Annotated in this window: 40 protein-coding genes and 1 pseudogene (2 of these 41 only partly in view); 26 read left to right on the forward strand and 15 right to left on the reverse strand. The window is 71.7% G+C overall.

Features of this window, described 5'->3' with window-relative positions:
- A protein-coding gene (locus DFQ13_RS17080; protein ID WP_110080472.1) for a WXG100 family type VII secretion target crosses the window boundary here: on the forward strand, window positions 1–356 show its final stretch. Its footprint begins 1,066 nt before the window's first position; only the last 356 of its 1,422 coding nucleotides appear in the window; its start codon lies off the left edge, out of view; the stop codon is at window positions 354–356.
- Between the two features lie 64 nt (window positions 357–420).
- Here the strand turns inward: DFQ13_RS17080 and DFQ13_RS17085 are convergent, their stop codons facing one another.
- Complete coding sequence (locus tag DFQ13_RS17085) at window positions 421–1,338, reverse strand: LysR family transcriptional regulator (RefSeq protein ID WP_110080473.1); 918 nt, start codon at window positions 1,336–1,338, stop codon at window positions 421–423.
- A gap of 72 nt (window positions 1,339–1,410) precedes the next feature.
- Between DFQ13_RS17085 and dapA the strand changes: the two genes are divergently transcribed.
- Entirely contained in the window at window positions 1,411–2,337 is a 927-nt protein-coding gene (dapA, locus tag DFQ13_RS17090) for a 4-hydroxy-tetrahydrodipicolinate synthase (protein WP_110080474.1), read from the forward strand.
- On the opposite strand, the gene DFQ13_RS17095 is transcribed toward dapA, so the two are convergent.
- Together DFQ13_RS17095 and DFQ13_RS17100 are read right to left on the reverse strand one after the other, a co-directional pair.
- Window positions 2,313–2,861 carry a vitamin K epoxide reductase family protein gene (locus tag DFQ13_RS17095; RefSeq protein ID WP_035278292.1) on the reverse strand — a complete coding sequence of 183 codons (549 nt, stop codon included), beginning with the start codon at window positions 2,859–2,861 and terminating at the stop codon, window positions 2,313–2,315. The genes dapA and DFQ13_RS17095 overlap by 25 nt on opposite strands.
- Window positions 2,858–3,586, reverse strand: a complete 729-nt coding sequence (locus DFQ13_RS17100; RefSeq protein WP_110080475.1) for a DsbA family protein — start codon at window positions 3,584–3,586, stop codon at window positions 2,858–2,860. The genes DFQ13_RS17095 and DFQ13_RS17100 overlap by 4 nt, the downstream gene beginning before the upstream one ends.
- A 112-nt stretch (window positions 3,587–3,698) precedes the next feature.
- Between DFQ13_RS17100 and DFQ13_RS17105 the strand changes: the two genes are divergently transcribed.
- The 11 genes from DFQ13_RS17105 (at window position 3,699) to DFQ13_RS17155 (ending at window position 21,868) form a co-directional block, all read left to right on the forward strand.
- Window positions 3,699–5,576, forward strand: coding sequence for a cytochrome c oxidase assembly protein (locus DFQ13_RS17105; protein WP_233438447.1), 1,878 nt, complete (start codon window positions 3,699–3,701; stop codon window positions 5,574–5,576).
- 20 nt (window positions 5,577–5,596) lie between these two features.
- Window positions 5,597–7,837, forward strand: coding sequence for a heavy metal translocating P-type ATPase (locus tag DFQ13_RS17110; RefSeq protein WP_110080477.1), 2,241 nt, complete (start codon window positions 5,597–5,599; stop codon window positions 7,835–7,837).
- Window positions 7,838–7,929: 92 nt separating this feature from the next.
- Complete coding sequence (locus DFQ13_RS17115; RefSeq protein WP_219994477.1) at window positions 7,930–8,829, forward strand: alpha/beta hydrolase family protein; 900 nt, start codon at window positions 7,930–7,932, stop codon at window positions 8,827–8,829.
- A complete protein-coding gene (locus tag DFQ13_RS17120) occupies window positions 8,819–13,963 on the forward strand; it encodes a caspase family protein (protein WP_110080479.1) in 5,145 nt (1,714 codons plus the stop codon). Before DFQ13_RS17115 ends, DFQ13_RS17120 begins: the two co-directional genes overlap by 11 nt.
- Window positions 13,964–13,973: 10 nt before the next feature.
- On the forward strand, window positions 13,974–15,542 hold the full coding sequence (locus tag DFQ13_RS17125; protein WP_110080480.1) for a thymidylate synthase: 1,569 nt from the start codon (window positions 13,974–13,976) through the stop codon (window positions 15,540–15,542).
- Window positions 15,539–16,285 (forward strand): HAD family hydrolase, encoded by a 747-nt coding sequence (locus DFQ13_RS17130; protein WP_110080481.1) that lies wholly within the window; start codon window positions 15,539–15,541, stop codon window positions 16,283–16,285. The genes DFQ13_RS17125 and DFQ13_RS17130 overlap by 4 nt, the downstream gene beginning before the upstream one ends.
- Window positions 16,282–16,911, forward strand: coding sequence for a hypothetical protein (locus DFQ13_RS17135; protein WP_110080482.1), 630 nt, complete (start codon window positions 16,282–16,284; stop codon window positions 16,909–16,911). Before DFQ13_RS17130 ends, DFQ13_RS17135 begins: the two co-directional genes overlap by 4 nt.
- 39 nt (window positions 16,912–16,950) lie before the next feature.
- On the forward strand, window positions 16,951–19,974 hold the full coding sequence (locus DFQ13_RS17140) for a metallophosphoesterase (RefSeq protein ID WP_110080483.1): 3,024 nt from the start codon (window positions 16,951–16,953) through the stop codon (window positions 19,972–19,974).
- 48 nt (window positions 19,975–20,022) lie between these two features.
- Complete coding sequence (gene thyA / locus DFQ13_RS17145) at window positions 20,023–20,916, forward strand: thymidylate synthase (RefSeq protein WP_110080484.1); 894 nt, start codon at window positions 20,023–20,025, stop codon at window positions 20,914–20,916.
- The gene (locus DFQ13_RS17150; protein ID WP_035278306.1) at window positions 20,913–21,419 is read left to right on the forward strand and encodes a dihydrofolate reductase; all 507 of its coding nucleotides are present in this window, start codon (window positions 20,913–20,915) and stop codon (window positions 21,417–21,419) included. Before thyA ends, DFQ13_RS17150 begins: the two co-directional genes overlap by 4 nt.
- 2 nt (window positions 21,420–21,421) lie before the next feature.
- Window positions 21,422–21,868, forward strand: a complete 447-nt coding sequence (locus DFQ13_RS17155; RefSeq protein ID WP_110080485.1) for an HIT family protein — start codon at window positions 21,422–21,424, stop codon at window positions 21,866–21,868.
- Here the strand turns inward: DFQ13_RS17155 and DFQ13_RS17160 are convergent.
- Together DFQ13_RS17160 and DFQ13_RS17165 are read right to left on the reverse strand one after the other, a co-directional pair.
- Window positions 21,843–22,709 carry a deoxycytidylate deaminase gene (locus DFQ13_RS17160; protein WP_110080486.1) on the reverse strand — a complete coding sequence of 289 codons (867 nt, stop codon included), beginning with the start codon at window positions 22,707–22,709 and terminating at the stop codon, window positions 21,843–21,845. The two genes, DFQ13_RS17155 and DFQ13_RS17160, sit on opposite strands and share 26 nt — an antisense overlap.
- A complete protein-coding gene (locus DFQ13_RS17165) occupies window positions 22,709–23,305 on the reverse strand; it encodes an adenylyltransferase/cytidyltransferase family protein (protein WP_161784409.1) in 597 nt (198 codons plus the stop codon). Before DFQ13_RS17165 ends, DFQ13_RS17160 begins: the two co-directional genes overlap by 1 nt.
- A gap of 719 nt (window positions 23,306–24,024) precedes the next feature.
- On the opposite strand from DFQ13_RS17165, the gene DFQ13_RS17170 reads away from it, so the two are divergent.
- The 3 genes from DFQ13_RS17170 to DFQ13_RS17180 are packed head-to-tail and all read left to right on the forward strand — an operon-like array spanning window position 24,025 to window position 29,157.
- Window positions 24,025–24,672, forward strand: a complete 648-nt coding sequence (locus DFQ13_RS17170; RefSeq protein WP_035278309.1) for a hypothetical protein — start codon at window positions 24,025–24,027, stop codon at window positions 24,670–24,672.
- A gap of 13 nt (window positions 24,673–24,685) precedes the next feature.
- On the forward strand, window positions 24,686–26,170 hold the full coding sequence (locus DFQ13_RS17175) for a glutamate--cysteine ligase family protein (RefSeq protein ID WP_110080487.1): 1,485 nt from the start codon (window positions 24,686–24,688) through the stop codon (window positions 26,168–26,170).
- Window positions 26,167–29,157 carry an amidohydrolase family protein gene (locus DFQ13_RS17180; protein WP_110080488.1) on the forward strand — a complete coding sequence of 997 codons (2,991 nt, stop codon included), beginning with the start codon at window positions 26,167–26,169 and terminating at the stop codon, window positions 29,155–29,157. The genes DFQ13_RS17175 and DFQ13_RS17180 overlap by 4 nt, the downstream gene beginning before the upstream one ends.
- A 24-nt stretch (window positions 29,158–29,181) precedes the next feature.
- Here DFQ13_RS17180 and DFQ13_RS17185 read toward each other — a convergent pair whose 3' ends face one another.
- Complete coding sequence (locus DFQ13_RS17185) at window positions 29,182–30,327, reverse strand: histidine decarboxylase (RefSeq protein WP_052020529.1); 1,146 nt, start codon at window positions 30,325–30,327, stop codon at window positions 29,182–29,184.
- Window positions 30,328–30,642: 315 nt separating this feature from the next.
- Here DFQ13_RS17185 and DFQ13_RS17190 point away from each other — a divergent pair, with 315 nt between their 5' ends.
- A complete protein-coding gene (locus DFQ13_RS17190) occupies window positions 30,643–31,974 on the forward strand; it encodes a hypothetical protein (protein WP_110080489.1) in 1,332 nt (443 codons plus the stop codon).
- A gap of 171 nt (window positions 31,975–32,145) precedes the next feature.
- The gene (locus DFQ13_RS17195; protein ID WP_110080490.1) at window positions 32,146–32,499 is read left to right on the forward strand and encodes a tellurite resistance TerB family protein; all 354 of its coding nucleotides are present in this window, start codon (window positions 32,146–32,148) and stop codon (window positions 32,497–32,499) included.
- 41 nt (window positions 32,500–32,540) lie between these two features.
- Here the strand turns inward: DFQ13_RS17195 and DFQ13_RS17200 are convergent, their stop codons facing one another.
- The 7 genes from DFQ13_RS17200 to DFQ13_RS17235 form a co-directional block, all read right to left on the reverse strand.
- A complete protein-coding gene (locus tag DFQ13_RS17200; RefSeq protein ID WP_110080491.1) occupies window positions 32,541–34,037 on the reverse strand; it encodes a serine/threonine-protein kinase in 1,497 nt (498 codons plus the stop codon).
- 3 nt (window positions 34,038–34,040) lie between these two features.
- Entirely contained in the window at window positions 34,041–37,091 is a 3,051-nt protein-coding gene (locus DFQ13_RS17205; protein ID WP_110080492.1) for a type I restriction endonuclease subunit R, read from the reverse strand.
- 80 nt (window positions 37,092–37,171) lie between these two features.
- The gene (locus DFQ13_RS17210; protein ID WP_110080493.1) at window positions 37,172–39,706 is read right to left on the reverse strand and encodes a GmrSD restriction endonuclease domain-containing protein; all 2,535 of its coding nucleotides are present in this window, start codon (window positions 39,704–39,706) and stop codon (window positions 37,172–37,174) included.
- A 21-nt stretch (window positions 39,707–39,727) separates the two neighbouring features.
- Window positions 39,728–41,980 carry a DEAD/DEAH box helicase gene (locus tag DFQ13_RS17215; protein WP_110080494.1) on the reverse strand — a complete coding sequence of 751 codons (2,253 nt, stop codon included), beginning with the start codon at window positions 41,978–41,980 and terminating at the stop codon, window positions 39,728–39,730.
- A 23-nt stretch (window positions 41,981–42,003) separates the two neighbouring features.
- Complete coding sequence (locus tag DFQ13_RS33150) at window positions 42,004–43,326, reverse strand: restriction endonuclease subunit S (protein ID WP_146241258.1); 1,323 nt, start codon at window positions 43,324–43,326, stop codon at window positions 42,004–42,006.
- Window positions 43,323–45,299 (reverse strand): type I restriction-modification system subunit M, encoded by a 1,977-nt coding sequence (locus DFQ13_RS17230; RefSeq protein WP_110080495.1) that lies wholly within the window; start codon window positions 45,297–45,299, stop codon window positions 43,323–43,325. Before DFQ13_RS17230 ends, DFQ13_RS33150 begins: the two co-directional genes overlap by 4 nt.
- 62 nt (window positions 45,300–45,361) lie before the next feature.
- A complete protein-coding gene (locus tag DFQ13_RS17235; RefSeq protein WP_110080496.1) occupies window positions 45,362–47,266 on the reverse strand; it encodes an N-6 DNA methylase in 1,905 nt (634 codons plus the stop codon).
- Between the two features lie 191 nt (window positions 47,267–47,457).
- Between DFQ13_RS17235 and DFQ13_RS35070 the strand changes: the two genes are divergently transcribed.
- The 7 genes and pseudogenes from DFQ13_RS35070 (at window position 47,458) to DFQ13_RS17260 (ending at window position 54,767) form a co-directional block, all read left to right on the forward strand.
- Window positions 47,458–47,682, forward strand: a complete 225-nt coding sequence (locus tag DFQ13_RS35070) for a DUF2397 domain-containing protein (protein ID WP_233427408.1) — start codon at window positions 47,458–47,460, stop codon at window positions 47,680–47,682.
- Window positions 47,646–48,767, forward strand: coding sequence for a DUF2397 domain-containing protein (locus DFQ13_RS17240; protein WP_233438448.1), 1,122 nt, complete (start codon window positions 47,646–47,648; stop codon window positions 48,765–48,767). Before DFQ13_RS35070 ends, DFQ13_RS17240 begins: the two co-directional genes overlap by 37 nt.
- Window positions 48,764–49,306, forward strand: a pseudogene (locus tag DFQ13_RS35980) (DUF2398 family protein); the annotation flags it as partial. The gene DFQ13_RS17240 and the pseudogene DFQ13_RS35980, both read left to right, overlap by 4 nt.
- Window positions 49,263–49,925 carry a DUF2398 family protein gene (locus DFQ13_RS35630; protein ID WP_267897661.1) on the forward strand — a complete coding sequence of 221 codons (663 nt, stop codon included), beginning with the start codon at window positions 49,263–49,265 and terminating at the stop codon, window positions 49,923–49,925. The pseudogene DFQ13_RS35980 and the gene DFQ13_RS35630, both read left to right, overlap by 44 nt.
- Before the next feature lie 780 nt (window positions 49,926–50,705).
- Complete coding sequence (locus tag DFQ13_RS33155; RefSeq protein ID WP_146241259.1) at window positions 50,706–52,334, forward strand: hypothetical protein; 1,629 nt, start codon at window positions 50,706–50,708, stop codon at window positions 52,332–52,334.
- A 388-nt stretch (window positions 52,335–52,722) separates the two neighbouring features.
- Window positions 52,723–53,829: an SbcC/MukB-like Walker B domain-containing protein gene (locus tag DFQ13_RS33160; RefSeq protein WP_181400014.1), complete on the forward strand. Its 1,107-nt coding sequence runs from the start codon at window positions 52,723–52,725 to the stop codon at window positions 53,827–53,829.
- Entirely contained in the window at window positions 53,826–54,767 is a 942-nt protein-coding gene (locus DFQ13_RS17260) for a DUF2399 domain-containing protein (RefSeq protein WP_219994481.1), read from the forward strand. The genes DFQ13_RS33160 and DFQ13_RS17260 overlap by 4 nt, the downstream gene beginning before the upstream one ends.
- Window positions 54,768–54,973: 206 nt before the next feature.
- On the opposite strand, the gene DFQ13_RS17265 is transcribed toward DFQ13_RS17260, so the two are convergent.
- Both DFQ13_RS17265 and DFQ13_RS17270 read right to left on the reverse strand, forming a co-directional pair.
- Window positions 54,974–55,645: an NAD(P)H-binding protein gene (locus DFQ13_RS17265; RefSeq protein ID WP_110080498.1), complete on the reverse strand. Its 672-nt coding sequence runs from the start codon at window positions 55,643–55,645 to the stop codon at window positions 54,974–54,976.
- A gap of 219 nt (window positions 55,646–55,864) precedes the next feature.
- Window positions 55,865–56,401, reverse strand: a complete 537-nt coding sequence (locus DFQ13_RS17270) for an ArsR/SmtB family transcription factor (protein ID WP_233438449.1) — start codon at window positions 56,399–56,401, stop codon at window positions 55,865–55,867.
- Between the two features lie 87 nt (window positions 56,402–56,488).
- Between DFQ13_RS17270 and DFQ13_RS17275 the strand changes: the two genes are divergently transcribed.
- A protein-coding gene (locus DFQ13_RS17275; RefSeq protein ID WP_110080500.1) for a M20/M25/M40 family metallo-hydrolase crosses the window boundary here: on the forward strand, window positions 56,489–57,671 show its 5' portion. The gene runs 143 nt beyond the window's last position; the window shows 1,183 of its 1,326 coding nt (coding positions 1–1,183); it begins with the start codon at window positions 56,489–56,491; its stop codon lies off the right edge, out of view.

Below are 57,671 nucleotides of genomic sequence, written 5' to 3' on the forward strand. Positions count from 1 at the left end.
CGGCGACCTCCGGCCCGGCAGCCCACGGCGGCGGGGTGTCCACTGGCGGAGCGGGGGTTCCCACCACTGCCCTCAGCGGTGGCGTTCCGCTGGGCGCCAACGGTTCGACCCCCGTTCCCGGTGCCAGGGTCGGCACCGGGCGCGACACCGGTACCGCCCGCCCGGAGAACAGGCAGCAGCCGGTGCGGACCCCCGGAGCCGGTGGTGGCACGCCGGGCGCCGCACCGATGGGTGCTGTGGGCGGGGCCAGGCCCGCCGGTGAGCCCGACAAGGAGCACCAGCGCAAGTACACCGTGGTCCAGGAGCACGAGGAGGCCCTGAGGGTCGCACCCCAGGTCATCACCGGGTCGGACTAGCGCACCGGACCGGGGGAGTCCTCCATGCCCCGGAGCTCCCCCGGACCGTGTCCACTGAGGACGTTCAACGGGGAGCGTCGTCGGGGTGCGCGCGGGGAGCCAGCTCGGCGAGCACCGCCCGGATCGCCGGGCTGGCACCCGCGCTGCGCCGCCAGGTCGCGTGCACCTCGCGCTTCGGCGGTCGCCGCAGCGGTCGGGACACGAGCCCTTCCCCCAGCGGCGGGCGGGCGACGCGGGGGATCAGGGCGAGGACCCGGTCCGAGGCGACCAGCGACAACTGGGTGGAGAAGTCGTCGACCAGGTGGCGCACGTCGGGGTCTTCCGGCGCGTCCGCGAACAGCCGCCGGAACCACTGGTGGCACACCGTGCCGGGCGGGCTGGTCACCCACGGGTGGCCTGCCAGGTCGGCGCTGGTCAGTGGCCGGTCGAGCTGCGCGAGCGGGTGCCCCCGCCCCATCACGACGTCGCCGACGTCGGTGTGGACGTGGCGCCGGGTCACCGACGCGGGCAGCGGGGCGGGCAGCCCGTCGGCGTCGTGGACCAGGGCGAGGTCGGCGGTCCCGGCGTCGACGGCGCGCAGGGCCTGGTCGGGGTCCTGCTCGGTGATGTGCACGCGCAGGTCCGGGCAGCGCGCCGAGAGCCGGGGGAGGACCGGTGCGAGCAGCCCGCGGATGGCCGTCGAGAAGGCGGCCACGCGGAGACTGCCGCGCGCCGCGCCCTCCGCGACCGACCGGCCCGCCTCGGCGCAGCGCTCCAGCGCCTGGAACACCTCCGGGGTGGCCTCGACGACGGCCCGACCGGCCGGGGTGAGCACGACCCCGCGCCCCGCCGGGGCGAGCACGGGCACCCCGACCTGCTGTTCCAGCCTCTTGATCTGCTGCGACACCGCCGAGGCGGTGAACCCGAGCTCGTCGGCCGCCCGCGCCAGCGTCCCGAGGGCGGCCACCGACCGCAACGCCCGCAGCGCGCCGATTTCGATCATGAAGCCAGGCTACGCGGTACCGGTGAAAAAGCATCGCTGGAGCGCGGGTGTCGACGCGGGCACGATCGCGGCATGACCACTGCGCGACACCCGGCCGAACTGCTCTTCGGCACCAACCTGGTCGCCATGGTGACCCCCATGCGACCCGACGGCGCGATCAGCGAGCCGGGGCTCGCCCGCCTCGTCGACCACCTGCTGGGCACGGGGTGCGACGGCATCGTCGTCGCCGGGACCACCGGCGAGGCGCCCACCCTGACCGACGCCGAGACAGCCGACCTGATCCACGCCGTGGCGGCCCGGGTGGGAGGCCGGGCCCGGGTGATCGCCGGGGTCGGCACCAACGACACCGCCACCAGCACCCGCCGGGCCCGCCAGGCCGAGGCCGCCGGAGCCGACGCCCTGCTGCTCGTCTGCCCCTACTACTCCAGGCCGACCCAGGCCGGGATCGTGGCGCACTGCCTGGCGGTGGCCGACGCCACCGGACTGCCCGTGATGCTCTACGACGTCCCCGCGCGCACGGGCACGGCCATGGCCGCCGCCACGCTGGTCGAACTCGCCCGCCACCCCCGCATCCGCGCGGTCAAGGACGCCAAGGGCGACCTGTTCGAGGCGATGTCCGTTCTGGCGGACACCACCCTGGCCTACTACTGCGGCATCGACGAACTGAACCTGCCCCACCTGGCGTGCGGCGCCACCGGCGTGGTCAGCGTCGTGGGCAACGTCGCCGCCGACCGCAACGCCGAGTTGATCCGCGCCGTCCGCGACGGCGACCTCGACGCGGCACGGGCGATCCAGGTCTCCCTGCTCCCGCTGACCGACGCCGTCATGCGGACCTCCCAGGGGGCCGCCATGGCCAAGGCGGCGCTGGCCGACCTCGGGATCATCCCGCACGCGGCGGTGCGCCCCCCGCTGCTGCAACCACCGGCCGAGGACCGCCTGCGGCTGGCGGACGCCCTGGCTGCGGAGTCGGGGGGTCAGTTGAACAGGCTGGTCCAGTAGTCCCAGAAGGCGATCAGCACGAGGATCACGATCACCACGTACCACAACGCCAGGACCGCGCTGTGGACGGTGCGCAGCGGTGCGAGCACGGGCCAGGTGTCCAGGGCGGTGTACCAGAACAGCGGGATCATCACGATCCACACGACGAGGCAGTACGGGCACAGCGCGTGGATGTCGTAGAGGCTGGAGGCGATGAGCCAGTGCACGAACACCACACCGAACGTGGTGCCGACCGCGAGCCCGACCCGGTACCAGCGCGGCGGGTCGAACCCCGCGAGCCCCGCCACCCCGGTGGTGACGACGACGGCGAAGGCGGCGATGCCGATGAGCGGGTTGGGGAAGCCGAACACCCCGGCCTGGGCGCTGTCCATCACCGACCCGCAGGAGATGACCGGGTTCAGCGAGCAGATCGGCACGTAGGTGGGGTCGCCGAGCTTGGCGATCTTCTCCAGCGTCAGCGCGATCGCGGCGGCGAGGCCGAGGCCGCCGCCGACGGTGTAGAGCCAGGCCAGTGCGCGGCTCATCCGGCGAGCCTCGCGTCGATCGCCGCGCGCAGCTCCCGGTCGACCTCGCCCGCGGTGCTGCCCCGCGGGTCGAACTTCTCGCCGTTGATGAAGAACGTGGGCGTGCTGTCCACACCGAGTTTCGTGCCGTCGGCGACGCCCTGGTCGATGATCGCCTGCACCTCCGGGGAGGCCACGTCGGCGCGGAACCGGTCCAGGTCGAGCCCGGCCGCGGTGGCGAACTCCTCGAACCTGGCGGTGGCCCGGGGGAGGTCGTCGCTCACGGACTTCCCGTCCTCGGTCAGCGCCCAGGACGCGTACCCGTCGTAGAGGGCGTGGTACATCTGCGCGTACTTGCCCTGCTTGCCCGCGCCCTCGGCGGCGCGCGCGGCGGGGACGGCGAGCGGGTGGCTCTGGAGCGGGAAGTTCCGGGGGACGAAGGTGAACCGCCCCGCGTAGTCCTGCTCCAACTTCTTGGTGATGTTCGCGTAGAACGAGGCGCAGGCGGGGCACTGGAAGTCCAGGAACTCCACCACGGTCACCTTGTCACCGGCCACCTGGGACAGTGTGTGGCTCCCCGCGGGGCGCAGGGTCTCGTCCGACCCGCCGCCGCTGTTGTCGGAGCGGTTCGCGAGCAGCACGATCCCGATCACCGCGATGGCGACCACGACGACGACGGCGGTCAGGATCACGTTCAGGGACACGCCGCGGCGCGCGGTCACCGGATTGCGGGTCTTGCTCGGCATGGGGGTGGGTCACCTTCGATAGGGGCGGGGGTCTCACCGAGTGAGTCGGATGGGAACCGGAGTAGTTCCGGGAACCATTCACCCTTTCCGGGCGACTCATGTGGGTGTGAGGGTGGACAAGGCCGTCGTCGTTTCGGCGTGCGCAGGCGCGGTGCTGAGCGCGGCGGTGGTGCTGGCGGCCGGTGACGTGTACGCGCTGCTGGGCGACAGCGACCCGGGCCGGTCCGCGGCGCTGCTGTTCGGGGTGCTCCGGTTCGTCGCCGACGCGGCCGGTGTGGTCGTGGCGGGGGCGCTGGCCTTCGCCGCGTTCGTCGTGCCCGCGCGCCGGGGGGCGGTGCTGACCGCCGACGCCTTCGGCGCCACGCGGATCGCCGCCGCGGCGGCCCCGGTGTGGGTGCTGGCCGCGCTCGGGGCGGTGCCGCTCTCGGCCGCCGACGCCACCGGGCAGACCCCGGGGGTGGTGTGGCGCAACCTGGCGGCGCTCGTGGCCGCCACCGAGGAGCCGAAGGCGTGGCTGGGCGTGGCCGCCGTCGCCGCGGTGGTGGCGTTGGGGGTCAGGATGACGCTGACCTGGTCGACGACCGTCCTGTGGTTCGGGGTCGCGCTGGCGGGGCTGCTGCCGCCGGTGGTGGTGGGGCACGTGTCCGTCGGCGCCTGGCACGACCTGGCGACCGACGCGATGGTCTGGCACATCCCGGCCGCCTCGGTGTGGGTCGGGGCGCTCGTCGCCCTGCGCTCGCACCTGCGGCGCCGGGGTTCCGCGGACCGCGGGCAGGTGGTGCGCCGCTACCACCGGCTGACCTCGGTGTGCCTGGTGGTGCTGGTCCTCAGCGGAGCGGTGCCCGGCCTCGTCCTCTCCCGTGGGCAGTTCTCCGGTTACGCGGCGCTGCTGCTGGTCAAGGTCTCCGTGTGCGCCCTCGTCGTCGTCGGGCGCCGCCTGCTCGGTTCGCGGTGGCCCCTCGCCGTGGAACTGGTCGCGCTCGGCGTGGCCCTGGGCGCCTCGATCGGACTCGGCCACCTGGTGCCGCCCGCGTTCACCGGCCGGTCCGCCTCCGTGCACGAGACGATCCTGGGGTACGGGCTGACCGCGCCCCCGACCGCGGCGGGCCTGCTGTCCGGCGCGCGCCCGGACCTGCTGCTCGGTCTCGGCGCGGTGCTGCTGGCCGCCGCCTACCTCGCCGGGGTGCGGGTCCTGCGCCGCCGGGGGCACCGCTGGGCCCCCGGCCGGACCGCCGCGTGGCTGGCCGGGTGCGCGGTGGTCGTCGTGGCGACCTCCTCCGGGGTCGGCAGGTACGCGCCGGGGACGTTCAGCCTGCACATGGTGGCCCACATGTCGCTGAACATGTTCGGCCCCGTGCTCCTGGTCCTGGGTGGACCGATCACCCTGGCCCTGCGCACGCTCCCACCCGGTCCGCGGGCCTGGCTGGTGGCCCTCACCCACTCCAGGGCCGCGCGGCTCGTCGCGCACCCGGCGGTCGCCTCGGTCGTGTTCGTCGCGTCCTACTACCTGCTGTACTTCTCGGACCTGTTCGGCGCGGCCATGCCGTACCACTGGGCGCACCAGGTGATGAACCTGCACTTCCTGCTCTCGGGCTGCGTGTTCTTCTGGCTCGTCATCGGCGTCGACCGGCCCCCGCGCCCGCTGCCGCACCTGGCCAGGCTCGGGATGCTGTTCGCGGTCATGCCCTTCCACGCGTTCTTCGGCGTCATCCTGATGAACTCCTCGACGGTGGTCGCCGAGACGTACTACCGCTACCTGTCCCTGCCGTGGGTGCCCGACCTGCTCGCCGACCAGCGCCTCGGCGGCGCCGTCGCCTGGGCCGCGGGGGAAATCCCGATGCTGGTGGTCGTCATCGCGCTGCTGCGGCAGTGGGCGGCGGCCGACCGGCGCGAGGCCACCCGCACCGACCGCCACCTCGACGCGGGCCGCGACGACCGGCTCGACGCCTACAACGCCATGCTCGCCGACCTCGCCGGGCGACGGCACTGACCAGCTCCGGGAAGCAGACGATGACCTCAGGACCGACCGGCGCACCGGTCGAACTGGCCGTGTCCGGCATGACCTGCGCCGCGTGCGCGTCCCGCGTCGAGCGCAAGCTCAACAAGCTCGCCGGGGTCCGCGCCTCGGTCAACTACGCCACCGAGCGCGCCGTCGTCCACGTGCCCCCGGGCCTCGGCGACGGCGACGTCATCGACACCATCCGCAAGGCGGGCTACGACGCGCGGGTCCGCCCCAGGGCCGAGGACGACCGCGCCGCGCACACCGCCGCGATCACCGACCTGCGGCGCAGGCTGCTCGTGGCCGCGCTGCTGGCGATCCCGCTGGGCAACCTGTCGATCACCCTCGCCCTGGTGCCCGGCCTGCGCTTCCCCGGCTGGGAAGCCCTGTGCGTGCTGCTGGCGCTGCCCGTGGTCGCCTACTCCGCCTGGCCCTTCCACCGGGCGGCGCTGCGCAACCTGCGGCACGGTTCGTCCAGTATGGACACCCTGGTCTCCCTGGGGGTGCTGGCGTCCTTCGGTTGGGCCGCGTGGTCGTCGTTCGCGGGCGGCTCCGCCCCCGGCCACTGGCTGGGCTTCGGCACCACCGCGGCGGGCGCCGACGCGGTCTACCTGGACGTCGCGGCCGGGGTGACCACCTTCCTGCTGGCCGGGCGCTACTTCGAGAACCGGTCCCGGCGCAGCGCGGTCGACCTGCTCACCGCCCTCGCCGGGCTGGCCGTCAAGGACGCCCGCGTGCTCCGCGACGGTGTGGAGCACGTGGTGCCCGCCGTCGAACTGCGGGTCGGAGACGTCGTGGTGGTCCGGCCCGGCGAGGGCATCCCGGTGGACGGCGAGGTGGTCGACGGCTGCTCCGCGGTCGACGCGAGCGCCGTCACCGGCGAGTCCGTCCCCGCCGAGGTCACCCCGGGGGACCGGGTGGTGGGGGCGACGGTCAACACGACCGGGCGGCTCGTCGTCCGCGCCACCGGCGTCGGCGCCCACACCCAGCTCGCCCAGATGAGCGCCCTGGTCGAGGAGGCGGCGCAGCGCAAGGCGTCGGTGCAGCGCCTGGTCGACCGGGTGTGCGCGGTGTTCGTCCCGGTCGTGCTGGTCGTGGCGCTGACCACCCTGCTCGGGTGGCTGGCCACCGGCAACGGCGCGCGGGAGGCGTTCACCGCGGCGGTGTCGGTGCTGATCATCGCCTGCCCGTGCGCGCTGGGGCTGGCGACGCCGACGGCCCTGATGGTCGGCGTGGCCAGGGCCGCCCAGCTCGGCATCCTGATCAAGGGCCCGGACGCGCTGGAAGCGACCCGCATGGTCGACACCGTGGTCCTCGACAAGACGGGGACCGTCACCACCGGCCGCATGGCCGTGGTCGACACCGCGTCCTTCACCGGGGCACCCGAGGCGGACGTCCTGCGCCGGGCGGGCGCGGTGGAGGCGGCCTCGGAACACCCGGTCGCCGCGGCGATCACCGCCGCGGCGGACGACCCGCCCGCCGCCGTGACCGGGTTCGAGGCGCTGGTCGGCGCCGGGGCCCGCGGGGTCGTGGGCGGGGTGCGGATCACGGTCGGCACCGCCGCGCTCATGGCCGAATCCGGCATCACCATCCCACCCGCGGCCCACCGGTGGCTCGGCACCACCGGTCCCGCCACCGCCGTCCTGGTCGCCGAGGGGGGTGCCGTCACCGGCGGGATCGCGGTCCGCGACACCGTCAAGCCCACCGCTGCCGCCGCCGTGGCCGACCTGCACCGCCTCGGACTCCGCACCGTCCTGCTCACCGGCGACAACGAGGTGGTCGCCCGCGCCGTCGCCGCCGAGGTCGGCATCCCCGAGGTCCTGGCCGAGGTCCGCCCGGTCGACAAGGTCGCCGCCGTGCGGGAACTGCGCGCGGCCGGGCACCGGGTCGCCATGGTCGGCGACGGCGTCAACGACGGCCCGGCCCTGGCCGCCGCCGACCTCGGCCTGGCCATGGCCCGCGGCAGCGACATCGCCACCCACGCCGCCGACGTCGTCCTGGTCCGCGACGACCTCACCGCCGTCCCCGAGGCCATCGCCCTGGCCAACCGCACCCTCACCACCATCCGCGGCAACCTCGCCTGGGCCTTCGGCTACAACGTCGCCGCCATCCCCCTGGCCGCCCTCGGCCTCCTGAACCCCCTCATCGCGGGCGCCGCCATGTCCCTGTCGTCGGTGCTCGTGGTCTCCAACAGCCTGCGCCTGCGCAACCACCGCCCGTCCCGGTCGCGGTCGGACCGGCCGCGAGTGTAGGTTGATCGCCTTCGATCGCTGGGGGACCGTGACCGCCGGTTCGAACGGGCACCCCCGGTTGGGAGGCGATTGCGCTGCCTGGGATCGTCTGCGTGCACGGCATCGGCCAGCAGCTCAAGGGGCAGGAGACGATCCGCGCGGAGTGGTCTTCCCGCCTGCGCGACGGTGCGCGGCTGGCGGCGAGCGGCCCGGCCGGGACCGAGGTCGCCGAGCGCCTGTCCGACACCGACATCGGGTTCGCGTTCTACGGCGACGCCTTCCGCCGGCCGGGGCAGACCCTGGGCGTCGGCGATCCGCTGCCGACCGCGGCCGACCTGACCGAGTACGAGCGGGAACTGCTGTCCGAGTGGTGGCGGGTCGCGGCCGAGACCGACCCCGCCGTCGTCCGGGCCGACGAGCGGACACTCGTGCGCGCGCCCCGGGCGGTGCAGACCGCGCTGCGGGTCCTCAGCGGCTCGGCGTTCTTCGCGGGCCTCTCCGAGCGGGCGATGATCGGCAACCTCGTCCAGGTCCGGCGCTACTTCACCGAGCCGCAGACGCGGGCCGCGATCCAGCAGCGGGTCGCCGACTCCGTGGACGGCGGCACCCGGGTCATCGTCGCGCACTCGCTGGGGTCGGTCATCGCCTACGAGGCGCTGTGCGCGCACCCGGAGTGGCCGGTCCGGGCGCTGGTGACCCTGGGCTCCCCGCTCGGTGTCCCGAACCTCATCTTCGACCGCCTCCGCCCGGCGCCGGTCGCCGCGGCGGACGGGCGGCGCCGGGGTGCTTGGCCGGGGTCGGTGTCGGCGTGGGCCAACGTCGCCGACGCCGGTGATGTCGTCGCGCTCGTGAAGGACCTGCGACCGCTGTTCGGCCCCCGCGTGGTCTCGTCCATCGTCCACAACGGAGCCAAAGCGCACGACGTCCGGCCCTACCTCACCGCGCCGGAGACCGGGCGCGGCATCCTGGCGGGCCTCGTCGGCGACGTGCCCGAGAGCGACCATGGCGGCTGAGCGGCCGACGGGAGCGGCCCCCGGCGCCCGCCGGTACCTGCTCACCGGGGTCGTCCGCCACTACCGGCACGACGAGTCCCTGAACCGGGACGGGCTGATCGACGACCAGCGCCGCGTCGTGGACTTCTTCGCCGAGTTCGACTACGAGCACCTGCCGGTCATCCCGGAGAACCCCACCCGCGCGGAACTCCTGGATGCCCTGCGCGAGTTCTCCTTCCACGGCGAACGCCGTCCCGACGACTTCGTCGTGCTCTACCTGGCGGGCCACGGTGATGTGCTCCCCGGCGGCCCCTACGGCGGCGACCTCGCCCTGCTGATGGCCGACGTGGACCCGCTGGACATCCGGCCGAGGTCGGTCAAGATCACCGAAGTGGCCGAGTCCATGCTCGCCGAGACCAGGGTGCACCGGCTGCTGCTCGTCGTGGACGCCTGCTTCTCCGGTCAGGCGGCGGTCGACTTCACCCGCGCGATCGGCGGTTACTCCGGCGACGAGACCGACCTCGACCTCACCGGGGAGCGCTACGGGCACGCGGTGATCGGCGCGACCCTGCCGAACCAGTTGGCCACCCAGGGCGTCTTCACCCGGGCGCTGACCGACGCCCTGCGGGACCTGCGGGAGAGCAGGGGCCCGCAGGCCCCGATCAGCCTCGACGACATCCAGGTCGAGCTGCACCAGCGCATGCCTCCCGCGCAGCGGACCAACTTCGCCCTGCTCGCCAGGCGCAGCAGCGGAATCCCCGACTTCCTGTCCGGCCCCGACCGGCGCCCGGCCGCGCGCCCGGCCGAGCCGAAGAGCAGGCGCAGGCTGCGCGAGGAGGAGCTGCGGGAGAGGTTCTTCCCGCACGTCGGCGAGTTCGTCGGTCGGGTCGAAGCCAGGCGGGAGGTCGTCCGGTGGCTCGCCGACCCCGCGGACGGGTCGCCGATCGTCGTCGTGGGCGACCCGGGGTCGGGCAAGACGACCCTGCTGGGCTGGCTCGCCGCCGTGTGCCACCCCGAGTACGCGCCGATGGCCGCCCGCGACGGGCACCCCACGCCCGGGATGGGCGCGATCGACGCCGCGGTGCACGCCGGGGGCCGGACGGGGGTGGACGTCCTGGCCGCGATCGCGGCGGCCGGGGGGATCGCGGGGATCGACGAGGAGGCGGGGCCGCACGCGGTCATGCCCGCGGTCCTGGCGGAGCTGCGCGACCGCGAGACGCCGCTGGTGGTCCTCGTCGACGCCCTCGACGAGGCGTCCCAGCCCACGTCGCTGGTCGAGGACGTCCTCATCCCGCTGAGCACCGGCTGCGCGGGCCGCGTCCGGCTGCTGCTCGGTGCCCGACCGCGGGTCCTGGCGGGCTTCGCGGGCACCGCGCACGTGCGGGTCGACCTCGACTCGCCCCGGTTCGCCGATCCAGGCAGCCTGCGGCGGGTGGTGCGCAGGCGCCTGGTCCGCAACCGGGAGGGGCTGGACGAGGACCGGGTCGAAGCGGTGACAGCCGTGATCGCCGAGGTCGCGGGCCGCTCCTTCTACCTGGCGTGCCTGGTCGCCGACAAGCAGGGGGCGTCGGACGGGCTGCCGGACCCCGCCGACCCGGTCTGGCGGTCGAGCCTCCCGCGCGACACCGGCACGGCGATGCGCGAGGACCTGGTCGGCAGGCTCGGCGGCGGCGCCGAACGGGCCATCGACCTGTTGCGCCCCCTGGCCTACGCCCAGGGCGGTGGGCTGCCGTGGGAGGCGGTCTGGCTCGCCCTGGCGAACGCCCTGGACCCCGGGGGCGGCCACCGGGCCACCGACCTGCTGGACGTCCGGGGCAACGCGGCGTCGTACGTGGTGCCTGCCGGGCAGTTCGACGGCAGGGCGCTCTTCCGGTTGTTCCACAAGTCGCTGGCGGACCTCCTGCTCGCGGGCCGCGACGAGGTCGAGGACGAGCGCCGGATCGTCACGGCCCTGGTCGCGGGCGTGCCCAGGCACGACGACGGGACCCCGGACTGGGCCGCCGCGCACCCGTACGTCCGGACCCACCTGGTCGGGCACGCGGTCCGGGCGGGGCGCATCGACGAACTCGTGCGGCTGCCCGGGTTCCTGCTCGTGGCCGAACCGGTGCGGCTGCTCTCCGCCCTCGACCGGACGGTCGCCGCGCCCGCGCGCGCGGCGGCGAACGCCTACCGGCGGGCGCTCCCGGCGCTGCGCGCGCACGGTCCGCAGGAGGGCCCGGCCCACCTGGGGCTGGCGGCGCGCTGCGTCCGCGCCGACCGGTTCGCCGACGCCATCGCGGTCGACCACGCCTCCTGGCGGGCGCGCTGGGCGGCCTGGCAGCCACAGCACCCGCACGTGCCGATCAGGGTCTGCCATGGCGCGATCAACGCCGTGGCCGTCGCCGCGGTCGACGGGCGCCACCTGGTCGTCTCGGGGAGCGAGGACGGCGTGCTGCGGGTGTGGGACGGGCAGACCGGCGCGCTGTTCCGGCAGCCGGTCACCGCGCACGCGGACGCGGTCAACGCGCTGGCCGTCACCAGGTCGGGCACCAGGCAGGTCATCGTCTCCGCGGGCTCGGACGCGCGGGTGACCGCGTGGGACCTGAAGACCGGCGAGCCCGTCGGCCGTCCCCTGCGCGCCCACACCGGCGGGGTGCGGGCAGTCGCCGTGGTGGTCCTGGACGGCGAAGCGGTGGTGGTCTCCGCCGGTGACGACCTGGCCGTCCGCGTGTCCCGCCTGGGCACCGACGAGCTGCTCGGCCCGCCGTTGCGCGGTCACCGGCACCCCGTCACGGCCATCGCCTGCGACCCGGGGGGCACCACCGCGGCCTCCGCGGACGAGGGGGGCCGGGTCCTGGTCTGGGGCCTGTGGGACGACACCCCCACGCCGGTGGAACTCAACCACCCGCGGTCGGTCCGCACCGTGGGGTTCGCGGAGGTCGATGGTCACCCGGTGGTGGTGACGGGCTGCCACGACACCAAGATCCGGGTGTGGGACCCGCGCACCGGTTCGCTGGTCCGGGAGCCGATCACCGGGCACAGCAGGGCGGTGCTGTCCGTGGCGGCGGGTGTCGTCGGCGGGCGCCCCGTGGTGGCCTCCGGCAGCGCGAGCGGCACGATCAGGGTGTTCGACCGCGCCACGCACGCCGAGGTGGGCGACGCGATCACCGGGCACAGCGGTCCCGTGCGGGCGCTCGCGTTCGCCACCTTCGGCACCCGCCCGGTGGTGGTCTCCGGGTCGGCCGACGGCACCGTCCGGATCTGGGACGTCGGGGCCCCGGACCTCGACGGCGACCCCTTCGCGGGCGCCCAGCCCGCGAGCCAGGCCCTCGCGGTGACCACCCTGGACGACTGCCCCGTGGTGATCGCGGGCGGCACCGGTTCCACGGTGCGGGTGTGGGACCTGGAGACCGGCATCACCATCCGGCGGGCCTACGCGGGGCACCGCAGGACGGTGACCGCCGTGGCCGCGGCGCGCACCGGTTCCCGCCACGTCGTGGTCAGCGGCGACGCGGGCGGCGAGGTGCACGTCTGGGACCTGGTGCCGCCCGGCTCGGCCGCCCGGCACACCACCCACCGGCAGCGCGTGACCGGCCTCTGCGTCGCCGAACTCGCCGGGGAGGCCGTCGTGGTCTCGGGGAGCCTGGACCGCACCGTGCGCGTGCGGTCCCTCGCGAGCGGCGCGGAGGTGGGGGAGCCCTACCGGGCGAGCGGGTCGGCGGTGCGCTGCCTGGCGGTGGGGCGGCTGGGCGCCGCGACGGTGGTGATCACCGGGGAGGACCGGGTGGTCCGGGTCTGGGACCTCGCCACCCGCACCCCGGTCGGCCGCCCCTTCGCGGAGCACGAGGGCAACGTCTCGACCGTGGCCCTGGTGGAGGACGCGGGCAGGTCACTCGTCGTCTCCGGGGACGAGCGGGGAACCGTGCGGGTCTGGGACCTGGCCGGTCGAACCGCGGACGGGCAGCCGTTCCACGGGCACGCCCGGGCTGTCCGGGCACTCGCGCACGCCCGGGTGGACGGGCGGCGCGTGGTCTTCTCCGGCGGGGCCGACCAGGCGGTCCACGCGTGGGACCTGGGCACCGGGGCACCGGTCGGCCGGGGAGCGATCGACCACGGCGATCGGGTCGGCGCGCTGGCGGTGGCCGACCTCGACCACCGGCCCACCGTCGTCTCCGGCGGCGTCGACAACCCGATCGGGGTGTGGGACGCCGCCACCGGTGCGGAGCGGTTCGGCCGCCACTCGCACTGGGTGCGGGCGGTCGCGGTCGGCCCACTCGGGAACCGGCCGGTCGTGGCGTCCGGCAGCGTCGACGCCACGCTCCGGATCTGGGACCTGGAGTCCGGGCGACCGGTCTCCGCGCCCCTGCGCGGGCACACCCGCGGTGTGCGGGACGTGGTGGTCGCGCGGTTCGCCGACGGCCGGTCGGTCCTGGTCTCCGGCGGGGACGACCAGTCGGTCCGCGCCTGGGAGCCGGTCGACGGCGTCGTGACCGGCAGGCAGCTCGGCACCCATTCCGACTGGGTGCGCGCGCTGGCCGTCTCCGAGGTCGACGGGGTGCCCGTCGTGGTCTCCGGCGGGGACACCACGGTGCGCACCTGGTCGCTCGACGGCGGCGGAGCCGACAGCCCGCCGTACACGGGGCACACCGCGTGGATACGCGCCGTGGCGACCAGCCGACTCGCCGGTGGCGAGCCGGTGGTGGTGTCCGCCGCCGCCGACGCGGCGGGCATCCACGTCTGGGACGTGGTCCGGAAGGAACCGGTCAGCGCGCCCTTCGACGGCCACGCCCAGCCGGTCCGGGCGCTGACCGCGGTCGACTTCGCCGGGCGCCGGGTCGTGGTCTCCGCGGACGACGGCGGCACCGTCCTCGCCTGGGACCTCGAAACCGGGGAGCTGGTCGCCGACCCGCTGACCCGCCGCTTCCCCGACGTCGGCGTGGTGACGACCGCGACCCCCGCGGGGCGGGTGCCGGTCGCGGGCCCGGACGGCGTGCGGGTGGTGGTGGCCGCGCGAGGGCGGGCACACGTGCTGCGGCTGTCCACCGCGGGCCGGTGGCGGGCGGAGTGCGCTGTGGACGCCCAGAGCGATGTGCTCTCCGCGGCGCTGTACGGTCGGGATTCGCTCGTCCTGGGCTGCGAGCTCGGGGTGGTGGCAATCCGCTTGGCGACGTGGTGAAGGGGTGCGGATGACTCTGACCTTCAAACCCCTCCACCACGGCGACCGGATCGAGATGGTCAACCCGGCCGGGGACGTCGGCCTGATCACGCTGTGGTCACCCGTCCCCGTGGCGCGGCGCAGGCTCGCCGCGACCGTCCCCGGAATCCTGGACCCGACCGGCAGCCGGGTGGCGGTCGTCGCCAACCTCTACGGCGACGGCATGTACGCGATGTTCTGCAACCTGCTGTTCAACCCCCAGGTCCGCCACCTGGTGGCGGTCGGTGAGGACCTCGGCCAGCCCACGTGCCGGGAGATCGAGGCCTTCCTCCGCGACGGCCTGGAGGACACCACCCTGCTGGGCAGGCGCCTCAAGCGGATTCGCGGTGAGAACAGGTTGTTCCCCGACATCGCGGAATTCGACGCGGACAGGCTGCGGCGGACCATCAGCTTCCGGGACTTCGGCAGGCTCTCCGGTGAGCAGCCCACGCCGGGATTGGCCGACCACCTCGACTCGCTGCCCCGCGCGCCGCAGGAGTCGCTGCCCGAGCGGGTGCGGGTGGACATCCCGGAGTTCGAGGCCGACGCGTACGAGTACCGGCCCTCCCAGCCCGCGGCGCACCACGTCGTCCGCCGGGGCCCGCTGGACTGCTGGGAGGAACTCGTGGTCCGCGGCATCCGCTTCGGCGTCCCGGTGGTGCTGGACAACGGTCCGCGCCTGGAGTTGCTGAACGCGAAGGCGGTCATCACCGAACCCGAGCACGAATCGGACGAACTGCTCGGCAGGTACGGCTTCCGGCTCGACCGGATGCTCGCCTACCAGGAGGCGATCCTGGACCCGGAACTGCCCGACGGGATCTCCTACACCTACGGCAACCGGCTCCGCGGCCACTTCGGGGACGACCGGGGCGGGCAGGACACGCTGGAAGCGGTCGTCGACCTGCTGCGCGACGACCCGGAGTCGCGCCAGGCCTACATCTCGCTGTGGGACACGGAAGCCGACCTCCCCGCAGCCGGGGCGCCCAGGCCGGGGTCGCGACCGTGCCTGACGACGATCTTCTTCCGCCGCGCGGCGGGGAAGCTGACGCTCACCGCCACCTACCGCTCGCACAACCTGCTGACCGCGTGGCTGCAGAACGTCTACGGCCTGATGGCGATCCAGCGGCACGTGGCCGACCGCGTCGGCGTCCCGGTGGGACCGGTGACGGTCATCAGCCACTCCCTCGGGATCGACCCCCGCAGCCCGCGCTACGAACTCGGGCGCGGCATCGCGGAGAACTGGCGGACCGACGAGGACCTGGACCGGGCCCGGGACCGGCACGCGCTGCGCCAGGACCCGAACGGCTACTTCGTCGTCGACGTCGACGAGGACGAGGACTGCCTCGTCGTCGAGCACCGGTACGCGGGGCTGCTGATCAAGCAGTACCGGTCCGACCGCGCCGCCGTGATCGAACGGGCCATCATCGGCGACATGGGGGTCAGCCTGGTGTCGCACGCCTTCTGGCTCGGCCGCGAACTGGCCACGAAGGAACAGGCCCTGCGGGAACGGCGCAAGAGCCGGGTTTCCTCGGCGGCGCGGGACGGGGCGGCGCGCCGGTGACGGGCGAACTGATCGTGTTCGACCTGGGGTCCACGCTCGTCGACGGCCCGGAGAAGGGGCCCGCGGGCCGCGTCGTCGCAGCCCTCGGCCTGCCCCGCGCCGCCAAGGGGCGCCTCCACGAGGCGCTGATGACCAGGCCGTTCGAGAGGCCCGGTGAGGTCGCGGACCTCCTCCGGCGGGAGTACGGCGCCACCGGCGACCAGGTCGACCGGGAGGTCGCCGACGTCTGGGCGGCGCAGGAGGACGACGCCGTCCCGGTGCCGGGCGCGCTGGAGGCGCTGGCGGGCCTGGCGGACGGCGGGTACCGGTTCGCGCTGGCCTCCAACATCTGGCACCCCTACCTGGTGTCGGCGCGCAAGCACCTGGGCCACTTCTTCGACAGCCACATACCGAGCGGTCACCAGTTCTTCTCGTACCGCGCCGGGTGCGCCAAGCCCTCGCCGCGGCTGCTCGAACAGGTCCTGCGCGCGACCGGGGTCCCGGCAGGCAGCGCGGTGATGGTCGGGGACTCCCACACCAACGACGTCGCACCCGCGCTGGCCCTGGGGATGCGCGCGGTCTGGGTCCTGCGCGAGCCCCACCGGGAGGTGCCCGCGCTGGTGGGCGCCGTGAACGGGACCGCGCCGAGACCGTCCCTGGCGATCGCGTCCATCGCCGGACTCACCGACCAGGCGATCGCCGCCGCGTTCGCCGCCGCGCCGGACGTCGCCGACCACAACCCGAACCCGGAGAAGTCCTCGTGAAACCCATCCTGGTCGAACCCTTCGACCGAACGCACCTGCTCGACCGGGTGCGGCAGACGCGACTGCGCGGGTTCGACCGGCGCCAGGTCTACCGGGACGCCGTCGTCGAACTCACCCCTCCCACCAGCACCGACGCGTTCACCCCGGCGCAGAACTACGTCCTGCGCCCCACCGTCGACACGATCCTGGCGCTGCGGGCGAACCTGCTGGACGAGGGGATCGACCTGTTCGCCCTCGACGGCGGCGCCCACGTCCGGATGCAGGACAACCCGGACGAGGTCGTACCGGTCATCCCGCCCGTCGTCGAGGAGTCCCGCGAACCCGACGGCCGCACCGTGCTGGTGGTCAACGACGGGCTCCACCGCCTGTTCGCCGCCCGCTCGGTCGGCCTGCCCATCTCGGTCGTGCTCATCCGCGACGTCCCGCCCGATTGCCCGTACTACGCCTACGCGTTGCGCGACGGCTGGTCCCAGGTGGCCGAGCTGGACGAACTCCCGGACACGCACCAGAAGAAGGAATACCGGGTGCCCGGTAACTACAAAGCCCTCTTCCGCGACTTCAACGAACAGTTCCCCGGGGTGCAGAAGCAGCGCAAGCGGTCGAACCCCGCTCACATCAGCGAGTAGCCGCGCGCGCACGCGCGGCAGGCGGCAGGAGGATCGTGGATGTGGCTCGTTGACGACGGGTTCCTCCGGGGCGTCGCCAGTGGCGAGTCGCCCTGGGTGCGCACGGTGGAGGTCCCGAGGGACCGGCCGTACTTCGACATCGAGGCCGTGGCCGACGTCCGCCAGGACCGGCCGGGCGAGGGCGGCTTCCTCGAGCGCTTCCGGCGACTGCGCCGCCCGTTCAACGAGGGTCGGCCGTGCCACCTGCTGGTGAGCTGCGGCGACCTGGTCCCGGCGCGGTCAGCCCGACCGGGGCAGGACGAGGACTGGGGCGAGGAGTTCGCCCGACTGCGCCCCTCGGTCTCCGAGGTGCTCGCGGTGCCGGGGAACCACGACATCGCCCGCGACCCCGGGGGAGCGCACTTCCACCGGCGCCTGCTGCCGAGGCTCCTGGCCAACGCCGAGGTCCTGGACGAGCCGCGCGACCTCCCGGTCGCCTCGGTGACGCGCGTCCGCTTCGCGGGGGAGGAGGCGGCGGAACCGCTCGCCCACGTCGTGGTCATCGGGTTCGACTCCACCACCGCGGAGCACGCGAACCACTTCATCGAGGACCACGGGCAGATCGGCCGCGAGCAGACCGCGGCCTCCCTCGAACTCGTCCGCACGCTCGCGCGCACGATCGCCGGGAACACGCCGCTCTACGTCATCGGGGTGGCCCACCACCACCTCCTGGCCAGCCAGGACCGGGCCTTCCCCGCCCGGGTCGCCCGAGGCGGTCTGGAAAGCCGCGCGGCGACCCTGGAATGCCGGGAGAACCCGGCGGCCGGTGGCGTCTCGGCGCTCTGCCGCACCAACCACATGATCGCGACGACGACGGCCGGGGACCTGGTCGACGGCCCGACCTTCCTGGCCCACTGCCGCGACCTCAGGATGTCCCTGGTCCTGCACGCACACATGCACAGGCGCGAGGTGGCCACCCTGTCCACCGCGGCGCTGGCCCCCGGCGAACGACCGACCGGGATCACCGTCGTGGCCTGCCCGCCCTTCGCGCCGGACCTGCGCTCGTCCGGCATGGCCCGGGTGCGGGTCAACGTGTGGAAGGGCGAGGCGGAGGTCGCGTTCAGCCACGACGACGAGTTCGACGGCCCGAGCAGGCCCATCCAGGTCGTGCGGCCCCTGGTGTCCGCCTCCCGGGTGACGCCCGCGGAACGCCGCCTGCACGAAACCGTGACCGGGCTGCTGGCGGACAGCGCGCGGACCGCGGGCGCGTCGCCGGTCGCCGGGTTGTCGGAGTTCACCGCGCACGTCGCCCGCACCTGGGAGGAGACGGGCTACGTCGCCCTCTGCAACCCGGACGGCTCGTTCCCCGCGCTGCCCGCCGCCCGCAGGACGACCTACTTCCTGCTCCTGCTGCTCCGCGAGCGCGTCACGGGCGGCCACGACATCCTCCTCAACAACCACACCCCGCTGCGCCCCTCGCAGATCGGCGACTGGGAATCGCTGCTGCTGCCCGCGTTCAAGAACGTGCGCGCCCTGCTCGAACACCTCCGCGACGACGTGCTCAGGCAGGTGGTCGACCAGGCCGAGGACCTGGAGAAGGCGGCGCACGTCCGCGCGTTCGAGGAGGCCGCCGGACGGATACTCGACGAACGCGGCAGCACCGGCGAGGACACCTGGGCGGATCAGCTACGGGAGGTCGCCACCTTCACGAAGCGGAAGATATCGCCGACGACCGGTCACGTGACCGAGTACGAGTACCAACTCGTGACGCTGCTGCCGCTGGTCCGGCGACCGGACCGGGAACCGCGGGCCGGGTCGACCGAGGCGGACCCGGACGCGCGGCGGGAGCAGCGGCACCGCGACTTCGACGCCATCATGGACTGGCTCAACGAGCTGCCCTCGGTGCGCCGCCACGGCGACCGGGCGCGGGGTGCGCGCATCCCGATCGAGGCGTTGCGGCCCGGCGGTTCCGGTATGCGCTGGGAACCCGCGGGGACCTCCGGCGACCGGCCCCGGGTGCGGGCGGCGGACACGGTGCACCGGGTGCCGCCGGGCGGCGTCTGGTTCCCGGTGCCGGACGGCGACGACGAGCGGGACGACTCGCTGTGGCGGCAGTGCCCCTCCATCGTGGCCCGCAACGCCGACGTGATGACCTGGGTGGAGGACGACCTGATCAGGCGCAGGACCCTGGCGGGCGGGTCGTTCCCGCCGGAACTGGTCGTCGGGAAGCTGGGGACCGGCGGCAACCGGATTCGGGTCGTGGGGCCGCGGTTCCCGTTCGAGGTGCCACCGGGCGGGCGCGGACCGGCGGCGGACGTGCCGTCCACCTGCACGGTCGACGCGATCGCCAAGGTCAGGTACGTGGACGGGTACGACCTCGAGGGGCAGCACCCCTACGCGGGACTGGAGACCAAGCGGGTGTTCCTGGTCCGGCAGGAGGTCCCCGCCTGGCGCGGCACCAGGCAGGTCCTCCTCGTCTTCGACGCCGACGCGTTCGACCGCGGTGTCGTGCCGCGGCTGCGCGCCGACGCGGCGCTCGGCGTCCTCCGGCCGGTCCAGCGGTACGTGCTCAGGGCGGGGCTCGAACGCGCGAACGAGCTGTACGAGCAGGTCCTCGGTGGGCTGGACGACGAGTGGGGGTTCGTCCGCGTCCGCAAGGGCGACGCCCCGAAGCCGGTCACCGTGACCCCGCCCGTCATCGAGAACCTGCACCCGGACGACTGGGAGGACGAGCGGGGGAACGGGGAGTTCATCGTCTGCGACGGCAACCACCGCGTGGTCGAGCTGGCGTGGAACCAGCGGATCGTGCTCCCGGCCATCGCCGTGGTCGGTGAGCCGGGGCAACCCTACTACGCCCGCCCGTTCTCCCGGTACGAGTGGAGCCACACCGCCGAGAACGTGCGGGACCGGTCACCCGACCAGGCGTCGAAGTACGCGGTACGGAAAGTGGACTTGGAAACGCTCACCCCCTCCGCGCGGGAGCGCCTTTCCCATTACCCGGCTTCGGAGCATTACCGCCGCTACTACCGCGACCTGACAGCGGGATTCGGGTACCTGGGCGGCCAAGGCGGCCGATACGTATAGGGCGCCCGAGCGCGGGGTAGGATGCCGCTCGTTGACATGGAGGTAAACATGGAGTACACGCCGTTCGAGCGACGTGACCCAGACGAGCAGTACCGGACGGTCCTGGCCAGGATCGTGGACGAGGGCGAAAAGGTCCCCACGAAACAGGGACCCCCGGCGTTGACCCTCATGCAGCAGGTGATGCGCTTCGAGTTGGGCAACGGTTTCCCGATGATCACCGAGCGGAGCGTGCGCTCTTTCTGGCGCAAGCCGATCGGTGAACTCTGCGCCTTCATCAACGGCGCGACCACCCTCGACGAATTCGAGGAATTCGGCTGCGACTGGTGGGGGGATTGGGCGACCCCGGCGAAGACGTCCTCCCGGGGCCTCCCGCCCGGCAACATCGGCCCGGGTTCCTACGGCGGCGCCTTCCACGACTTCCCCACCCTGGAATCCGGGCCCTTCGACCAGTTCGCCCACCTGGTGGAGCAGATCCGGGAACTGCCGGACGTCAGGACGCACTTCGTCAGCCCGTGGATTCCGCAGTACCAGGTCCGCGGCGCGGGCAAGCGACCGCGCACCACGATCGCGCCCTGCCACGGCTGGGTGCACGTGCGCGTGCTCAACGGCCGCCTGCACCTGCACATGTTCCAGCGCTCCGGTGACGTCCCGGTCGGGGTCCCCTCGAACATGATCCAGTACGCCGCGCTGACCCTCATGCTCGAACACCTGACCGGTGTCCCGGCGGGCGTCTACTACCACACCATCTCCGACGCGCACGTCTACGACGACCAGCTCGACCAGGTGAAGACGATCATCGGGCGCGAATCGCGGAGGCTGCCCACCGTGCTGCTCAACGACGCGGGGCGCGCCGTCACCGACATCCACGACTTCCGGGCCGAGCACTTCGACCTCGCCGACTACGAGCCGCACGGCGGCCTGCGCATCCCGGTGTCGCCGTGAGGACGTCCCTGATCGTGGCGGCGGACGAGAACGACGTGATCGGGCGGGACAACGCCCTGCCGTGGCACCTCCCGGTGGACCTCGCCAGGTTCAAGCGGCTGACGATGGGGCACGCGCTGGTGGCGGGCCGCCACACGCACGAGAGCATCCTCGACCGGCTCGGGAAGCCGCTGCCCGGCCGCTTCACCGCCGTGGTCACGGGCAAACCCGACTACGCGGCGGGCGCGGGCGCCGCGAGCCAGCCCAGTTGCCGATCGGCCCTCGGGCTCGCCCGGAGCGTGGAGGCGTTCGCGCAGCGCGACGAGGTCTTCGTCATCGGTGGGGCCCAGGTGTACGGGCAACTGCTCGACGACGTCGACCGGGTCTACCTGACGCGCGTGCACCAGCACCTGGACGACGGCGACGTCGCCATGCCCGCCGGGTGGCTGGGGGCGTTCGAGCTGACCGGTGGTGAGGAAAGCGGGGATTCCCGCTGCTCCTTCCTGACCTACGACCGGAGGTAGGCGTGGAGCTGTACTACCTGGGCAACTCCCGCCTGGAGGAGCAGCGCGCGGAGATGATCAGGCTGGAAGAGGCGGGCGTGTGCCTCTTCTGCCCCGGACACCGCCCCCAGGACCAGGTACCGCTCCTGCGCACCGACCACTGGTCGGTCATGCCCAACCGGTACCCGTACCAGGGCACCCGCGTGCACCTGATGCTCGTCCCGGACGAACACGTCACGGACATGGCCGACCTGTCCGGGGAAGCCCAGGCGGACTTCTGGCCCACCCTGCGCTGGACGCGCGACCGCCACGGGCTCACCCACTACGGCATCGGCGTCCGCAACGGCGAATCCCGCTTCACCGGTGGGACGATCAAGCACCTCCACGTGCACGTCCTCACCGGGGACGTCGACGACCCGGGACACACCCCGGTGCGGATGAAGTTCAGCTCGCGCCCCCGGGAGGACTGAGCGCGGCGGTGTCCACCCAGACCAGCTCCACGCCCGCGGCGCGCAGGATCGAATCGCCGTCGAGCATCGAGTACGGGCCCGCGAAGTAGCAGCGGCGGAACCCGACCTCCGCGATCATCCTGGCGCACCCCGGGCACGGGAAGGTCGAGACGTAGAGGTCCGCGCCCGCGAGCTGTTCGCCCGACCCGGCCGCCCGGGCGACGAGCAGGGCCTCGGCGTGGATCGCCGTGGACAGATCGATGCGGACACCGCGGCTGAAGTCGTTGCGCGGGTCACCGTCGAGGTAGGGCGTGTACTCGCTGGGGCGGTGCTGGTTGTGCTCGACACCGACGACCCTCCCGTCGCGCACGGCGACCGCGCCGACCTGCCGCCACCAGTCGGAGCTCAGCGCCGCGGCCCCCGCCGCCCGCGCCATCACGGCGAGGTCCCCGGCGTCCGCCGTCACCACCCCATCGTAGTCCGGGGGGCGCTGGGCCAGGCTCCAGCTCCGGTCCCACCGCAGGAAGGTGCGCTCGTAGATGAGCTTGCGCTCCGAGTCCAGCCCGTGCCGGGCGACCAGGTCGCGGATGATCTCCTCGTCCGGGACCACCAGCAGGTCGGCGACGACGGCGTCGGCCAACCCGTCCCGCTCGACGACGGACACCGGGGGCCGGTCGCCCGACCCCCGCAGGTACCCCGCCGCGACCTCCGGGGCCAGTGCCCGGATCTCCTTCTTCAAGGCCGGGTAGTCCTCGGCGAAGCTGGTGCCCAGGAGCAGGATTTCGTCGGCGTCGGCGTGCCGGGAGAAGAACGCCTCGTACCCGGCGTGCAGGACCGGCAGGTACAGCAGGAGCTGCTTCATCAGGTCTTCCGGAACTCGTCGATCACGTCGTGGATCAGGTCGGGCAGCCGCTCGGCGAGGTGCTCGGACATGCGTTCGGCGAGGCCGAGCTGCAACAGCCGCAACCGCGCCGAGGTGCTCACCGTGGCCATCCGGTCCAGCACCTCGACGTGCCCGCAGTACTTCTCCTCCAGCTCGGCGATCTCCTCGGCCGAGTACGTCTCCGCGGTGGCGACCAGGACATCGGGCCGCACGGCGGAGATGAGCGACCACCGGGGCTCGTCGACGTGCTTGAGCGTCACCAGACCGACCCCGCGCTGGTGGGTGAGCATCCGCAGCCGCTCCGCCTCCGGCACCGCGGGCCGCCACGGCCCCTTGCGCTTGCGCACCTTCTCGTCGCTGTCCACGCCGACGATGAGGAAGTCCCCGAACCGCCGGGCGGCTTCCAGGTACATCGAATGGCCCTCGTGCAGGATGTCGAAGGTGCCGCTGGTGAGGACCACCTTCATCCCCAGGACGCGCAGCGCCTCCGCGATCTGGCTGATGGTCGCGTAATCCGACACGTAGCGGACGTCGAAGTTGGACGCGTCGGCAAACAATCCGCTGTTCGGAGCCATCAGTCTTCTTCCGCGCAGGTGAGCTGTCGATTCCGGGAAAGCACCGCGGCAGGCGGGCGGACGACGGCCCGGTGCCCGGATTCCACCCGCACAGCGCCTCCCGCCGATCGCCTCGTCGCCCATCCGGCAATATGCCGTGCGTCACTCCACCGGAGCACGGACTTCGCCGATGCTACGCCGCGCCCGGAAGTGCTGCGGCGGGCAGGTCGCTGCGAAACGCCGATCACGATCAACACCCGCGCCACCCCGAAACCGCCGCGCCGCCGCCCGCCGGTCCTGGCTGGCCGGGCTGACCTGGACCTGCCGGGCTGACGAGATCACCGAGGTGGCCCGTGCACCGCCGGGGTGGAGCGGAAAGCGAGACGTCACGCCATCGGAAGATGGGGTGAGCGTGGCTGCGGGGCACGGGGACGCGCTGGAGCGGGCAAGCACGGCGACAGGACACACTGCGTGCCAGGCATCTGTCAGTTTCCACCGATCAGGTGGGCATCGGGTTCGGAAGGACCAGTGGTCTCGTCGACCGCGCACGCGTGGTGTGCGACCACCTTCCTGCCTCTGTCGGAATGCTGGTGAGGTGTTCCGTCGGCGGTTCAACAGGTTTCAACAGGAACTTCTCCGCGTCTCTTGTTCGATTTGCTCGTGCCGGTGTTGACTCGGTGGGGAACTTCGATCGACACGACGGTTGATTCCCGGCCATCGATGCGGAGGAGGATATTGCGGTGGACGCCGGTACGCTCGTGAACGAGCTCGACCTCCCGGTCCGGCAGCACGTGGAGAACAACGAATTCCTCGCCGCCGCGCGGAACGGGCGATTGGACGAGAAGCAGGTCCAGCGGCTGGTGCAGGTCGAATTCCAGACGCAGGAGGCGGAGTTCGCGACCTACCCGCTGTTGGCCGTGCGGTTCCGGCACGAGGTGCCCGCGGGCCTGTTCGTCCACGTCGCCGACACGATTCTGCGGGCCAGGCGGTTCCTGGTGCGGGACGTGGTGGGCGCGGTGGGGCTGGACGTGGAGGAGTTGCGGCGCGCACCGTTGTCGACGGCGACGCGGGAAGCAGCGGACATGTTCTCCTGGATGGGGTTGCACGCCGGTGCCGGTGAGGCGGCGCTGGTCGCCCGGACCGATTTCCTGCTGTGGACGGCGGCGTGCGCCGCGCTGCTGGACGTCCTGCCCGGCAGCGGCGTCCCGGAGGTGCTGATCTCGTACCTGGAGCAGTACGCCGAGCCGCCCGCGGCGGTCGTCGACGGCGCGGTGGAGGTCGTGGACTTCGCGTTGGCCGCGGGCGAGGAGGCGGACCGGGTGGTCCGCAGCGCGCCGGGGGTGGAACCGATGCTCGGCACCCTGTGGCACTTCGCCGCGGCGGGCTGAGCGGCACCCCCCGATGGGCGTGCGGATCGACACCGAGGCGTTCACCGACCGCGACCGCGAGGTCTTCCGCCGTCGCCTGGAGGACTCGCTGGTCGTGCTGGACACCGTCCTGCGGCGGCCCGGTTTCGGCGGACCCCCCGACACGGTGGGCGCGGAGTTGGAGGTCTTCCTCGTCACCGAGGACGGCACCCCGGCGCCGGTGAACCTGGAGGTGATCGCCGCGGCGGGCGACCACCGGCTCACCCACGAGGTCGGCCGCTACAACCTGGAGCTCAACCTGACCCCCGGGCGCGTCGCGGGCAGGCCGTTCACCGCCCTGCGGGCCGAGGTCGGGGCGGTGCTGCGACTGGTGGCCGACGCGGGCGGGCGGTTCGGGGCACTTCCCCTGACCACCGGGATGCTGCCGACCCTGCGCCCTGGCGACTTCGGCCGCGACATGATCACCGACGTGCCGCGGTACCGGGTGCTCGACCGGGAGCTGCGCCGCCGCAGGGACGCGCCGTTGCGCATCGGCATCAGCGGCGCGGACGAGTGCGTCATCGAGGCGGACTCCATCGCGGTGCAGGCCGCCTGCTGCTCGTGGCAGGTCCACCTCACCGCGGCCCCGGACCGGTTGGCGATCACCCACGACGCGGTGCAACTGGCGACGGCGCCGCTGCTCGCGGTGTCCGGGAACTCGCCGCTGCTGCTGGGGCGGCGGCTGTGGTCGGAAACCAGGATCGCCCTGTACGAGCAGGGGATGGGCGACCACGCCACCGCCGCCGCGACCGGGACCCTGCCCCGGGTGACCTTCGGTTCCGGGTGGACGGACGCGGCGACGGGGGTCTTCGCGGACGTGGTGCGCAACCACGACGTCCTCGTTCCCGAGGTGTCCGACGAGGACCCGCTGACAGCGCTGCGGCGGGGCCGCGTCCCGGGCCTGGACGAGCTGCGCCTGCACCAGAGCACCGTGTGGCGGTGGAACCGCCCGGTGTACGACCCGGCGGGCAACGTGCGGGTCGAGGCGCGCGCCCTGCCCTCCGGCCCCACCCCGGTCGACATGGCGGCCAACGCGGCGTTCCTGGTGGGGCTGAGCAGGCACCTGGCCACCACGGGGAGCGGGTTCACCGCCGCCGTGCCGTTCGACGCGGCGAAGGACAACTTCCACCGGGCCGCGGCGATCGGTCCCCGGGCGCTGCTGCGGTGGCCGTTCCCCGGTGGCCTCCGCGTGCTCCCCGCCGCCGACCTGGTGCGCGCGCTGCTCCCGGCGGCGGCCGACGGGCTGCGCGACCTCGGCGTCGACCGCGCCGAGGTCGACCGGTACCTGTCGGTGCTGGAGCACCGCGCCGCCACCGGACGGACCGGCGCGCGGTGGCAGCGGGGCGCCTTCGAGGCGCTGCGGCGGCGCTCGTCCACCGAACGGGCGCTGCGCGAGTCGGTCCACCGCTACCGCGAACTGAGCACCACCGATGAGCCGGTGCACACCTGGCCGGCCCCGTCCCGAGGAGCACCCTGGTGAGCACCCCGCCCCCCGCCGCCGACCTGCAGGTCGACTTCCCCTTCGACTACGCCGCCCACGTGGCGGGCGGGCGGCGCATCGGTCGCCTGCCCGCGAGCGCCCTGGGCACCCGCGTCGCGGTGATCGGCACCGGCGGCAGCGGGTTGACCGCCGCCTACGAACTGCTCCGCGTGGGCGCCACCCCGATCCTGTACGAGGCCGAGCGCTCCCCGGACGGCCCCGGCGGCAGGCGGTTGGGCGGGCGGATGCACTCGCGGCGGCTGGCCCCCGCCGACAGCGCGGTGGTGGAACTGGGGTGCATGCGCGCCCCCGACTCCGCCCGGCTGCTGCGGCACTACGCCGACCTGTTCGGCCTGCACTGGCAACCCTTCCGCGACGAGTACGCCCCGGGCACCACCCCGCGCACGGTCCTCGACGTCGACGGCCGCACCCGCGCCGTCGGCGAGATCACCGACCTGTACCCCGAGGACGAGGTGTTCCGGCAGGCGCACACCCGGTGGCTGGAAGCGCTGGAGCGGATCGGGCTCACCGACCTGCGCCGGGCGGTGGCCGCGCGGGACCCGGAGGGGATTCGGCGGCGGTGGGCGGCCCTGCTCGGCCGCTACGAGCAGTGGACCTTCCACCGCTTCCTGCTCGACCCCGACGGCGCCGGGCTGACCTGGGACCAGGCCCGCGTGCTGGGCACCGCCGGGGTGGGCACGGCGGCCTGGGACTGCTTCTTCGGACTCGCGTTCACCGAGGTCGCGCGGCTGCTGCTGGCCACGGAGGGCGCCGAGGTGTTCCACCTGCGCGAAGGCATGGCCGCGGTGGCCGACGGGTTCTGGGAGCACCGCACCGGCCTGCCCGACGGCCGCTTCACCAGCCTGGCGGAGGTCAACGACGGGGCGCCGCGGCCGGGGGTGGTCACCCTGGAGGTTGGCGAGGACGCCACCGAGGGCGTGGTCGTGCACGACGAGGACGGCCGGGCGGACTGGTTCCCCGCCGTCGTCTTCACCCCGCAACTGCACGTGCTGGAGACCTCCGTGCGGGTCCGCCCGCTGCGCCCCGGCGGCGCACCGCCCTTCGGGCCCAGGTTGCTGCGCGCCATCCGCAGGCTCAGCTACTGGCAGTCGGCCAAGACCGTCCTGGTGACCGAAACGCCGTTCTGGACCGGCACCAGCCTCGACGGGGTCACCCTGACCGACCGGTTGCCGCGCGCGACCTACACGATGGACTTCGGCGAGCCGAGGGAGCCGGGCGGCAGGCGGTCGGTGCTCGTGCTCAGCTTCACCTGGGCCGAGGACTCGATGAAGGTCGCCTCCTCCACCCTGGAGGAACGGGTGGGGGCGTTCGTCGACGAGCTGTGCGAGATCCACCCGGAGGTGGCCGAGGAGCTGCGCCGCCAGGTCGCCGCGGGCGTCACCCGCACCATCTCCTGGGAGGGGGAGCGCAACTTCAAGGGCATCTGCCGGTTCTCGCGGCCGGGGGAGTACCCCTACCAGTGGGACCTGTTCTCGCACTTCGTGAAAGGCGCCGCGGGCGTGCCGGGCGAGCCGGCCAACCCGCTGTTCCTGGCGGGCGACGACGTGTCGTGGTCCCCCGGGTGGCTCGACCACGCCATGGCCTCCGGGCTGAACGCGGCCTGGGGCGTGCTGCACTGCCTGGGCGGCAAGACCACGTCGGACAACCCGGGACCCGGCGACGTCTGGCAGCGCGAGCACCACCGCCCGCTGACGCCCGCCGAGGTCGTGGACCGGCAGGTGCCGAGCCGACCGCCCACCACGACCAGCCCCCGCGACACCGCCCACGACGAGTTCGTGGTGACCGCCGACCGCCTGTGGGACGGGGAGCGCATGCGCCCGGCCGCCGAGGCGCGGGTGCTGGTGCGACAGGGGCGGGTCGAGCAGGTGGGCGCGCGGGTGACCGGGTCGCCGACAGCGCAGAGCATCGACCTGCCGGGGCACACGCTGCTGCCGGGCCTGGTCGACTGCCACGTGCACGTGCTGGACGAATCGCTGAACACCGCCTCCATCGGGGAGCAGACCCTCCGGGCGCTCCCGGCGATGCGGACGCTGCTGGACAACGGGTTCACCACGGTCCGCGACCTGGGCAGCGCCGACTACCCCAGCACGATCGACCTGCGCCAGGCGGTCGAGGAAGGTCTGGTCGTCGGGCCTCGCCTGCTCACCGCGCCCAACATCATCTCCGCCCGGGGCGGGCACGGTGACAAGGAACCGGACCTCACCACCCGGTTCGGCATCGAGGTCGGCACCCTGGCCGACGGCACCGCCGAGGTGGTCGCCCAGGTCCGCAGGCAGGTCCGGGCGGGCGCCGACTGGATCAAGTTCGCCGCCAGCGGCGGGTTCGGCACGCCCTCGGACCACCCGGCCGCGGTAACCTACACGCAGGCCGAGATGACCGCGCTGGTCGCCGCCGCCACCGACCTGGGGCTGCCGTGCGCGGTGCACGCGTTCAACGACGAGGCGGTGCGCCGCGCGGTGCGCGCCGGGGTGCGCTCGGTCGAGCACGCGAACCTGGCGGGCGCCGACACCCTCGCGCTGCTCGCCGAACGCGACATCTACCTGGTGCCCACGCTGCACGTGGTGTTCCACCACGTCGACCGGCTCGACGACGAGGACTTCTGGGAGGGCAAACCGGATGTCCTGCGCGCCAAGTTCCGCGACTGCGCGGAGTCGCTGCGGTCCTCGGCCGCCCTCCTGGCCGACAGCGACGTGCGACTGGCCTTCGGCACCGACGCCAGCGTGATCCCCTACGCGGACACGTGGCGGGAGTTCACCACCATGGCGCGGGTCGGCATCGGGGCCGAGCGGATTCTCAGGTCGGCGACGTCGGTGGCGGCCGACCTGCTGCGTCAACCCGACCTCGGCCGGGTGCGGCCCGGCGCGGTCGGCGACCTGGTCGCGGTCCCCGGCGACCCCACCGAGGACATGGGCGTCATGGGCGAGGTGGACTTCATCATGCAGGCGGGCACCGTGCGCAAGCCCTGAACCCCGGACCGCGTCCCCAGCGGGTCAACCGAGGTCGGCCAGCTCCGCGCACAGCTCGTCGACCTGCTGTTCGGTGACGTGCGGCATGACCACCAGCGCGGCGTGCTCCTCGTCGTGCACCAGGTGCCAGCGGCGGCAGAAGTCCGCCGGGGGCCGGTCGAACAGCACGATGGTCCCCCCGCGCGCCCGGCTCGGGTTGCGGCCCACCTCGGCGAGCCCGCGCTGGGCGTGGGCGGCGGTGCGGTGGCACCGGCGGGCCAGGTCGGCCACCCCGCGCCTGCCCAGTCGGCGGAGTTCGTGCCACAGCAGCACCGGCGCCAGCGCGTCCCGCGAACCGGTGATGGTGTCGTCGTCGGACCCGACGGCGACCCCTTCCGCGCGGATGGTGGCGACGTCGGCCTCCGGGACCAGGACCACCCCGCAGGGCACCGGGCACCCGATCACCTTGTGCCCGCTCATGGCGACGCTGTCGGCCCCCGAGGCGAGGTTCCACGGGATCGCCTCGTCGCCGAACTCGGCCAGGATGCCGCCGAAGGCCGCGTCGCAGTGCACCCAGCTCCGCTCGACCCCCGCCGCCGCGAGCGCGCGGCGCACCCCGGGCAGGTCGTCCACCGCGCCGCGCCCGGTCGTGCCGATCGTCACCGCGACCACCGCCGCCCGACCGGGGTGCCGGGCCAGTTCCCCGACCAGGGCCGTGGTGTCCAGCGTGCCGTCGGGCCGGGTGCGCACCGCGACGTGGGGCATCCGCAGCAGCCTGGCCAGCTTCGGCAGCGAGTAGTGCGCCTCGGCCGAGGCGTAGAGCACCGCGTCGGGGTGGCGTTCCCGCGCCACCCACACCGCGAACGTGTTGCTCTCGGTGCCGCCGCTGGTGAGGTAGCCGAACACCCGGGACGGGTCGCCACCGGCCAGGGCGGTGAAGAAGTCCAGCACCGCCACCTCGAACGGCTTGGTGTCGATCCGGTACGCGCTCTCCGCGCGCGGGTTGCCGACGTTGTTGCCGTGCACGGCGAGGAATTCCGCCAGGGGGCGGCAGTCGAAGTCGAGGTTCACCGGGAAGCCCACCATGCGCTCGCTCTCCGCGCGCATCCACCGCACCGCCTCCGCCAGCGGGTCGACGTCCGGGTTCGCGTCCTCGCCGATGCGGAGCCGGTCGGGGTCGAAGAGTTCCACGGTCGTCCACCTCCACCGGGATCGTGAATGCCAATGTAGTGGCGTGCAGGAGAGGGCGGCAGGGCCATTCAGGCTGTTCGCCGGGTTGTCGGCATCCCAAGAGGAATATTCCGCCCCGGCTGGCCGGTTCCTGTTGTCCCGCAGCACTTGTGGCCGGTTGGCACTGGCCGCCGCCTCACCCGAAGGAGCTATGGTCGCGGTGGGAGGGCCGTGCTTGAATGAAAAAGGCGGGATCTCCGGAAATCGGTCAGGTATTTGTTCGGCACGCCGGTTTCGGGCCGGTGTGGCGGTCGAAGCTGTCAGGAGAACTGGACGTTGCGCAAGAACACGCCCAACGAAGCGCTGCGCGCCCTCCTCGGGGAGGCTCGGTGGACCGGGCACAGCTTCGCCCTCGCGGTCAACCGGGTGGCCCTGGAGGCGGGCGTCGTCCTGCGCTACGACCGGACCGCGGTGGCGCACTGGCTGTCGGGGAGCCGCCCGCGCCCACCGGTCCCCGAGTTCGTCGCCCAAGCGCTGTCCCGCCGCCTCGGCCGACCGGTCTCGGTGGCCGACACCGGCCTGCGCGCCGCGTCCGCCTGCCCGGCCGAACCGGCCGCCGACAAGGCATCCGCCGCCTCCGCGCTCCTCCAGCTCATCACGGCGGACCTGGACCCGGCGTGCCGCAGCGCCCTGTGCCGACAGCCGTTCCGGGTGGAGTGGGCGGCGACCCCCGCGTGGACCGGTGGCCGGGCGGGCCGCGATCCCCGCCCCGCCCGGGTGTGCGCCGTCGAACGCGAGACCGCCGAGGCGATCAGCGCCATGCGGCGCGCCTTCGCCACCGCCGACCAGGCGTTCGGCGGCGGGCACGCCCGGCTCGCGCTGGCCGCCTACCTCGCCACCGACGTCACAACCTGGTTGTTGGCGTGCCCCGAGGACAACCACCGCACCCTGTTCGGCGCGACGGCCGCACTGACCCACCTGACCGGTTTCATGTGCTTCGACAACCTGCACCACAACCTGGCCCAGCGCTACTACCGGGCAGCGCTGCGCCTGGCGGACGAAGCGGGCGACGCGACGGCGCACGCGCTGGTCCTGCGCGGCATGAGCGTGCAGGCCTGGTTCCTGGGCCACTACCGCCAAGCGGCCTGCCTGGCCGACGCGGCGGTGGACCGCGTGGGCGGCCGGGCCGCACCCGGCGCGCGGGCGGCGATCCTCGGCCAGGCGGCCGTCGCCCACGCCGCGCTCTCGCACCGCGGCACCGCCCTGTCCCGCCTGGCCGAGGCCGAGGGATGCCTGGACGAGGCCGAGGAACCGCCCGCCCAGCGGACCGACCGGGCGGACCTGGCCCACCTGACCGGCCAGGCCCTGGTGTTCCTCCGCGCCAGCCACCGGGCCGAAACCGCGCTGCGCGACTCCCTGCGCCACCGCCCGGAAGCCGAACGCCGCTCCCGCATGCTCACCATCCACCACCTCGCCGACCTGCAACTGCGCCAGGGCCGCCTGGAGCAGTCCTGCGCCACCTGGCACCGCTTCCTCGACGACTACCCCCGCATCCACTCCGCCCGCGTCGACCTCGCCTTCCGCACCTTCCGGCGAAAGCTGAGCGCACACCGCGACAACACCACCGCGCGCGACGCCCTGCACCGAGCCGCCCGCGTCGCCGGGTGACGAACACCCCACGACCGCCCTCACCGAGGCCCCCGCCCGCACGGCTCCCGACACACCAGAGGATGACAGCGGTGCCCCGTCCCGGTGACGCCACAACTGATGATCTCGTGCGGGTGTCCCACCCGGTGCTCTGATCCGCCCCGCGCGTGCACACGACCGGGAGGGACCCACATGTCCGACCACGAGGTTCTCGAAATCAGCGACTTCGGCAAGGATGCCTACGGCCTCAGCTCCGCCCCCGCGGCGGCGATGGTCAACTACGGCAAGGCGCTGCTGGTGATCGCGGGCGCGGACGGCGAGGTCAGCCGGGCGGAGTTGGACTGGCTGCGCACCCACCAGCGCAAGTTCGGCGCCACCGACGAGGTCATCGCCGAGTACGAGACCTTCGACCACCGGACCGCCGACCTCGCCGGAATCCTCGCAGGCATCTCCACCGACGTCGAACTCACCCTGCACGCCCTGATCGACATGGAGAAGGCCGTCCACAACATGCGAGCCGCCATCTTCCACGTCGACGTGCTCTGACACCACCCGACTGCGGCACCCGGCAATCCCGCCGGGTTGTATCAGCCGGTGAACCGACTCAGCATGGCTCGCAGTTCGACTCGCCGTGGATGTGAATCCCCGAGATCGAGGAGGAGTGAACGGACAAGGGCTGCCGCCTCGCCTACACCGCCTGCTGATGCCTGCAACTTGGCCGCCTCCCGGCGCAGTTCGACCACCTCGTCATGAGTGGCACCGAGTTTCCGCTGCTGAATCCGCAAGACCGGTTCCAGGTGTTCCAGGGCTTCCGGTGCGCGGCCGAGGGCGGCGTGGCAGACCGCGATCTGCAGTCGCCAGTGCAGGACATCCGAATCCTCGGCTGCCCGCTCGGGCCCGATTTCGTCGATCAACAGCTCGTACTCCGCGAGAGCGCGGGCGTAGTCGCCGCCGAGCAGCAGGGTGTTCGCGAGTTGCAGTCGAGCGCCCCGCCGCTGGGTGCGCGGGTGTTCGCCCGCGCCTGCCCGTTCCAGGAGGTCTTCCAGCAACTCCGCTGCCTGGGTGAACCGACCTGCCATGGCCAGTTCGGCCGCCTCGTCACGAGTTCCGGCGAAGTCCAGCGTGTGCGGCGCGGCAGGCACCGGCTCGCGAGAGGCGCTGCGGCTGCGCGGGGCGAACGGATGCCGGTACGGGCGAGTGGGGTCGGAAGGCCTCGACGGTCCTCCGGTTCCGGTACTCGGTCCCGGAGTGGGGAGGAAGGGCAGCAGGCGCTCGTACACCTCCTGTGCGTCTGCCGGGCGATCCTCGGGTGCCTTGGCCAGCAGTCGCAGGACCAGTTCCTCGATGGCGGCCGGTGTGTCGGCTCGGTGCGCCCGCAGCCGCGGCGGTGGCTCCTCCACGTGCTGCCGCATGGCGGGGTAGGTGCCCTCGGCGGTGAAGGGGCGAGTACCCGCCAGGAGTTCGTGCAGGATGCACCCGAGGGAGTACAGATCACTGCGCGGGCTGGGCACGCCGCCGAGGACCTGCTCCGGTGACATGTAGGCGGGGCTGCCGATGGCCTCTCCGGTCGTCGTCAGCCGGGTCAGGTCCGTTTCGAGCAGCGTCGCGACGCCGAAGTCCAACACGGTGACCGTTCCGTCCGGCCTGACCATCACGTTGCCGGGTTTGAGATCACGGTGGACCAGGGAGACGGCGTGCGCGGCGGCCAGCACGGACGCGACCTGCGCGGCCACGGCCACTGCCCAGTCCACCGGAACCGGCTGGTGCTGGACGAGGAAATCGCCCAGGTCGATCCCGGGTACGAGTTGCATCACCAGGTACAGCTCGTCGCCCTGCGCGCCCGCGTCGAACACCGCGGGCACGCCCGGGTGTTCCACGCGTGCGGTGAGCCGGGCTTCGCGCAGGAACCGCTTCGCGAGAGTGGTGCGGTCCGAGCCGAGCGGCAGCACATCGGGGCGCAGCAGCTTGACGGCGACCGGCCGGTCCAGCCGCTTGTCGTAACCGGACCACACCTCGCCCATCCCGCCGCGGCCGATCGGCGAGGTGAGTTCGTAGCGCTGGTCCAGGGTCCGTCGCGCGGTCATGGATCAGGCCACGTCCCGGCGCAGCGACTCGTAGGCGTAGCGGCGGGCGATGCTCTTCAACTCGGAGTTGAACTGCGGGTCGTCAGCGAACATCTGCACCGCCTTGGTGTCGTTCTCGATGCGCTCGTACAGCTTGTCCTCGAACACCTCGTCGAAGACGTGCCCGAAGTTCTCCTCGTCGTTGGCGAACGCGGCGGCCTTCACCCGGGGTTCGGCCATCGCGGCTTCCGCCGAGCCGCGCACGATGTCGCTCTCCCCGAGGTTGCTGCCGAACCGCTCGTTGAGTTCGGCGATCAGCTCGGCCAGCGACGCGACGGGGCGCTCGTTCTGACCACCGGCGCCGTCGCCGGTGAAACCCGGGAGCACCTGCTCCCCCTCGGGGTCGAGTGCCAGGTCGTGCTCTCCGGTCCGGCCGATCCTCAGGTGGGTGAGGTCGACCTGGCCGAGGTCGATACCCGGGTCCTGCCGACGCGCGAGCTGCGGCAGGAGCATCTTGCCGTACACGTACAGCCGCTCCAGCGACCGTTCGGTGAACCCGATCACCTGGGCGAGGAAACCGTACTTGCGGACGAAGTCGCGGAGGGACGACCGGAACTCCTCAGCCCGTTCACCGTCGTCTTCGAGCAGTTGGGCGAACCGATCGCGCGCGGGGTGGGTGAGTCGGTACAGCTCCGCGTGCGCCCGGTCCCACTTCGTCCGGTCACCCGCGAATCGCTGGGCCCGTTCGTACTCGGTGGCGAAGGCCTCCATCTCCGACTCCACGAGCAGTTGCTGGTCCATCACCGCTCGCTGCGCGTCGTAGATGAGGTTCGGGTCGGTCGGCGTGGTGATCGTGGCCTCGAAGTACGGCCGGAAGGCCGCCTGGATGTCCTCGGCCGCGTTGGCCAGGTCGAGGACGAACAGGTCGTCCTGCCCCTTCCGCGGGTGAGTGCGGTTCAACCGCGACAGGGTCTGCACGGCAGCCACGCCCTTGAGCGACTTGTCGACGTACATCGTGGTCAGCAGCGGCTGGTCGAACCCCGTCTGGTACTTCTCGGCCACGACGAGAATCCGGTACTCGGGCTTGGGGTTCGCCGCCGCGTTCTCGTCGTCCGCGCGGGTGTAGGCGAACGCCTTCGGCAGGGCCGCCTCGCCGAAGCCGTTCATCGAGGCCTCGGTGACGGTGTCCGCGTCGAGGTTGTCCACCTTCACCTCGCCCGAGAACGCCACCAGTGCGCCGCAGTTCTCGTAACCGCGCATGTCGACGTAGTCCTTGATCTTGCGGTACAGCTTGACCGCGTGCTCGCGGGAGCGGGTCACCACCATCGCCTTCGCCCGACCACCGAGGCGGCCGCGGGTGTGCTTGATGAAGTGCTCGACGATGAGCTCGGCGCGCTGCTGGAGGCTGGCCGGGCTCAACACGGCGAACCTGGCCAGGGCGGCGCTGGCCTTGCGCTCGTCGACCTCGCGGTCGTCGTCCCCACCGGTGAGTCGCCAGTAGGTCTGGTAGGTGACGTAGTTGCGGAGCACGTCGAGGATGAATCCCTCGTCGATGGCCTGGCGCATGGAGTAGATGTGGAACGGGCGCACGGTGTCGCCCGTCCGCACGCCGAAGAGTTCGATGGTCTTCGGCTTGGGCGTCGCGGTGAACGCGAAGTAGGACAGGCTCTGGTGCCGCCCACGCGCGAACGCCGCCGCTGTCAGCGGGTCGTCGTCCTCGTCGATGTCCTCGCTGCCGAGCTTGGTCAGCACCCGCTTGAGCGCCGCCGCGGACTCCCCGGACTGGGACGAGTGCGCCTCGTCGACGATGATCGCGAACCGCTTTCCGCGCAGCCCGTCCACCTTCTCCAGCACGAACGGGAAGGTCTGCAGGGTGACGATCAGGATCTTGGTCGTCTCGCCCGCCAGGGCGCTGCTGACCTGCTCGGACTTGGAGCCCTCCGCCTTGTCGCTGATCTTGGTGACCACCCCCGCGCGGTGCTCGAACTGGTAGATGGTGTCCTGCAACTGCCGGTCCAGCACCGCCCGGTCGGTGATCACGACGACCTTGTCGAAGACCTGCTCGTTGTCCGGGCCGTGCAGGTTGGACAGCCGGTGGGCGAGCCAGGCGATGGTGTTCGACTTGCCCGACCCGGCCGAGTGCTGCACCAGGTAGTTGTGCCCCGAGCCGTGCTCGGCCGCATGCGCGATCAAGCTGCGCACCGCGTGCCACTGGTGGTAGCGGGGGAAGATCAGCTCTCGGGCGTGCGGCCCGGGCCTGCGACCGCCGCGCTGCGGGGTGCCCTCCTCCAGGTGCACGAAACGGCGGACGATGTCGAGCCACGCCTCCGGCTGCCAGACCTCCTCCCAGAGGTAGGAGGTCCGGTACCGGCCGGGTTCCGCACCCGGGTTGCCCGCGCCACCATCCTTCCCCGGCCCTGCCGACCCGGTGTTGAACGGCAGGAAGCGGGTCTTCTCACCGGCCAGGCGTGTGGTGAGGAAGACCAGGTCGGGGTCGACCGCGAAGTGCACCAGCGCCCGTTTGGCGAACAGCGGCTCCCGCGGGTCGCGGTCGCGGCGGTACTGCTCCTTCGCGTGCTCGACGTTCTGCCCGGTCAGGGGGTTCTTCAGCTCGGCCGTGGCGACCGGAACGCCGTTGACGAACAGCGCCAGGTCGAGTTCCCTGCCGCGATCCCGGGTGGAGTACGCGAGTTGGCGGGTCACCGACAGCCGGTTCCGCCGGTAATCGACCAGGGCGTCGTCGGCGAGGGTGTGCGCGGGGCGGAAGTAGGCGAGGCGGATCAGGTGCCCGCGGTCGCGCACGCCGTGGCGCAGCACGTCGACCGCTCCGCGCTTGTCGATCTCCTTGGCGAGGAACCGGCCGAACTGGCGCATCTGCTCGTCGGTGTCGTTGCCGTAGTGCGCTCTCAGCCTGCCCCAGACGTCGTCCTGCGTCGCCCCGATGAAGCTGAACAACTGGTCGGTGTCCAGACCGAGTTCCCGGTTGTAGCCGTCGCGCTGCCCCCGTTGCCACCCGGCGGCGACCATGGCCGCCTCGATGGCGTCCTCGAACGCCCGTTCCGTGTGCACTGCCATCGATACACTCCTTCCGGTGGAGGGCATGACCCGACCTGCGCTCTCAGCGCCGACCCGGTGTGTTCGACCCGGTTCCACGGTCACGTGGCGTCTGCCTCCGTCGTGCCGTTGGCTGCCGCGACCTCGTGGAACCAGCCGAGCACCTCGACGAAGCCCGCACGCGCGGACACATCCAGGAGAACGCCCAGGTCGAACCCCGGTCGCAGATCGATCTTCGCCGCGGGCAGGTCGACACCCTGGATGGTGTTGAGCCGTTGGCGGAGTTCCTCGCGCCGAGCCGGGTCGTCGAACGGTTGCCGCCTGCCCAGGTGCTGGAACACCACTTCGCACTTGCCGCTCGGGTAGAAGACCACGGGCCAGATGTTGCCGTCGGGGTGCGACTTGTCCCGGGACATCAGGAAGCACGACGTCTCGTTCTTGAGGCCGAACTCGACGTGCCCACCCCGCTCGATCCAGACGTCGATCACCTCGATCACAGCCTCGGCGATGTCGTCCCCCTGCCGCTCCACGAGCTGACCGAGGAACCGGTCGGGCGGCATCGCGTCCTCGCCGGGCTCGGGCACCGGCCCCAGGTCCGGGACATCGGCACCGATGAGCACCGCGAGCTCCTCCACGGTCACCCGTCGCTCCTTGTCCGCGCGCCCGTGGCGGTCGAACACCACCCCCTCGGCCTCCAGCGTGTCCCGTGGGTCGTCCGTGCGCGACGCGTCGAGCCAGGCGAAGTTCGGCGAGACCCTGCCATCGGATTGCAGGACCCGGTGCGCGTTGGGAGCGGGCGTGGTCGCGAGCCGCTGCCCGATGGCCACGGGGTGGCTGCCGATCAGCACGGCGAGGTCGCCGTAGGTCGTCCACGCCCCCGCGGGCAGCTCAGCGAGCGCCTGGTTCATCACCTCCCACGCCGTTCCCGACAAGTCAGCACCGGCTGCCGCGGGGCCGGGCCACTCGGCGATCACCCGCTCCGCCAAGGCGTCGGCGCGTTCCTGGATCTGCGGCCGTCCCCACCGGTGTTGTGCGGCGATCTCCTGGTTCATGCGCACGCCGCTGCTGGCCAGCTTCGGGCGCTTCACCTCGAACGCGCTGTTGCCGAGGGTGGAGTTGTAGCCGGTGAGGGTCAGGTTCCCCAGGGTGTGGACCAGGCCCTCGTGCACCTGGCCCAGCTCCTCCCCGTCCTCGAGGTCCTCCGCCAGCACCCGCCGCCACTGCGGGGTCGGTGTCTGCGGCAGCACGTGTTCGATCGTCAGGGAGGACAGGTCCACCGGCTCCTTGCTGCCGTAGGTCTCCTCGAGCCACCGCAACACCAGCGCTCGCTGGTGCGGGCGCCCGTTGAGGTAGTAGGGCACCGACCGCACGGCCGCCTTGATCTCCCGGTCACTCGCGTAGTGCTTTCGACCTGTCGTCAGGTAGCCGCGAACAGCCTGGTCGACCGGAGCATCGGCGTCCATCTCGGTCACCATGGACAGCAACGTCCTGTTGATCCCCGCTGTGGCGCGGCCGATGAGCAGGCGGCGGACGAAGTAGCTCTCCAGGTGCAGCATCGCCGTCGAGATCTGCGCGGAGTCGGCTGTGCCCGAGGCCCGCCGATCCAGCAGGTGCAGCAGCACGGGGTAGACGGTCGTCGTCCCCCACGCGCCGAGGCGGGTCAAGCGGTGTCGTACCGCTGCATCCGGTTCACGGGACGGGTCGAGAATCGTCCGCAAGAGCTCGCCGAGGCCGCCGAACCTGGCGACCTCCCGCTCGATGTCCTCTTCTGAGCGCAGTTTGTCCAACCGCCGCTGCTGCCCGGTGTAGGTGTCGGCCTGCTTGATGCGCGGATCGCGCTGCACGAGGTCGAGCCAGAACAGCAGCTCCAACTGGTCGCGCTCCAGGCCCTTCTGGAGCGGGAGCCACAGCGACTCGTAGACGGCCGCGCCACGGGTGGGCAACCGCATGAAGAGGTAGTTGCGCAGCAGGTCGGCCTGGGTCAACCGCAGGCCGGTGTTGTTGAGCGACTCGAAGATCCGGTGCGGGTTGTCCCCCTGCTGCGCTGTGACGGAGACCAGGGCCAAGCCCGAGAACACGGTGTCCTCGATCCGCTCGATGTCGTGGGGGTCGTCAGGGTCGTCGGCGCCCGCCAGCCGTGCGGAGAAGAACCGGTAAGCGGCGCCGATGCGGTCCGTTCCACCAGCCTGCGGGGTGGAGTCGACGCAGGCCAGGTAGGCAGCGCGGTCAGCCTGCGTCGGCACCAGCTTCAACCGCTGGTTCCCCGGCTTCCACCGGTTGACCAGGTACTGCTCATTGATCCTCTGCCTGTGCTCCGGGTTCTCCCGTGCCGCTCGGTGGTCGCGGATCGCGCACAGGAGGATGGTGAGCGTGGTGAGCCGCTGCTGCCCATCGATCACCAGGTACTCGGACACGCCGGTCGGCCCGTTGGCCGGGCTGGGTGTCAGCACCACCGATCCGATGAAGTGCGTCAGCTCCCGGTCGTCGGCGCGGTCCTCGGCCAGTTGGGAGATGTCCTCCCACAGCTGCTTGAGCTGGCCCGTCCCCCAGGAGTAGGGCCGCTGGTACAGCGGGATCTGGTACTGCTTCGCCCCCTCCAACAGCTCTTGAAGGGATGTTTCGCGTGCCACGACCATGTGGTTCCCCCAGATTCCTGTTCAGGACTCGATGCCGAGGCGGTGCTGTTCGGCGCGGATGATGCGCTGCTGGAGCGGGATGGCCTCGTCGTCGAGGAAGCCCGGCCGGTGTTCGCCGGTGTCGATCGACCGGCGGTCGGCCTCCTTGGCGTCGCTCTTGCGGGCGAACTCGGCGAACAGGAGGCTCTTGCGCTCCTGGACCTCCCGCAGCCGCTCGTCGACGCTGCCCTTGGCGAGCAGCCGATGCACCTGCACCTTCCGGATCTGCCCCATCCGGTAGGCGCGGGCGATGGCCTGCTCCTCGGTGCTGGGCTTCCACTGCGGCTCGGCGATGATCACCACCGAGGCCGCCTGCACGTTCAGCCCGACCCCACCCGCCTCGATCTGGCTGAGCAGCACAGCATGGCCTTCGCGCCGGGAGAAGGTGTCGACGAGCTGCTGGCGGGCCACGGGCGGTACAGACCCGTTCAGCACGCCCACCACGGACGTGCCGAGCTTGCCGCGGACGACCTGGAGCACGTCCAGGAAGTTGGAGAACACGACGACCTTGAGCCCGTCCTCACGTGCTTCGTCCACGATTTCGGCGAGCCGTTCGAGCTTGGCGGAATCGTCGGACCGGAACGCGGCCTGCCGCATCTGCATGAGGTTCTTCGAGCGCACCGTCATCGTGTAGGCGGCGGTGTCGGCCTGGGAGAAGTGCACCCAGTCCTCGACCTCGATCTTGTCCGGCAGCTCGGTGAGCACGTCCTCCTGGTTGCGCCGCAGGTAGACCGGCGCGACCGCCCGGCGGAACCGCTTCGCCCCGGTCAGCGCGTCAGCGGCGTCCAGACCCTGCGCGACCCGTGGTTGCAGGTAGTGGACGAGGTTGCGGAACTCCTCGACCCGGTTCTCCATGGGTGTACCGGTCAGGAACATCGCCCGCTGGGCCACGGCCACGATCGCGGCAACGTGCTTGGCCCGCTGCGCCTCGGGGTTCTTGACGTAGTGCGCCTCGTCCACCACGAGCATCGCGATCCCGGCCTCGGTGATGCCGTTCAGGCGCCCGAGCGTGGTGAACGTCGTGACCGCGACACCACCGGTGCGCAACCAGTGGTGCGTGGCGATCGCACGGTCCGCCCCGTGCAGGCTGTGCCCCTTGAGAGTGGTGTGCTTGCTGATCTCGTTCAGCCAGTTGATCTGCACGCTGGCCGGACAGACCACGAGGAAGCGGGCCTGCCCCATCGCCGCCATGTGCGTCATCGTGGCCAGGGCCTGCACGGTCTTGCCCAGCCCCATCTCGTCACCGAGGATCGAGTGCTTCTGGTGGATCGCGTACTGCGCGCCGAACACCTGGTAACCGCGCAGGGTGGCCTTGAGCAGGCTCGTGTCCAGCGGGACGGCGGTGATCTCCTGGCGCAGCTCCTCCGGCAGGAACCCCTGCGCGGCCTCGCTGTCGTCACCGTCGCCCTGACCCCCGAGCGTGGAGAGCAGCGCGTTGAACCCGGCCGCGTCCTGGGAGTACTCCTGCCACAACTGCTCGGGCGAGTAGGAAGCGGGGTCAGCGGCCCGCTCCTGCTGCTCCACCGTGTGCAGCAGGGCGGTTGTCCGGGGAGCGGCCAAGAGGGCGTCGAGCTGGGCCAACGCGGCGAGTGCGGTCTGCTTCCGCTTGCCGAACCGGAAGAGCATCCCCGCACGGCTGGCGGTCGGCTCCGCCTCCCGCACCAAGCGCTCGGCCTGCCCGGTGAACTGCTCCAAGGGCTCTTGCAGGGCACCCCGGATGCTGTCGGCGTGCCGGGCAGCGGCGAGCGTGGCGAGGAGTTGGGTCTGACCGGGGTGCCGCTGGTCGAGGTCGAAGCGAACCCGCGCCTCCTGCCGGACCTCACGCGCGAGCCGGTTCGCTGCCGCCGAGACCTGCTGAGCCGACTGCGGGCCGACGCCCGGCACGGTCTGCAAGTTGTCGGGAGTCGCCCTGACCACATGCGCGATCGTGCGGAAGCCCGCGTCGGCAAGAGCACCCAGCCGGGCACCCTTGCCCGCGAGACCGCGCAGGTCGGCGATCGGACGGGTGGCCAGGACGGCGTGGGCCTGCTGGTCGGCCAGGATGTCGATCTGGTGCCGCGCGCTTTCCCGCAACGCGTCCGGCGCGGACAGCAATGCGGTGGCCCGCTCGGCGAACTGCCGGACCTTGTCCAGCAGGGTTTTGGCTGTGGCGCCGACCTTGCCTTTGGCGGTGTTGACGGCAGCGGCGTCGATGCCCGCAGGCGGGCTGTGCTGCGCTTGTTCCCCGGTGGTCACTCGGTCCCCCCTCCACGCATGACTCAGCGCACCCCCGAACGCGCCGTTGTCACATCGAGTTGGCCGGTGACAGCAGCAGTGATCAATGCTTGACGTCGTTCGGATAGCAGGTCGAGTTGGCTGTCCAAATAATTTATCAATCTATTTTCCTGACTCGCAGTTTCGTCCAACTTTACAATTATGCGATCCTGCACTTCGGATTCAGGAAAAGGAAACCGATGTCCGGCTAATTGTTCACCGGTGAGATGGGAGATGGTGGAGGAATTGCCTTCGGAGGTGAAGACATCCAATGCCGCCGCCGCTCGTAGACAATAATATAGCCATCGCGCTCGACTTTCGGAGCGCGGCCTGGCACGATGCAGTGCCTTTTGGTAGTATATTTCCTCAATCCTTCCATCCCAAATCGCTGCTCTGCCAGGCTGCCCTCCTTCGCAAATTAGCAGGTCGCCCTGGATAACTTGATATCTTTTGCCTTCAGATGGCGGAAAGTCCATCTCCAGCAAATCTTCAGTATCTATTCTGTCCCATTGGACATTGGTGTTCCTGAGGTAGGGTCGGAGGTTGCCTCCGGCTGCGCGCTCACTGTTCAGCATCTTGCCCAATTGCACTTCGAACTGTGACGCCACTGAACGAATGGGCCATGAGGCGGGTATACTACCTAGCCATTCGAGACCGCTGGGGTTCCGCTGACCAGGTTCGTTTTCTCCTTTTATCGCATAATATGCGCGGGATATGGCGCGTTGGCCAAGATGAAGCCTTTGCTTTCGCCTGGCTGAGATTATTGAGTCTATGTGCGAGGTCTCAGTATCGAGAAATTTGGAAATTCGTCGTTGCTCTTCGATGCCCGGATAAGCCCATGGAGAAGAGAAAAATGCGCTGGTGTCAAGATTTTGAATCCCAGTTGTCTGCTTGATTGAGCTCTGTGTGATTCCCTGGCTATAGGTTGTGACAAAGACATATAGAAGAAACTTGGCATCAATATTTTTCATAGGAGAAATGCGCATGCAGAAGTTTGTGCATACAGCCGGTTCTTCGAGATCGTACAACACGGCTGCCCCGACTGGTTGTTTTTCTCCTCCGCCGGACTTTTCTAGTACTACGTCCCCCTGTTTGAGGACATGCTTTTGCAGTGTGGATGAGTCAATTTTCCGCTTGGGCAAATTTTCGGCTTTTACCCGGTTTGTTTTGCGGTCGAAATCGGCAGCCCTTACACAAGCTATGTCAGATGAATCGCCGATCGGCTCCTCTCCCCATACTCCATTTGCAGATTGGCGTATTAATGATTTTATGCGACCGCGCGTCCAGTGGTTCGGTGCCTTATTTAGCCATGTCGACATCAAATTCATTTCGTCACCTCGCGCAGCAGGCGCTGGATCTGAGCCTCGAGGTCCGTCAGTTCAGCGTCAATCTCCTCAAGCGGCCTCGGTGGTACGTACTTGTAGAAGTGGCGCGTGAACGGGATCTCGTATCCCACCTTGGTCTTCGTGTGGTCCACCCAAGCCTCCGGCACGTGCGGCAGGACCTCACGGGCCATGTACTCGTCGATATCCTCATCAAGCGGCACGTTCTCGTTGTCCCGCAGGTCGGGGTCCGGCAACGGATCGCCCTTGCGATCGACCTGCAACTCACCTTCTGGATCGCTCAGCGAGACCGCGCCCCAGACCGCCTTGTCCACGCCGGCAGGCAGCTTGCCCAGTGGGGCCAGCGTCTCCCGCAAGACCTTCGCGAAGTCCACCTTGCGGAACGCGGCAGGCTCGGCAACCAGCCCGCGCAAGGACTCGATCAGCTTCTCCCGCCCCTCGTACTTCGCCAGGGTCTTGGCGATCTCGAGTTCAGCGAGAGCTTCCTCCGTCACCTCGAACCGGAGCTTCAACGGCCGTTCCACGGTGATCCGCCGGTACCCGAAGTCCCGTGGTGCGAAGACCTTCACCTTTTCGTGCATCGGGTGCTCGGGGTCCTCGGCTGCTGTCAGTGCTTCGCCGTAGAGCGTGGAGAGCTTGCCGATCTCCTCGTCCGGGATGTACTTGCGCTTGTCGCCCAGGGACTTGCGCATCTTCGACCAGTGCTCCCGGGCGTCGAGCAGGATCACCTTGCCCCGGTGTGCTTCGTCCTTGCGGTTGGTCAGAATCCAGAAGTAGGTGGATATGCCGGTGTTGTAGAAGAGTTGGTCCGGCAGTGCCACGATGGCTTCGAGCCAGTCGTTCTCCAAGATCCACTGGCGGATCTTCGACTCGCCCGACTCGGCGGCTCCGGTGAACAGGGGGGAGCCGTTGAAGACGATCGCGAGGCGGGAGCCGCCCTGCTCCGGCTTCTTCATGTGGTGGATCATGTGCTGGAGGAACAGCAGCGAGCCGTCGTTGATGCGCGGCAGGCCTGCGCCGAAGCGGCCTGCGAAGCCGAGCTTGGACTCGGTCTCGACGTCGTCCTTGACCTTCTTCCACTCCACGCCGAACGGTGGGTTGGCGAGCAGGTAGTCGAAGGACTTGCCGTAGTGCTTGTCGTGGCTGAACGAGTTGCCGTGCTTGATGTTCGACGAGTTCTCGCCTTTGATCATCATGTCGGACTTGCAGATGGCATAGGACTCGGCGTTGAGTTCCTGGCCGTGGGGCACGACCGTCGCGTCCGGGTTGCGCTTGAGGACGAACTCCTCGGCGGCGGTGAGCATTCCGCCCGTTCCGCACGCCGGGTCCAGCACGGTCCGCACAACACCCGGCGTCGTCAGGTCCTCGCCATCGGGGGCGAGCAGGAGTTCCACCATCAGGTTGATGACCTCGCGGGGCGTGAAGTGCTCGCCCGCGGTCTCGTTCGAGATTTCCGAGAACTTGCGGATCAGCTCCTCGAACGCGTAACCCATCTGGTGGTTGTCCACCACGTCCGGGCTGAGGTCGATCTCGGCGAACTTGGACGCCACCTGGTAGGTCAGCCCGGCTCCGTCGAGGCGGCCCAACTGGGCGGTGAAGTCGTAGGCCTCGAAGATCTCCCGGGCGTTCTCCGAGAAGGCACCGACGTAGGACTTCAGGTTGGTGGCGACGTTGTCCTGGTCGCGCACCGATGCCCGGAAGTCCAGCTTCGAGGTGTTGTAGAAGCTGAGTCCACCGGTGGCGCGCTTGAGCATGTCGAGGTTCTGCACGCCCTGCTGGGCCAGCTTGGCCTTGCGCTCCAGCACCGCGTCCTTGGTCGGCGCCAACACGCAGTCGAGGCGTCGCAGGACCGTGAACGGCAAGATCACCTTCCCGTACTCGGACTGCTTGTAGTCGCCGCGCAACAGGTCGGCCACCGACCAGATGAACGCCGCCAGCCTCGTGTGCGTACTGCTCACAAAATCTCCCTCAGGGGTCTGTCTCGACGATGACAATGTCGTGGGGGTAGCAAAAGACGTTTCTACTCGGGTGGCGCCACGGTCCCGCAGGCGAGTCCCTCGGTCAGTTGGGACACCAGGCCCACCCCCAGTGCTGCGGCGCGGCCCAGCGTCGAATCCAGCGCTTCGAGCCGCTCGAACGCGACACCCAGGCGCCGTTGACGGCCCAGGTCCAGCACCGGGACCTCGACGCGGCGCACATCGACCCGGTGCACGCCCGACGCGGTCGTGCTGCTCGCTGCCTGGCCGCTGCTCGCGCGGATCTGACCTGCCAGGAAGTGGACGTCCACCTGGTCCGGGTTCACCCGGATGAGTTGCAGGTTGGGGCCGAGGACCACATCGCCACCGTCCATCACCTTGGTCACCGGGCGCCCGTCGCCTGCGGCCAGCAGCGGCACCACCAGGTCGCCAGGCCGCAGGTGGATCGGGTCGTCGTCCTCGGTGCCGACGAAGTGCGTGTCGGGGACACTCCCGGTCGACACGTCACGCCCTGTCAACACCAGCGGGCCCGGGCCCGTCTCGCTGGTGGGCAACGGCCCGACCTGTCTGCGCAACGTGAGCGCGCCTGCGCGCGCGAGGTCGTCGATCGTCGTGCTCACCCGCGCACCGGGAGGGGGGGTGGTGAACTCCGGCAGGAGGTCGTCCAGCTCGCCGAGCAGGCGCGACAGGCGGAGCCTGGTGCGTTCGAGCGCCTCCGGGTCGAGAGCGGGTCGCGGCGGCGGCAGGTGCCGGGCGGGGGTGAGGTCGACGTCCTCGTCGAGCAGGTCGATCGGTTCGAGGGTCCGCCGCCTGCCCGCGACGGTGTCGACCGCCCCGGTCGCCCCGAACTCGTGCCAGGTGCCGAGCACCTCCTCGTCCAGTGCGGTCCAGTCCACCTGGCCACGTCGCGCGGGCTGGTGGTGCCCCGTGTTCACCAGGAGCACCGGCCCGGCGCCACCGGCACCCGGTTTGCGCAGCACCCACAGGTGGATCGGGACGCCGGTGGACATCAGCACCCCGGCGGGCAGCGCGATCACCGCGCGCACCGCGCCCCGGCGCAGCAGGGCCTGCCGGATCGCCCGGCCCGATCGGCGGGAAGCGACTCCGGCGGGCAGTGCCAGCACCACGGCGCCCCCCGGCTTGGCGTGGGCGAGGCAGTGCTGCACCCATGCCAGCTCGGGTTCGCCCTTCGCCGGGGAGCCGTACTCCCACCGGGGGTCCGTCCTCAGCTCGTCCTGCCCCCAGTCCCGGTAGCCGAAGGGCGGGTCGCAGACGACGGCGTCGGCGGGTGGGCCCGTGAAGGCGTCAGCGCGCAGAGCGTCGCCCACCGCGATGTCCGGGGTGCCGTGGGGTGCCAGTCGGGCCCGTGCCAGCCGTGCCATCACGGGGTCGATCTCCTGCCCGGCCAGGTGATCGGCACCGGCGTGCCCCGCCGCCCGCAGGATGTTCCCCGGTCCGCACGCCGGGTCGAGTACCGTGCCCGCGACCGGGGCGGCGAGCCGCACCATCAGTCGGGCCAGACCGGCCGGGGTGGCCAGGTGCTGGCGCTGTTGGCGCTGGAAGACCCGTTCGACGAGGGACTCGATGACCTCGTCCGCCCGCTGCCCGGCGTCCTCGCCGAGCAGGGCTCGGACATCGGCGGGCAGGTCGACCGAGCCGGGGACGCGCAGGTGGGTCGCCACGTCGGCGACCAGTTCCAGCGTGCCAGGTCTGCCGTGGCCCGCGTCCAGCGCGACCCACAGGGCGTCCGTGGTCGTGTCGTCGGTCAGCTTCCCCTGTTCGCGCAGCCACCGCCGCACCTCGGTCAGGGGGAACACGGGGGAGCCGCCCGCGTTGAGCACGGGCTCCGGGAAATCCGGGTGCCGCTTGCGCCAGTTGCCGACAGCCGCCCGGCCCACGTTCGCCAGGCGCGCGATCTCCGCCGCCGTCACCAGAGCACCTGCGGACATGACACCTCCAAGGCAACGGTTACAACCCGGTCAATGGTTAGTGTTGACTGTGTACATCGTTGAGGACATCGGGTTTTGTGTCAACAGGCAGATCAATGAAGGCGATGGCACAGGCTCGTGCCCGTACCTCCGTACCCTGAGTCAGTGACCGATCACGACGAGATGCCGGAGGCGGAGGCACCCGCTGACCCGTGGTCCGCCCTGCAGCCGGTCAGGAGCTCGTCCCGGCCTACCTGACCTCACGATTCGCGGCCCAGTACCGGGTGATCGTCGACGTCCTGCTGGCCGAACAGGACACGAGCCTGACCGGGCTGTCCTGCGCCGACGCGACAGGTACCAGCTCACCCCGAGAGCCGCCGGTCTGCACGTCTTCTGGGCGTTGGTGGACGACGCCGAAGATGCCGCGGGCGACCTGACCTTGGCCCCGCGGGCCATCCACGAACGGCTGGTCGCGTTCGCCGAGTCGCTCCGCCAAGCCGTCCACACCACCGCCGCGACGGAGTTCCAGCAGGTCGGGGCCATGCACCAGGCAATGGCCACAACGGTTCGGGGGTGGCAGCGCACCCTGGCGCACGCCCTGTCGGGCGGGCCGGACCCGGCCAAGCAGGACCTGCTGTGGCAGACGCTGCGCTCCTACACCGGCATGTGGGGTGAGCAGGTCGACATCCACACACCGCGGATCGCGGAGCTGGTGCTCGAGCTCGACCCGCTGCTGACCCCGAGCGTGTGGCGGGCCTGCGTCCGCGCCGCGGTGGACACCGACACCGACGACGAGGTCGTGGCCGCGCAGGCGCGTCGATGGGGGCACACCTGGCAGGCCCTCGCGTTCTGGTTCGTCGGCCCCGACTGCCAAGCGCGCAAGCTGCGGCGGCAGTTGCGCGACCTGGTCGCCCCGTGGGCGCGCAACATGAACCTGCTGATCGACACCGGCGGTGCGGTCACCCGCCGCGCGGAGCTCCTGGCCTTGGCCGTCGCGGTCGAGCGCGCTCCCGATGGCGAGGCCGCGTGGCGGATCTGGGACACCGCGGTCGGCGCGTTCTCCGCTCGCCACCTGCTGCTGGTCTCGGACTCCGCCGACGACGGCGACCTGAGCTGGACCAGCGCGCCGCCCGCGCCGGTGACCGCCCGCTTCCGCGAACAGGGCGCGCGCGCCGCGGTCGGCAGGCGGACCAAGATCCCGGACTACTCGACGGGCAAGGACGCCGCCCGACGGGCCAGGCCCACCGCCCAAGCCGCTCGCGGCGGGGCCGAGGCGGCGTTGCGCCTGCGCTCCGGAACGCACCTGGCCGACTGGGGTGAGATCACCGACGCGGAACTCGACCTGCTGCTGGAGTTCGTCGGTGTGGTGCGCCGAACGCGGTCGGAGAGCGCGGTGACCGGGGACGGTCGGTGGCGCATCACGTTGCGTCGGCCACCGCGGGCCGACGACACCACCAGCCTGCGCGCGGGCAGCGGCAGCATGGCGACCGTGAACTGGCACTTCAGCATGGACCCCGCGTGAACCGCGAGGCCGCTGAGCGGCAACGGGCGTTCACCGCCCTGCTCCGCTCCCCGGTGCTGGACCGCCACACCCATCCCGACGTGTGGCCGCTGGTGCGGACCCACCGGGCGCGGCTGGGCGAGTGGTTCGACCAGCGGCTCGGCTACCGGCTGGTGGTGACCGACGCCGCGGCCCGGTTGTTCCGGTTGCCCGTCAACGGCGCCGTTGTCGCGCCGCGACGGTTCCGACCGCCGACGCGCCGGGTGCTCGTGCTGGCCCTCATCGCCGCGGCGGTGGCCGAGGACGCCGAGGACATCACCACCACCCAGGACCTCTCCGACCGGGTGCGGGTGCTCTCCACGCGCGAAGACGTGGAGCTCGCGCCCTACGATCCCGATCGGCTGCCCCAGCGCAGGCTGTTCGTCAAGGCCGTGCACCTGCTCGTGTCCATCGGGGCGCTGCGGCCGACCGGCCGTGACGACGAGGAACAGCGGGAGGGATGGGTGAGCCGCCGCGATGCCGTCGGCGGTGCCTACGAGGTGCGCCGCGAACTGCTGCTGCGCCTGGTGGACCCCGCCTCGTTGCGCGCTGCCCTCGCCGGGGGGGCACGACGCCGGATCGCCGCACGAGGCGGCGGCGCGGATCGGCCTGATGCGCAAGCTGTTCGAGCTGCCCGTGGTCCTGTCCGAGGACCTCACCGCCGCCGGGCGGCTGTACCTGACCGGCCAGCGCCACCGCGTGCTCACCTGGTGCGTGGAGATGACCGGGTGGCAGGTCGAGCAACGCCTGGAGGGAATGGCACTCATCGCCGCCGACGAGGCGGACACGGACCTGCCGTTCCCGAGGCTGCGCGCTGCCGACTTCGCGGCGTTGATGGTGCTCGACCACCTGGTGCGCACGCACGGCGCTGGTGCGGTCGTCACCGCCGACGACCTCGGTTCGGCGGCGGACGAGGTTCGAGAGCGGCACACCAGGGCCATGACCGATGACCTGCGGGTGGGCGACGCCGTGGAGTCCGAGGCGCGCGATCTGCTGGGCGCGCTGGACCTGTTGCGCCCGAACGGGAAACCGGGCGAATGGCGGTTGACCGCCGCGGCGGCGCGCTACCGTGACCCGCGGGTGGTGGCTGTCAACGCGAGGCTGGACGAGGGGGAGAAGGGTGACCCGATCGGAACCTGACCGCGAGCGCTGGCTGGCGGCGGCGATGACCGGTGGCCTCCCGGAGCCGAGTCTGCGCCGCTGGCAGCCGATGCGCGTCGGCATCACCAACCTGTGGGAGTACGACCGGGCGGAGTTCTGGTTCGCGGGCGGCCGCCTGGTGCTGCGCGGCAGCAACGGGGCGGGCAAGACCAAGGTGCTCGAGCTGACGACCCTGGTGCTGCTGCGCGGGGAGATCGGCGCGTCCGTGCTCGACCCGTTCGGCTCCCAGCACCGCACGATGCGCTTCAACCTGCTGCCCACGGGCGAGGACGACGACCCGCGCCCGCCATCGGACACGGGTCTGGGCTACGCCTGGGCCGAGTTCGGCAGGCTCGACGACGACGGCACGGCCCGGTTCTTCGTCTGCGGTCTCGGCGTCAGCGCCCGTCGCGGCAGCGGCACGTCCGCGGTGACCACCTGGCACCTGATCACCCACCTACGACCGGGGCGCGATTTCACCCTGTCCATTGCGGACCGGCCGCTGGACCAGAAAGAGCTCAAGAAGGTCCCCGGTGTCACGGTGCCCGACGGCGCCGCGCGCTACCGCTCCAGGGTGGCCGCCGAGCTGTTCGGGCTGGGCTCCGACGCCTACGACAACCTCACCGAGCTGCTCAAGCAGCTACGCAAGCCCAAGCTGGGGAGCGGCTCAACCCCGCCAGCCTGGCCGAGACCCTGCGCGCGGCCCTGCCGCCGCTCGCGAGCGCGGAGATCACCCAGCTCGCCGAAGGGTGGGACAACCTGGAGAAGCTGCGCACCGCCGTGGAGCAGACGCGCGGCGCGGCCGTGCTGCTGGCGGAGTTCGTCCGCACCGGGTGGACCCCTTGGGCGCGCACCGTCGTGCGCCACCGCGCCGACGCGCTGGCAGCGGCCACCACCGAGCTGGATCGCACCACCAAGGACCGCAGGGCCGCGGAGACCGCATTGACCACCGCCCGCGGCGAAGCCGAGGAACTGGGCGACCGCGTCGGCCTGGCGCGAACGCGGCGCGGTGATCTCGGTACGGAACTGCGCGAGCTGCTGGACAGCCGGGCTTTCCAGGACGCTGTGAGCGCGACCAGCCGCGTCGAGGGGCTGCGTGAGCAACTGCAGGCGCTGGCCGGGCAACTCCGGCGGGTCGAAGAACGCCGCGAGGGGTCGGTCACGGAGGTGGCCGCTGCCGCCGAGGCCGAAGATGGGGCCGCCACCGCCACTGACGAAGCCGAATCAGCGGCGGTCCGGGCAGTCGAGCGCGTCCGATCAGCCGGGCGCCCCGCCGGACTGCACCGGTCGGCTGATCGGCACCTGCCCGCTCGTGACGTACCCGCGCTGCGCGCCGACCTCTCGGTCCGGCGGGAGCGCTTCACCCGGTTGACGGAGCTGCGCGGAGTGCTCGACCGCGCCGAGTCGAGCGCCGTGCGGTCGGCCGATCAGCTCACCGACCGGGAGGCGGACCTGGGCGAGGTCGTGGAACAGCGGGAGCTGGCGCGCGAAGGCGTCGAACACGCGGTGGACGCTCTGCGCAGGCAGCTCCGGGAGTGGAACGCGGGCCTCCTGGTGGCCAAGGCCGACGAGCGGACCGTCGAGGACTGGTGCGATCTGGTGGCGGAGCTGACCGCGGCGGACCCATCGGGTTCCCCGGCGAGACAGCGCGGCACCTCGCCCGCCGCGGCGGTCGCCAGGCATGTCCAGGGAGTCCGCGACGTGCTGGGGACCCGGCGTGCCGGCCTGGTCCAGAGGCGCGCCACGCTGGTGACCCGGCACGAGCGGGCGACGGTCGAGCTGGCGGGTGTGCTCGACCACGCGGAGCGCCCACCGGACCCACCTGAGTCGTGGCGCCGCCGCGACCGGCCGGAGCCGGAAAGTGCGCGAGGTGCGCCGTTCTGGCGCTGCGTGCGGCCCGTCGACGGGTTGTCCGCCGATGAGGTGGACCTGCTGGAGGCGACGCTGGCCGCCGCTGGAGTGCTCGACGCCTGGCTCAGCATCGACGGCGAGTTGACCACCGCCTCGGGTGGCGAGCAAGCGGACACAGTCGTGCGCACCGGGGGAGCCCGCGTCGACGCGAACCTGACCGCGGTGCTGGAACCCACCGCTGTGGGTGGGGTCACCGAGACCGCCATCCACGCGGTGATCACCTCGATCGGGTGGCACGACGCCCGCCCCGGCGCTGCCTCGGGCGGAACCTGGCTGGCAGCGGATGGCACCTGGCAGTGCGCTGCCCTGTCGGGTCGTGCCGAGGTCGCCCGACCGGCGTCCTTCCTCGGCGCCACAGCTCGCGAGGCCGCCAGGCAGCGGGAGATCGTTCGGCTGCGGGCCTGTCTGCCCACGACACGGCTCTGCGGAACTACCGCGAGGCCGTTGACGACCTGGCACGGTGCGCGGAAGTGCTCAGTCTGCACGCCGCGGCTCTGACACGGGCGCGTGCCGACCTCGTGTCCGCCCGAGGCAGGCTCGCGGGCATCGAAGGCGAGCTGAACGGACTTCGCGGGAGTGAACGGCAGGCGCGGATCAGGCTGCGCACCGCAGAAGAGGCACTCACCACCGATGTCCGCGCGCAGTTGGACCGTCGCGCCGAACTCGACCTTCTGGTGGAGCACGTGGACAACGAGATCGAACGCCTGACGGAGGGGGTCACCGACGCGCAGGTCGCGGTCAGCCGCGCCGAGGAAACCCTCACGCGGCACGAGGACCGCCGCCGGAGTGCGGAAGGCAAGCGGGACGCCGCGCTCGAGGTGTGGTGGGAGGTGTACGACGCGGGACTCGCGCAGCCCCCGGGCTGCGGGAGCCGGGGTGCCGCAACGTGGAGTCCGCGCGCGAGTCGACCCGGGCCGCGCGTCGGGAACTGCCCGACCCCGGCGACGAGGACCGGGCTTGGCGGAGCTGCTACCGCAAGCTCGAAGCGCTGCGGCAAGGGCTGTTGCCCGACCGCGACGCAGGCGTGCAGGAGCCGGAACACGACGGCGCGATCCAGCGCGTGGTCGTCCTCGCCGACAACACCGCAGGCTGGCAGGCGCCCCCGGCCGCCGCGGACCTGCTCGCCGACCAAGTCCGTGCGCAGGAGAACGCGTTCGATTCCGAGCAGCAACGGGTGCTGACCACCCTGCTCGGCTCGGCGTTCATCGAGCACCTCAAAGACCGGTTGGACTACACCGCCCGGACCTTCACCGACATCAACGACCAACTGGCCTCCCACCCGACCCGGCACGGCAACGCCGTGCGGCTGACGTGGGAGCCCGATCCCACCGACCCCGACGCGGGTGCCGTGGTCGACGCGCTGACCCAGGGCTACCGGTTGCTCTCACCCGCACGCCAGGAGACGGTGCGCTCCTTCCTGGCCCGCAAGATCGATGCGGCCAGGGCGGACGCGGCGGTGGGCGGCTCCGCCGACTGGCGGGAGCACCTGACCACCGCCCTCGACTACCGCGGCTGGCTCAAGATCTCCCTGCGGTACCGGCCGGGCTCGACCAGCCGCTGGGTGTCGTTCGACGCCGCCAAGCACGGTGCCAAGTCCGGGGGCGAGAAGGTCGTGCTGCTGTCCCAGCCGCTGTTCGCCGCCGCGGTCGTCGCCTACAACGCCGCCGGTGGGCGGGCCCCGCGGTGCGTCTGGTTGGACGAGGCGATGACCGGCGTGGATGAGGAGATCAAGGCGTCGTTCATGGGACTGACGGTCGCCTTCGACCTCGACGTGATGCTGACCGCCCACGACGAGTGGTGCAAGTCCCCGACCGTCCCGGCGGTGGCCGTGTACGACCTGGCCCGGCACAGAGGACTTCCCGGGGTCGACGCCGTCCCGTACCTGTGGTGCGGCGGCGAGTGGACCGCGGTCGCGCTGCCGATCTCCAACGCGCACGCGGACGAGACGCTGCCGGCGGCCGACGGCCTGTTCGCCGAGGTGGACTCCGAGTGACGACCGCCATCCCACCGGGCATCCGGGATTGGGCTCTTCTGCCGGGGCCCGCCGTGGTGCTCGATGCCGTCCGCACCCGGGCCAGGCGCGCTCACCGCACCGAGGCGGGAACGCTCACAAACGTCGTGCTGACCGCGCCGCAGCGCCGGGAGGTCGCGTTGCTGCTCGGCACCCGGTGGGAGCTGTCCGGCAAGCCCGTCGGGACAAGACTCGCCCAACTCGCCGCGGACGCCCTGCACGACGCCCATGCTCTCGACCCGGACAAGCCGCTGGGGCGCGGTGTGGCCCGGCTGCTGGCGGTCGTCCACGACCTCCCCCGGCCACATCGAGCCGGGCGGGCCTGGCGCGTGGCGTGGGCGGGTGCCGGGGTGGTGTGCGATGGCGTGTCCTCCCGCGTGCTGGCCCTGAACCTCCCCCTGACCGGCGAGGCCCCGGCCGTCAAGCTGTGCGCCGCCGCCCCGGGCGAGCCCGTCTGGTTGACCCTGCGTTCGTTGGTGGGCGCCTGGACTGCTTCCCGGGCCGACGTCTTCGTGTGCGAGAACCCCACCGTCGCCGAAGCCGCCGCCGACGCGCTCGGCCCGACCTGCCCGCCGCTGGTGTGCACCGACGGGACCGCCTCCGGCGCGGCCCTCGACCTCCTCTCCGGACTCGCCGCCGCGGGCTGCGCGATCCACGCGCGGGCGGACTTCGACCCGGCCGGTTTCACCATCGCCGACCAAGTGCTCTCCGTCGCCCCAGGCGCGTTGTCGTGGCGCTTCGACCAGAGGACCTGCGCGGCCGAGTGCGGCATGAGCGGCCGGCACGGAGCTCCGCACGATCTCGTGACCGCCGTTGCCGGACTGCGGGTCGCCTACGACCGGTCACGTTCTCCGGTGCACGAGGAGCGCGTGCTTGCTCTGCTGCTGTCCGATCTCGCCATCGGGCCCGCGGAGAGGTGAACCCACCCGTCCACGTGGCCCGTAGAACCGGCGCATGAGCGGAACAGCCGCTCATGCCGCTGACCGCGCGGATCAAGGCGACCGCTCGCCGGGGGACATGACCGGGGCCGGTGTTCCCGGGCCCAGGCACCACGCCGAGGAACCGACAACAGCCGGGCAGTCCGACGTGACCCGTCACGACGACGGCCTGCGCCGCGGGGTGGTCGTCAGGCGTCCACAGCCTGCTCGATCGGCGTCTTGCCGCCGACCACCACGTAGATGCGGCGCGCGGTGTCGGGGCGGTCGAGGAGTGCCACGAGCACGGCGGCGACGTCCTCCCTGGCGACCTGGTCGAACCTGGCGGTCTTGGGACCGACCTCCTTCCCGGTGGTGAGTTCGACGGTCCCGTCGCCTCGGCCGTCGGTGAGCACGCCGGGGCGCAGGACCGTCCAGTCGAGGGTGTCGCGGGTGAAGATGTGCTGTTCGGCGGCGCGCTTGGCTCGCAAGTAGACGGAGTACCCCTCGCCGATTCCCCGGTCGTCGGCGCAGCCCACGTTGATCGAGCTGACGTGCAGGAAGCGCCGCACCCCGGCCTTTTCGGCCGCGTCCATCACCAGGACGACGGCGGCCCGGTCCATCCTGTCCCGGCGTTCGGCGGTGGCGCTGTTGCCGGAGCCCGCCGAGAACACGGCGGCGTCGGCGCCCGCGAGGGTGGCGGCCACCTCCTCGACGGTGGCGTGCTCGAGGTCGAGCACGACGGCGTCGCCGCCCGCCCGTCTGATGTCGTCGACGTGGCGCGGGTTGCGCACGATGCCGACGACGGTGTCGCCGCGTGCGGCGAGGCGGCGGGTCAACCTGAGGGCGATCTTGCCGTGGCCGCCTGCGATGACGATCTTCATTCCGTTCCCTTTCCCTGCGGGTGATCGGTCGGACAACTTCTGACGAGCGGCCGATGCCACGGCTCTCCGGCGAGATCCGATGTTCGCGGGGACACCCGAACCCGTTCACCACGCCGTCCTCGAACGCGTCGAGCGCGCGGACGTGTGATGCCGGTACGACCGGCATCGGCCTTCGTTCGGTGGGGGTGCGGCAAGTCAACCAGTGGGCGAACCCATCGGTCAATCGGGGGCGGTGCCGTTATCCCGGGGGGTGGGGTCGGGCTGGGGGCGGGCGGCGAGTGACCACAGGTAGCTCAGCGGCTCGCCGTCGGGTTCGTCGGTGTACTCGGCGATCAGTTCCCGGATGCGGCGGTGCAGCGACTCCGCGGATTCGGGCCGCAACCGCAGCGTGCCCCGCTTGGCGCCGCGACCGGAGTCCTTGCCCGCGGCGATCAACTCGGCGCGGTGGGCGCCGAGCACGGCCAGGTCGACCTGCTGGGCCAGGCCGGTGTCGTCGGGCAGGATCGTCATGCCCCAGGTGCGCGCGGTCCCGCGGTAGGGCCGTTGCAGCGCGCCGTGCTCACCGGTGGAAACCGGTTCTGCCACCAGGAAGTTCGCCTTCACCAGCGCGCGGACGTGCCGCAGGGTGGTCGCGGGGGCGAGGTCGAGTTCGACCGACAACTCCTTGTTGGTCATCGCCCGGTCCAGGCAGAGCCGCAGGATGCGCCAGCGGACCGGGTGTCCGAGCGCCTTGAGTTCTTCGACCGTCGCTTCCACGGGCAGCACTCTACCTTGCCAAGCCGACGCCGGTTTGGTTCACTGCTATCGGTGTCATTTTTTGCAATCACTCGGAGGGGGGGACCTGTGATCGAGCAGCTCCGGGACTGGGTGGGTGGGCGGGACCTGGTCGGTGAGCTGGCGGACTGGATCTCCCGGCCGAGCGTGAGCCGGACCGGTGAGGGCATGGCCGAGGCCGCGGCCCACGGTCTCCGGCTGCTGCGCGCGTCGGGGTTGCGGGCGCGCGAGGTGGAGACCGGTGGCTGGCCCGCGCTGGTGGGGACCGCGGACGGGCCGGGACCGCACGTGCTGATCTACGGCCACTACGACGTGCAGCCCGCCGGGCCGCTCGAACTGTGGACGACGCCGCCGTTCGTGCCGTCGATCCGCAACGGCCGGATGTACGGGCGCGGCACGGGCGACAACAAGGGCCAGCACCTCGCGCAACTGCTGGGGCTGCGTGCCCTGCGGGACCTGACCGGCGGCTTCCCCTGCCGCGTCACGGTGCTGCTCGACGGCGAGGAGGAGATCGGCAGCCCCAACCTGGCCGCGGCCGTGAGCCAGGTCGGCCAGCCCGACCTGGTGATCTGGAGCGACGGACCGGTGCACGACTCGGGCCGGGCGTGCGTGGTGCTCGGCGTGCGGGGAATCCTGATGTTCGAACTCCGCGCGCGCGGCTCGAACCGGCCGCTGCACTCGGGGAACTGGGGCGGGGTCGCGCCGAACCCGGCGTGGGCGCTGGTGCAGTTGCTGGCCACCATGCGGTCGGCGGACGGGGCCGTGACCGTGCTCGGGTTCGCCGACGACGTCGCGCCGTTGACCGGTGGCCAGCGCGCCGCGCTGGCGGACCTGCCGGTGGACGTGGCCGGGACGCTCGAGGCGATCGGGGCGGTGGGCATGGAACCACCGGCCGGGTTGGGGTTCCACGAACGCCTTGCCACGCCCACGCTGACCGTGAACTCGTTGAGCTGCGCGGATTCCGGTGACCACCGGGCGGTGATCCCGGACGTCGCCATCGCCCGGTGCGAGGCCCGGTTGGTCGGCGGCCAGACACCGGACCAGGTCGCCGACGCCATCCGGCGGCACGTCGCGAAGCACGCCCCCGACATCGAGTTCGTGCCCGACGCGGCGATGACACCGGCCACCACACTACCTGAAACCCGGTACACGGCAACGATCCTGCGGGCGGTCGAGGACGCGTTCGGGCAACGGCCGCTGCTGGTTCCCTCGCTCGGCGGGAGCCTGCCGATCGCCGTGCTCAGCGACGGGC

This window comes from Actinokineospora spheciospongiae (assembly GCF_003182415.1).
Lineage (GTDB): Bacteria > Actinomycetota > Actinomycetes > Mycobacteriales > Pseudonocardiaceae > Actinokineospora > Actinokineospora spheciospongiae.

Excerpts from the sequence above, each read along its gene's own strand:
- DFQ13_RS17085 (WP_110080473.1), bottom strand. The coding sequence starts at position 1,338 with ATGATCGAAATCGGCGCGCTGCGGGCGTTGCGGTCGGTGGCCGCCCTC.
- dapA (WP_110080474.1), top strand. The coding sequence starts at position 1,411 with ATGACCACTGCGCGACACCCGGCCGAACTGCTCTTCGGCACCAACCTG.
- DFQ13_RS17095 (WP_035278292.1), bottom strand. The coding sequence starts at position 2,861 with ATGAGCCGCGCACTGGCCTGGCTCTACACCGTCGGCGGCGGCCTCGGC.
- DFQ13_RS17100 (WP_110080475.1), bottom strand. The coding sequence starts at position 3,586 with ATGCCGAGCAAGACCCGCAATCCGGTGACCGCGCGCCGCGGCGTGTCC.
- DFQ13_RS17110 (WP_110080477.1), top strand. The coding sequence starts at position 5,597 with ATGACCTCAGGACCGACCGGCGCACCGGTCGAACTGGCCGTGTCCGGC.
- DFQ13_RS17120 (WP_110080479.1), top strand. The coding sequence starts at position 8,819 with ATGGCGGCTGAGCGGCCGACGGGAGCGGCCCCCGGCGCCCGCCGGTAC.
- DFQ13_RS17125 (WP_110080480.1), top strand. The coding sequence starts at position 13,974 with ATGACTCTGACCTTCAAACCCCTCCACCACGGCGACCGGATCGAGATG.
- DFQ13_RS17140 (WP_110080483.1), top strand. The coding sequence starts at position 16,951 with ATGTGGCTCGTTGACGACGGGTTCCTCCGGGGCGTCGCCAGTGGCGAG.
- thyA (WP_110080484.1), top strand. The coding sequence starts at position 20,023 with ATGGAGTACACGCCGTTCGAGCGACGTGACCCAGACGAGCAGTACCGG.
- DFQ13_RS17160 (WP_110080486.1), bottom strand. The coding sequence starts at position 22,709 with ATGAAGCAGCTCCTGCTGTACCTGCCGGTCCTGCACGCCGGGTACGAG.
- DFQ13_RS17165 (WP_161784409.1), bottom strand. The coding sequence starts at position 23,305 with ATGGCTCCGAACAGCGGATTGTTTGCCGACGCGTCCAACTTCGACGTC.
- DFQ13_RS17175 (WP_110080487.1), top strand. The coding sequence starts at position 24,686 with ATGGGCGTGCGGATCGACACCGAGGCGTTCACCGACCGCGACCGCGAG.
- DFQ13_RS17195 (WP_110080490.1), top strand. The coding sequence starts at position 32,146 with ATGTCCGACCACGAGGTTCTCGAAATCAGCGACTTCGGCAAGGATGCC.
- DFQ13_RS17200 (WP_110080491.1), bottom strand. The coding sequence starts at position 34,037 with ATGACCGCGCGACGGACCCTGGACCAGCGCTACGAACTCACCTCGCCG.
- DFQ13_RS17205 (WP_110080492.1), bottom strand. The coding sequence starts at position 37,091 with ATGGCAGTGCACACGGAACGGGCGTTCGAGGACGCCATCGAGGCGGCC.
- DFQ13_RS17210 (WP_110080493.1), bottom strand. The coding sequence starts at position 39,706 with ATGGTCGTGGCACGCGAAACATCCCTTCAAGAGCTGTTGGAGGGGGCG.
- DFQ13_RS33150 (WP_146241258.1), bottom strand. The coding sequence starts at position 43,326 with ATGAATTTGATGTCGACATGGCTAAATAAGGCACCGAACCACTGGACG.
- DFQ13_RS17235 (WP_110080496.1), bottom strand. The coding sequence starts at position 47,266 with ATGTCCGCAGGTGCTCTGGTGACGGCGGCGGAGATCGCGCGCCTGGCG.
- DFQ13_RS35630 (WP_267897661.1), top strand. The coding sequence starts at position 49,263 with ATGCCGTCGGCGGTGCCTACGAGGTGCGCCGCGAACTGCTGCTGCGCC.
- DFQ13_RS17265 (WP_110080498.1), bottom strand. The coding sequence starts at position 55,645 with ATGAAGATCGTCATCGCAGGCGGCCACGGCAAGATCGCCCTCAGGTTG.